The 55781-nt window shown below is 72.3% G+C and carries 53 protein-coding genes (2 of these 53 only partly in view); 17 read left to right on the top strand and 36 right to left on the bottom strand.

The window, feature by feature from the left end; genetic code table 11:
• The 5 genes from ABZ860_RS29550 to ABZ860_RS29530 form a co-directional block, all read right to left on the bottom strand.
• Positions 1-133: the beginning of a ClpX C4-type zinc finger protein gene (locus ABZ860_RS29550; RefSeq protein WP_357226126.1), read on the bottom strand. The gene continues 233 nt to the left of window position 1, outside the view; only the first 133 of its 366 coding nucleotides appear in the window; it begins with the start codon at positions 131-133; the stop codon falls past the left edge of the window.
• A 125-nt stretch (positions 134-258) separates the two neighbouring features.
• Positions 259-468, bottom strand: a complete 210-nt coding sequence (locus tag ABZ860_RS29545) for a hypothetical protein (RefSeq protein ID WP_357226124.1) — start codon at positions 466-468, stop codon at positions 259-261.
• 281 nt (positions 469-749) lie between these two features.
• On the bottom strand, positions 750-2180 hold the full coding sequence (locus tag ABZ860_RS29540) for an MFS transporter (protein ID WP_357226121.1): 1431 nt from the start codon (positions 2178-2180) through the stop codon (positions 750-752).
• 77 nt (positions 2181-2257) lie between these two features.
• On the bottom strand, positions 2258-2743 hold the full coding sequence (locus ABZ860_RS29535; protein ID WP_357226119.1) for a MarR family winged helix-turn-helix transcriptional regulator: 486 nt from the start codon (positions 2741-2743) through the stop codon (positions 2258-2260).
• A 45-nt stretch (positions 2744-2788) separates the two neighbouring features.
• Positions 2789-3655 carry a 4-hydroxy-tetrahydrodipicolinate synthase gene (locus tag ABZ860_RS29530; RefSeq protein ID WP_357226116.1) on the bottom strand — a complete coding sequence of 289 codons (867 nt, stop codon included), beginning with the start codon at positions 3653-3655 and terminating at the stop codon, positions 2789-2791.
• A 71-nt stretch (positions 3656-3726) separates the two neighbouring features.
• On the opposite strand from ABZ860_RS29530, the gene ABZ860_RS29525 reads away from it, so the two are divergent.
• Complete coding sequence (locus ABZ860_RS29525; protein WP_357226114.1) at positions 3727-4626, top strand: LysR family transcriptional regulator; 900 nt, start codon at positions 3727-3729, stop codon at positions 4624-4626.
• A 17-nt stretch (positions 4627-4643) separates the two neighbouring features.
• Here the strand turns inward: ABZ860_RS29525 and ABZ860_RS29520 are convergent, their stop codons facing one another.
• Both ABZ860_RS29520 and ABZ860_RS29515 read right to left on the bottom strand, forming a co-directional pair.
• Entirely contained in the window at positions 4644-5666 is a 1023-nt protein-coding gene (locus ABZ860_RS29520; RefSeq protein ID WP_357226112.1) for a hypothetical protein, read from the bottom strand.
• Positions 5667-5785: 119 nt separating this feature from the next.
• Complete coding sequence (locus ABZ860_RS29515; protein WP_357226110.1) at positions 5786-6727, bottom strand: DMT family transporter; 942 nt, start codon at positions 6725-6727, stop codon at positions 5786-5788.
• On the opposite strand from ABZ860_RS29515, the gene ABZ860_RS29510 reads away from it, so the two are divergent.
• From ABZ860_RS29510 to ABZ860_RS29490, 5 genes are all read left to right on the top strand, one after another.
• The gene (locus ABZ860_RS29510) at positions 6726-8141 is read left to right on the top strand and encodes a PLP-dependent aminotransferase family protein (RefSeq protein ID WP_357226109.1); all 1416 of its coding nucleotides are present in this window, start codon (positions 6726-6728) and stop codon (positions 8139-8141) included. The genes ABZ860_RS29515 and ABZ860_RS29510 overlap by 2 nt on opposite strands.
• Positions 8142-8205: 64 nt before the next feature.
• Complete coding sequence (locus ABZ860_RS29505; RefSeq protein ID WP_357226107.1) at positions 8206-8970, top strand: hypothetical protein; 765 nt, start codon at positions 8206-8208, stop codon at positions 8968-8970.
• Between the two features lie 205 nt (positions 8971-9175).
• Positions 9176-9721, top strand: coding sequence for a CGNR zinc finger domain-containing protein (locus ABZ860_RS29500; protein ID WP_357226105.1), 546 nt, complete (start codon positions 9176-9178; stop codon positions 9719-9721).
• 38 nt (positions 9722-9759) lie between these two features.
• Positions 9760-10362 carry a GNAT family N-acetyltransferase gene (locus ABZ860_RS29495; RefSeq protein ID WP_193203682.1) on the top strand — a complete coding sequence of 201 codons (603 nt, stop codon included), beginning with the start codon at positions 9760-9762 and terminating at the stop codon, positions 10360-10362.
• A gap of 142 nt (positions 10363-10504) precedes the next feature.
• Positions 10505-11377: a 1,4-dihydroxy-2-naphthoate polyprenyltransferase gene (locus tag ABZ860_RS29490; protein ID WP_357226103.1), complete on the top strand. Its 873-nt coding sequence runs from the start codon at positions 10505-10507 to the stop codon at positions 11375-11377.
• Between the two features lie 12 nt (positions 11378-11389).
• Here ABZ860_RS29490 and ABZ860_RS29485 read toward each other — a convergent pair whose 3' ends face one another.
• The 16 genes from ABZ860_RS29485 to rimP form a co-directional block, all read right to left on the bottom strand.
• On the bottom strand, positions 11390-12616 hold the full coding sequence (locus tag ABZ860_RS29485; protein WP_357226101.1) for an FAD-dependent monooxygenase: 1227 nt from the start codon (positions 12614-12616) through the stop codon (positions 11390-11392).
• A 35-nt stretch (positions 12617-12651) separates the two neighbouring features.
• Positions 12652-15540: a BTAD domain-containing putative transcriptional regulator gene (locus tag ABZ860_RS29480; protein ID WP_357226100.1), complete on the bottom strand. Its 2889-nt coding sequence runs from the start codon at positions 15538-15540 to the stop codon at positions 12652-12654.
• Positions 15541-15617: 77 nt separating this feature from the next.
• Positions 15618-16397 (bottom strand): SDR family oxidoreductase, encoded by a 780-nt coding sequence (locus tag ABZ860_RS29475; protein WP_357226097.1) that lies wholly within the window; start codon positions 16395-16397, stop codon positions 15618-15620.
• 191 nt (positions 16398-16588) lie between these two features.
• Entirely contained in the window at positions 16589-17329 is a 741-nt protein-coding gene (gene dapB, locus ABZ860_RS29470; RefSeq protein ID WP_357226095.1) for a 4-hydroxy-tetrahydrodipicolinate reductase, read from the bottom strand.
• 163 nt (positions 17330-17492) lie between these two features.
• Positions 17493-18803, bottom strand: a complete 1311-nt coding sequence (locus ABZ860_RS29465; protein ID WP_357226092.1) for a pitrilysin family protein — start codon at positions 18801-18803, stop codon at positions 17493-17495.
• A complete protein-coding gene (locus ABZ860_RS29460; RefSeq protein ID WP_357226090.1) occupies positions 18800-21124 on the bottom strand; it encodes a polyribonucleotide nucleotidyltransferase in 2325 nt (774 codons plus the stop codon). Before ABZ860_RS29460 ends, ABZ860_RS29465 begins: the two co-directional genes overlap by 4 nt.
• 282 nt (positions 21125-21406) lie before the next feature.
• Positions 21407-21676, bottom strand: coding sequence for a 30S ribosomal protein S15 (gene rpsO / locus ABZ860_RS29455; protein WP_139576065.1), 270 nt, complete (start codon positions 21674-21676; stop codon positions 21407-21409).
• A 176-nt stretch (positions 21677-21852) separates the two neighbouring features.
• Entirely contained in the window at positions 21853-22797 is a 945-nt protein-coding gene (locus tag ABZ860_RS29450; protein WP_357226087.1) for a bifunctional riboflavin kinase/FAD synthetase, read from the bottom strand.
• Positions 22798-22941: 144 nt separating this feature from the next.
• On the bottom strand, positions 22942-23841 hold the full coding sequence (gene truB, locus ABZ860_RS29445) for a tRNA pseudouridine(55) synthase TruB (protein WP_357226086.1): 900 nt from the start codon (positions 23839-23841) through the stop codon (positions 22942-22944).
• Complete coding sequence (locus ABZ860_RS29440) at positions 23838-24866, bottom strand: bifunctional oligoribonuclease/PAP phosphatase NrnA (protein ID WP_357226084.1); 1029 nt, start codon at positions 24864-24866, stop codon at positions 23838-23840. Before ABZ860_RS29440 ends, truB begins: the two co-directional genes overlap by 4 nt.
• Positions 24863-25351, bottom strand: coding sequence for a 30S ribosome-binding factor RbfA (gene rbfA / locus ABZ860_RS29435; protein WP_357226082.1), 489 nt, complete (start codon positions 25349-25351; stop codon positions 24863-24865). The genes ABZ860_RS29440 and rbfA overlap by 4 nt, the downstream gene beginning before the upstream one ends.
• A gap of 48 nt (positions 25352-25399) precedes the next feature.
• Positions 25400-25699: a DUF503 domain-containing protein gene (locus ABZ860_RS29430; protein ID WP_139576060.1), complete on the bottom strand. Its 300-nt coding sequence runs from the start codon at positions 25697-25699 to the stop codon at positions 25400-25402.
• A 68-nt stretch (positions 25700-25767) separates the two neighbouring features.
• Positions 25768-28851 carry a translation initiation factor IF-2 gene (gene infB, locus ABZ860_RS29425; RefSeq protein WP_357226081.1) on the bottom strand — a complete coding sequence of 1028 codons (3084 nt, stop codon included), beginning with the start codon at positions 28849-28851 and terminating at the stop codon, positions 25768-25770.
• Positions 28852-29038: 187 nt separating this feature from the next.
• The gene (locus ABZ860_RS29420; RefSeq protein ID WP_357226079.1) at positions 29039-29341 is read right to left on the bottom strand and encodes a YlxR family protein; all 303 of its coding nucleotides are present in this window, start codon (positions 29339-29341) and stop codon (positions 29039-29041) included.
• Positions 29325-30314, bottom strand: a complete 990-nt coding sequence (gene nusA, locus ABZ860_RS29415) for a transcription termination factor NusA (RefSeq protein ID WP_357226078.1) — start codon at positions 30312-30314, stop codon at positions 29325-29327. The genes ABZ860_RS29420 and nusA overlap by 17 nt, the downstream gene beginning before the upstream one ends.
• A gap of 23 nt (positions 30315-30337) precedes the next feature.
• On the bottom strand, positions 30338-30865 hold the full coding sequence (gene rimP, locus ABZ860_RS29410) for a ribosome maturation factor RimP (RefSeq protein ID WP_357226075.1): 528 nt from the start codon (positions 30863-30865) through the stop codon (positions 30338-30340).
• 174 nt (positions 30866-31039) lie between these two features.
• Between rimP and ABZ860_RS29405 the strand changes: the two genes are divergently transcribed.
• Both ABZ860_RS29405 and ABZ860_RS29400 read left to right on the top strand, forming a co-directional pair.
• Positions 31040-31561, top strand: coding sequence for a hypothetical protein (locus ABZ860_RS29405; RefSeq protein ID WP_357226074.1), 522 nt, complete (start codon positions 31040-31042; stop codon positions 31559-31561).
• Positions 31554-32126, top strand: a complete 573-nt coding sequence (locus ABZ860_RS29400) for a ferritin-like domain-containing protein (protein ID WP_357226072.1) — start codon at positions 31554-31556, stop codon at positions 32124-32126. The genes ABZ860_RS29405 and ABZ860_RS29400 overlap by 8 nt, the downstream gene beginning before the upstream one ends.
• Before the next feature lie 55 nt (positions 32127-32181).
• Here ABZ860_RS29400 and ABZ860_RS29395 read toward each other — a convergent pair whose 3' ends face one another.
• On the bottom strand, positions 32182-33924 hold the full coding sequence (locus ABZ860_RS29395; RefSeq protein WP_357226071.1) for a proline--tRNA ligase: 1743 nt from the start codon (positions 33922-33924) through the stop codon (positions 32182-32184).
• Positions 33925-34112: 188 nt separating this feature from the next.
• A complete protein-coding gene (locus ABZ860_RS29390) occupies positions 34113-34646 on the bottom strand; it encodes a hypothetical protein (RefSeq protein WP_357226068.1) in 534 nt (177 codons plus the stop codon).
• Between the two features lie 380 nt (positions 34647-35026).
• On the opposite strand from ABZ860_RS29390, the gene ABZ860_RS29385 reads away from it, so the two are divergent.
• Positions 35027-36349 (top strand): FAD-dependent oxidoreductase, encoded by a 1323-nt coding sequence (locus ABZ860_RS29385; RefSeq protein ID WP_357226066.1) that lies wholly within the window; start codon positions 35027-35029, stop codon positions 36347-36349.
• Positions 36350-36378: 29 nt separating this feature from the next.
• On the opposite strand, the gene ABZ860_RS29380 is transcribed toward ABZ860_RS29385, so the two are convergent.
• Positions 36379-37023: an NYN domain-containing protein gene (locus tag ABZ860_RS29380; RefSeq protein WP_357226064.1), complete on the bottom strand. Its 645-nt coding sequence runs from the start codon at positions 37021-37023 to the stop codon at positions 36379-36381.
• Between the two features lie 209 nt (positions 37024-37232).
• On the opposite strand from ABZ860_RS29380, the gene ABZ860_RS29375 reads away from it, so the two are divergent.
• Entirely contained in the window at positions 37233-38423 is a 1191-nt protein-coding gene (locus ABZ860_RS29375) for an aldolase (RefSeq protein ID WP_357226062.1), read from the top strand.
• A gap of 113 nt (positions 38424-38536) precedes the next feature.
• A complete protein-coding gene (locus ABZ860_RS29370; protein ID WP_357226060.1) occupies positions 38537-40117 on the top strand; it encodes an FAD-dependent oxidoreductase in 1581 nt (526 codons plus the stop codon).
• Between the two features lie 42 nt (positions 40118-40159).
• Here ABZ860_RS29370 and ABZ860_RS29365 read toward each other — a convergent pair whose 3' ends face one another.
• From ABZ860_RS29365 to ABZ860_RS29355, 3 genes are all read right to left on the bottom strand, one after another.
• Positions 40160-40840, bottom strand: coding sequence for a copper homeostasis protein CutC (locus ABZ860_RS29365; protein WP_357226059.1), 681 nt, complete (start codon positions 40838-40840; stop codon positions 40160-40162).
• 51 nt (positions 40841-40891) lie between these two features.
• A complete protein-coding gene (locus tag ABZ860_RS29360; protein WP_357226056.1) occupies positions 40892-41545 on the bottom strand; it encodes an N-acetyltransferase in 654 nt (217 codons plus the stop codon).
• A 216-nt stretch (positions 41546-41761) separates the two neighbouring features.
• The gene (locus tag ABZ860_RS29355) at positions 41762-42514 is read right to left on the bottom strand and encodes a GntR family transcriptional regulator (RefSeq protein ID WP_030510734.1); all 753 of its coding nucleotides are present in this window, start codon (positions 42512-42514) and stop codon (positions 41762-41764) included.
• 555 nt (positions 42515-43069) lie between these two features.
• On the opposite strand from ABZ860_RS29355, the gene ABZ860_RS29350 reads away from it, so the two are divergent.
• The 3 genes from ABZ860_RS29350 to ABZ860_RS29340 are packed head-to-tail and all read left to right on the top strand — an operon-like array spanning position 43070 to position 44908.
• On the top strand, positions 43070-43603 hold the full coding sequence (locus ABZ860_RS29350) for a flavin reductase family protein (RefSeq protein WP_357226054.1): 534 nt from the start codon (positions 43070-43072) through the stop codon (positions 43601-43603).
• A 32-nt stretch (positions 43604-43635) separates the two neighbouring features.
• Positions 43636-44391, top strand: a complete 756-nt coding sequence (locus ABZ860_RS29345) for an SDR family oxidoreductase (protein WP_357226052.1) — start codon at positions 43636-43638, stop codon at positions 44389-44391.
• 10 nt (positions 44392-44401) lie between these two features.
• Complete coding sequence (locus ABZ860_RS29340) at positions 44402-44908, top strand: TIGR00725 family protein (protein ID WP_357226050.1); 507 nt, start codon at positions 44402-44404, stop codon at positions 44906-44908.
• A gap of 6 nt (positions 44909-44914) precedes the next feature.
• On the opposite strand, the gene ABZ860_RS29335 is transcribed toward ABZ860_RS29340, so the two are convergent.
• The 3 genes from ABZ860_RS29335 to ABZ860_RS29325 all read right to left on the bottom strand — a co-directional run bounded on the left by ABZ860_RS29335 (position 44915) and on the right by ABZ860_RS29325 (position 48757).
• Positions 44915-45751 (bottom strand): hypothetical protein, encoded by an 837-nt coding sequence (locus ABZ860_RS29335; RefSeq protein ID WP_357226047.1) that lies wholly within the window; start codon positions 45749-45751, stop codon positions 44915-44917.
• Between the two features lie 46 nt (positions 45752-45797).
• Positions 45798-47282, bottom strand: a complete 1485-nt coding sequence (locus ABZ860_RS29330; protein ID WP_357226045.1) for a glycoside hydrolase family 3 N-terminal domain-containing protein — start codon at positions 47280-47282, stop codon at positions 45798-45800.
• A 98-nt stretch (positions 47283-47380) separates the two neighbouring features.
• The gene (locus ABZ860_RS29325) at positions 47381-48757 is read right to left on the bottom strand and encodes an alkaline phosphatase D family protein (protein ID WP_357226044.1); all 1377 of its coding nucleotides are present in this window, start codon (positions 48755-48757) and stop codon (positions 47381-47383) included.
• Between the two features lie 95 nt (positions 48758-48852).
• Between ABZ860_RS29325 and ABZ860_RS29320 the strand changes: the two genes are divergently transcribed.
• The gene (locus ABZ860_RS29320) at positions 48853-49524 is read left to right on the top strand and encodes a TetR/AcrR family transcriptional regulator (protein ID WP_357226041.1); all 672 of its coding nucleotides are present in this window, start codon (positions 48853-48855) and stop codon (positions 49522-49524) included.
• Entirely contained in the window at positions 49521-50201 is a 681-nt protein-coding gene (locus tag ABZ860_RS29315) for a DNA alkylation repair protein (RefSeq protein WP_357226039.1), read from the top strand. Before ABZ860_RS29320 ends, ABZ860_RS29315 begins: the two co-directional genes overlap by 4 nt.
• Before the next feature lie 14 nt (positions 50202-50215).
• On the opposite strand, the gene ABZ860_RS29310 is transcribed toward ABZ860_RS29315, so the two are convergent.
• The 3 genes from ABZ860_RS29310 to ABZ860_RS29300 are packed head-to-tail and all read right to left on the bottom strand — an operon-like array spanning position 50216 to position 54316.
• On the bottom strand, positions 50216-51613 hold the full coding sequence (locus ABZ860_RS29310) for an aldehyde dehydrogenase family protein (protein WP_357226038.1): 1398 nt from the start codon (positions 51611-51613) through the stop codon (positions 50216-50218).
• A gap of 10 nt (positions 51614-51623) precedes the next feature.
• Entirely contained in the window at positions 51624-53030 is a 1407-nt protein-coding gene (locus ABZ860_RS29305; RefSeq protein WP_357226036.1) for an FAD-dependent oxidoreductase, read from the bottom strand.
• Positions 53027-54316 (bottom strand): glycosyltransferase, encoded by a 1290-nt coding sequence (locus tag ABZ860_RS29300; protein ID WP_357226034.1) that lies wholly within the window; start codon positions 54314-54316, stop codon positions 53027-53029. Before ABZ860_RS29300 ends, ABZ860_RS29305 begins: the two co-directional genes overlap by 4 nt.
• A 118-nt stretch (positions 54317-54434) precedes the next feature.
• Between ABZ860_RS29300 and ABZ860_RS29295 the strand changes: the two genes are divergently transcribed.
• Positions 54435-55052 (top strand): helix-turn-helix domain-containing protein, encoded by a 618-nt coding sequence (locus ABZ860_RS29295; protein WP_357226032.1) that lies wholly within the window; start codon positions 54435-54437, stop codon positions 55050-55052.
• Here ABZ860_RS29295 and ABZ860_RS29290 read toward each other — a convergent pair.
• Positions 55030-55781: the 3' portion of an ABC transporter ATP-binding protein gene (locus ABZ860_RS29290; RefSeq protein WP_357226029.1), read on the bottom strand. The gene runs 313 nt beyond the window's last position; only the last 752 of its 1065 coding nucleotides appear in the window; the start codon falls outside the window, past its right edge — the gene reads right to left on this strand; it ends in the stop codon at positions 55030-55032. The genes ABZ860_RS29295 and ABZ860_RS29290 overlap by 23 nt on opposite strands.

The following is a 55781-nucleotide window of genomic DNA, read 5'->3' as shown; positions in this document are numbered from 1 at the left end:
TCTCGGCGCAGAGCCCGACACACTGGTTGCAGATGTAGACGCCGGGGCCGGCGATCACCTTGGCCACCTCGGTCTTGGACTTCGAGCAGAACGAGCAGCGGATGTCCTGTTCCGCCAGAGAAGGAGCCGGCATGTCGCCTCCGGAGGGGATGCCTGTGTCAGGCCGTTCCTGACAGCGCCCTGAGGATATACCCGTCAGGAGCAGCCTGACAACAGATCATCCGGAAAGCAGTGTTTCCCGTGCGCTCGGCCCCCTGCTCAGCTCTTGGGGCCGAAGGCGTGCGGGACCTCTCCTTTGCGACCGCAGCGCGGGCAGGGCCGGTATCGCCCGGACCACCAGGTGGCCTTGAGCGTGCCGCTCCCCTTGCACTTGGGGCATTTGGACAGATAGTTGCGTACGTAGTCGGAGACGAGCCAGATGCCGAAGAAGGCTCCGGCGAGGACGAGAAGGGTCTGGGAATCCACCATGGCTCCGTAGTCGGGGGGACGGACCGGCGACGAACGCGTCGCCGTGCGGAAGCCGGTCGCGCGGGGGCGCGGTCACCGTCACTCACCGGCCGGGCAAGCCGGTGCGGGAGGCGGGCGCGGGTCGTCACCCGCACCGCAGGTGCGCGCATGGCCTGCGAGGGAACGCGCATCAACCGCCTCCGTGAACACTGGTCGCACCGGAGAGGACGCCGCCCGGCCCCCGGCCGGTGACAGCCGGGGGCCGTTTCGTTGGAGTCACAGGGCACCGGGGTGCGGGGCACTCACACTCGCTCGGGCTGGAGCGCGGCCGCCTGCTCCACCTCCGCCCGGGGCCGGCGCAGGACGACGTACGCGGCGACGAGGGCGCTGACCAGCAGGGCGAGGGAGACCGTGAAGGCCAGCCGGTAGCCACCGGTCAGCGCGACCGCCTCGCTCGCGCCCCCGGCCAGCAGCCCCTCCGTACGGGAGGCGGCGAGCGTGGACAGCAGCGCGACACCGGCGGCCATGCCGACCTGCTGGGTCGTGTTGAAGAACCCCGAGACCAGGCCCGCGTCGTCGGAACGGGCGTCGGACATGCCGAGCGCGGTCAGCGCGGGAAGCACCAGGCCGCCGCCCATGACGAGCACCATCACGGGGAGCAGATCGGTCACGTAGCGGGCGTCGGCAGGGACGCGGGTGAGCCAGGCCATCGCGCCGATCAGGAGCACCAGGCCGCCCAGCAGCACGGCACGCGCGCCGAAGCGGGTGCTCAGCCGCGGGGACACGAACAGCGACACCCCCGCGATGGCCAGCGCCGCGGGGAGCATGGCCAGGCCGGTGTCGAGCGCGCCATACCGGAGCACCTGCTGCATGAACAGCGCCACGACGACCTGGAAGGCGAACATCGCGCCCAGCGTCAGGACCTGCACCAGGTTGGCTCCGGCGACGGCGCGCGAGCGGAGGATCCGCAGCGGCATGAGCGGGGTGCGGGCGGTCGCCTGCCGGACGAGGAACGCGGCCAGCAGCACGAGCGACACCGCGCCGAACCACAGGGAGCGCAGGCCATACCGCTCGATCTGGACCACGGCGTAGATGCCCAGCATGAGTCCGGCCGTGACCAGTAGGGCGCCCAAGGCGTCCGCGCCCGCCGACAGGCCGAGCCCCCGCTCGGCGGGCAGCGCCCGGACGGCCAGCGCGATCGTGACCACGCCGATCGGCACGTTGATGAAGAAGATGTAGTTCCAGCCCAGCGTGTCGGTGAGGACCCCGCCGAGCACCTGGCCCAGCGACGCCCCTGCGGCGCCGGTGAAGCTGAAGACGCCGATCGCCTTCGCCCGCTCCCCCGCGTCCGTGAAGGTCGTCACCAGGATGCCGAGCACGACCGCCGAGGCCATGGCGCTGCCGACCCCTTGGAGGAACCGGGCGCCGATCAGCGTCCCCGGTCCGGTGGCGGCTCCGGCGAGCAGCGAGGCGGCGGCGAAGACGGCGTTGCCCGCCAGGAACATGGTCCGGCGGCCGATCAGGTCGCCCAGCCGGCCGGCCAGCAGGAGCAACCCGCCGTACGCGATGAGGTAGGCGTTCACGGTCCAGCTCAGATCGGCGGGCGCGAAGCCGAGATCCCGCTGGATGGCGGGCATGGCCACGGTCACGATGCTGCCGTCGAGCACCGTCATCAGCATCGTGGCGGACAGCACACCCAGCACGAGCCAGCGCGATCGGGATATACGCGACATGGGGTCGCCTCCTGTTCATGAGGAACAGGAAAAACCGTAGCAGATAGTTTTGTTGTAGACGATCCCTAACGGATTAATTATCCCCGGTGGCGCGCCCGCCTGACCGGCTGCGGCACCTCCACCGCGGTGGCCAGATGCCCGGTGACCAGCCGGTTGAGCGCGCGTACGAGCACCTCCGCCTCCTCCTCGGGCAGCGACCCGAGGGCGGCCCGGTGGACCCCGTCGACGATCTCCTGGCTCCGCTTCGCCACCTGCGCGCCCTTCTCGGTGACCGCGACGATCCGGGCGCGCCGGTCGGTGCTGGACGGCCGGCGCTCGGCGAGGCCGGCCTTCTCCAGCGCGTCGAGGGTGACCACCATCGTGGTCTTGTCCATGTCGCCCAGCTCGGCGAGCTGGATCTGCGTGCGCTCCTCCTGCAGCGCGTGGACGAGCACGCAGTGCATGCGCGCCGTCAGGCCGATCTCGGCGAGGGCCGCCGCCATCTGCGTACGCAGCACGTGGCTGGTGTGGTCGAGCAGGAAGGACAGATCGGGCTCGTTTCGCGAGGGCGCCATGGCGGTCATGCACCCAGGCTACCAACTCGTCCGCTTGCGGATTATCTCCAAAGGTCACAGTGTCCGCAGGGCCGCCTCGATCGACGCCTGACCCGCCGGGACGAGCGGGAGCCGTACGGCGGCGGTGGGAATGCGGCCCTGCGCGTGCAGGACCCCCTTCAGCACGGTCGGGTTGGGCTCGGCGAACATGGCCGCCGACATGAGCGACAGCCGGTGTCCGAGGGCGCGGGCGTGCTCGACGTCTGCGGCCCGCCAGGCCTGGACGAGCTCGGCGAACTCGCCGGTGCGCAGGTGGGCGGAGGCGAGGATGCCGCCGCAGGCGCCCAGGGCGAGCAGCGCGGACAGGAACGGGTCGTCCCCGGCGAGCACCGCGAAGTCCTCCGGCAGGTCGGCGAGCAGGGCGACCGTGTCGAGGTCGACGCCGCCGACCGCGTGCTTGACCCCGGCCACCATGGGCAGCTCGCCCAGCCGCCGCAGCGTGGCCGCGCCCACCGTCTGCCCGGTCCGGTAGGGGATGTTGTAGACGACCAGCGGCACCGGGGTCTGCTCGGCCAGCGCGGTGAAGTGGGCGAGCACGCCGGCCTCGGACGGGCGGACGAACGCGGGAACCGTCACCAGCGCCGCGTCCGCCTCCCCCTTGAGGGCGCGCAGCGCCTCGGCCGTGCTCCGCGTGTCGGCCGACCCCGCGCCGACGGTGAGCATGGCGCCCCGCTCGCGGCAGACGCGGCCGCAGATCTCGATCACCGCGCGCCGTTCCTCCTCGGCCAGCGTGGCGACCTCCGCGGTGGTGCCGAGCGCGACGAGCCCGGACGCGCCGTCGTCGAGCACGCTCCGCGCCAGGTCCTCGAGCGCCTCGAACGCGATCTCGCCGTCCTCGGCGAACGGGGTGATCAGCGGGACATGGATGCCGGAAAGAGTCATACCGCGATCCTTCCGGCGAGCAAGTATGTAGGTCCAGTTCGCCTTTCTGTCGAAACCGTTAAGCTGAACTGATGCTCGATGTCCGCAGGCTTCGCCTGCTCCGTGAGCTCGCCTACCGGGGCACGATCGCGGCGGTGGCCGAGGCGCTGACGTTCACTCCCTCGGCCGTCTCCCAGCAGCTCGCCGCGCTGGAGCGCGAAGCGGGGGTCGCCCTGCTGGAGCGCACCGGACGCCGGGTCGCGCTCACCCCCGCCGGGGTGGCGCTGGTGCGGCACGCGGAGGCCGTGCTCGAACGGCTGGAGCAGGCGGCGGCGGAGCTCGCCGCGGCCAGGGCCGACCTGTCCGGAACCAGCCTGTCCGGGACCGTGCGGATCGGCGCCTTTCCCACCGCGACCCGCGCGATCCTCCCCTCGGCCCTGGCGGCGCTCGCCCGCAGTCACCCGGGCCTGGATCCGATGGTGGACGAGGTCGACCCGGCCGAGGTCGCGCCGCGCCTGCGCGCCGGCGAGCTCGACGTGGCCCTGGTCCACGAGTACGACTTCGTCCCGGCCGAGCCCGACCTCGCCCTGGACGCCGTCCCCCTCCTCGACGAACCCATGTATCTGGCCACCATCCGCCCCGTCAGTGGGGAGAGTGACGCGGCCACGCTCCTCACCTGCCGCGACGCGCCGTGGATCGCATCGACTCCGGGCACGCTCTGCCACGCGATGACCGTGCGCGCCTGCCAGGCGGCCGGTTTCTCCCCTCGCGTACGCCACCACATCGACGACTTCGCCACGGTCCTGGCGATGGTCGCCGTCGGGCAGGGCGTCGCGCTCGTGCCGGAGCTGGGAGCCGCCGACCCGCCCGAAGGCGTCACGCTGAGCGCGCTGTCCATGCGCCGCCGCACCCGCGTCGCCTTCCGCCGGGGCGCGGGCGGTCATCCCGCCCTCGTCGCGCTGATCGCGGCCCTGCGCTCCGCCATCCGGTAGGAGGCCGTCCGGTAGGGTCAGAACACCGGGATGATGTCCTCCGGATCGATCACGTCGACGTCCACGCCGTCGATGTCGAGCTCGGGGATCGCGGGGAACTCGATCCCCCACCGCTCGACGATCGCGCGTACGCGGGCCATCGCCAGCCGCCAGTTGTCGGCCTGCTCCTCGTACGACAGCACGCCGAGGCCGCCCTCCCGCGCGTGGTCCATCAGCACGCGATGGTTGTGCAGGAAGTACGGCGGGAGCTCCCAGAAGCCCTCAGGCGGCTCCCAGAGGATCATCGACAGGAACACGAATCCGGCGCGCAGCTGCCGCGTGATCAGGCCGCGTACGTCGTCGGTGAGCCCGGGCCACTCGTTGTCCAGGATCGTCATGCAGATCTGGAGGTGCCGCGACTCGTCCCGGCCGATCTTGTGGAACATGTCCGAGAACAGGGGGTGCTCGGTGCCGGAGGCCATCCCCCGGAACAGCGTCGAGGCCGCCATCTCCCCCATCATGAAGCTCGTGAACAGCACGGCGAGCGAGTACTTGCCCACGGCCGCGTTGTAGCCGTTCCAGTAGCGCCCGCCGTTGTGGTAGAGCCAGCCGATGTTGTTGTGCGCCGCCCGCTCCAGATCGGTCGAGGGCTGCCAGTCGAGCGGGCCGCCGGGCCACAGCCGGGCGATCGCGCGCTGGCAGCACTCCTCGTGGTTCATCTCGTCACGGGTGATCGAGAAGAAGCACTTGCGTACGGGATCCTCCTCGTGCTTCTCGAACGCCTGGATCGTGGCGCGGGCGAAGACGGCCGGGCCCGAGGCGTCGAAGTTGGCGAGCACGGAGAACCAGTACATGATCCCCAGCCGCTGCTCCGGGGTGAACTCCCGGGGGTCGAGCATGTCCCACGGCAGGTCGGCGGGGTTCCAGACCATGCGCTTGGACTTCTCGTAGATCGCCGCGAGCTTCTCGGTCTCCACCCGCCACTCCATCGGGTAGATGTTGGGTTGCGGGATCTCGGGCGCCGGCCAGAAACCACCCTCAGGAACCACGACGTCCGACATCGCCTCACCATCCCGCGTGCTTGTGACCCGCCTCACCTTGTAACAGCGTCAGCCTCATCCTGCGCCGTGCCGTCACACCAATCAAGTGCCCACACCGCGCCGCCGGCGGCTGGCCTGTGTCATGCGGCCCTCCGGCTGCCTTGTGTGACCGCCACGCACACGAGCACGGCCAGGGCCGCCGCGATCGTCGCGGCGCCGATCTCCTCGTCCAGCAGCAGCCGGGCCCACACCAGCGTGAGCAGCGGCTGCGCGAGCTGGATCTGCCCGGCACGGGCGATCCCGCCCATCGCGAGCCCGGCATACCACGGGATGAACCCGAGGAACATCGACACCAGCCCGACGTACGCGAGGCCGGCCAGCGACTCGGCCGAGGGCTCCATGGGCGTGGTGACCGCCAGCACCGCCGTCACGGGCACGGTGAGCGGGGCCGAGAGCACCAGGGCGTAGGAGATGACGCGCCAGCCGGGGGTCTCCCGCGCGAGACGCCCGCCCTCGGTGTAGCCCACGGCGGCCGACAGCAGGGCGAGCACGAGCAGCACGTCCGCCCCGGCGAAGCGGCCGGTCCCCCGGGTCAGGGTGAACACGGTGATCGACAGCGCGCCCGCCGCGCAGGCCGCCCAGAACAGGGGTCTCGGCCGCTCCCCCGCCCGCAGCACGGCGAACGCGGCCGTGGCGGCCGGGAGCAGGCCGATGACGACGGCGGAGTGGGCCGTGCTCGCGCCGCCGTCCAGGGCCAGGCCGCTGAACAGCGGAAAGCCGAGGACCACACCCAGCGCGATCATCGCGTACGACCTCAGGTGGGCGCGGGGCGGCAGGAGCGGCGCACCCGCGGCCTTCAGGCAGATCACCGCGGCGAGCGCCGCGAGGGCCGCGCGCCCGATCGCGACGAGATACGGATCGAACCCCCGCATCGCGAACACGGTCCCGGGAAACGACCCCGAGAACGACACCACGCCCGCGCCCGCCAGGAAGCTGCCCCGCCATGCCAGGCGGCGAGGGATCTGCGCGGCGGGGGCGTCCGCTATCGGAAGGACGTCGATAGCGCTATCGTCAGCTTTCATGTATGACGATAGCAGTATCGTCCGTCTCGCCGCGAGACTCCGGGAGGAGACGGACCGGTCGCGGCCGGGCGAACGGCTGCCGTCCAGCAGGGAGATCATGCGCCGCCACGGGGTGGGCCCGGTGACGGTCTCGCGGGCGATCGCGCAGCTCGCGGCGGAGGGACGGGTCGTCACCCGGCCCGGCGCGGGCGTGTTCGTGGCCCCGGCCCGGCGGCCGGTCGCGGAGGCGCCCGACCTGTCGTGGCAGACCGTGGCCCTGGGCGACCGGGTGGTGGACGACTCGGCGACGGCGAGCCTGCTGGCCCAGCCCCCCGACGGCGTCGTGCCGCTCACGGGCGGCTACCTCAACCCCGAGCTGCGCCCCGTGAAGGCGCTGGCCGCGGCGACCGCGCGAGCCGTACGCCGGCCGGAGGCGTGGAGCATGCCCCCGCTGAACGGCCTGCCGGAGCTGCGCCGGTGGTTCGCCACCGAGGTCGGCGGAGCGGTGACGCACAACGACGTTCTCGTCGTGAGCGGCGGGCAGTCGGCGCTCACCCTCGCGTTCCGCGCGCTTGCGGCTCCCGGTTCGCCGATCCTCGTCGAGACCCCCACCTACCCGGGCGCGCTGGCGGCGGCCAGGGCGGCCGGGCTGCGGGCGAGCGCGGTGCCGCTCGACCGGGACGGCGTGCGGCCCGACCTGCTGGCGGAGGCGTTCGCGATGACGGGGGCGCGGGTGTTCTACTGCCAGCCGACGCTGCACAACCCCACGGGGGCGACGCTGAGCCGCGAGCGCAGGGAGCAGGTGCTCGCCGTGGCCCGGGCGGCGGGAGCGTTCGTGATCGAGGACGACTACGCGCGATATCTGACCACAGGGCCGGTCCCGCCGCCCATGGTGACCATGGACGCCCACGGCACGGTGGTCCACATCCTGTCGCTGAGCAAGATCACCTCGCCCAGCCTGCGGGTGGCGGGCCTCACCGCGCGGGGCCCTGCCGCGCACCGGCTGCGGGCCTGCCAGGTGGTGGAGTCGTTCTTCGTCGCCCGGCCGCTGCAGGAGACGGCCGTCGAGTTCGTCGGCTCCACCGCCTGGCGGCGCCACCTCGGCGCCGTCCGGCAGGAGCTCGTCGTACGGCAGGCCACGATGCTGGCCGGACTCGCCCGCCACGCGCCCGCCGCCGAGGTGCACCTGGCGCCGTCCGGCGGCCTGCACGTCTGGGTACGGCTGCCGCCCGGCACCGACGAGGCGAAGGTGGTCGAGGCGGCGCAGGCACAGGGCGTGCTGGTGAGCCCGGGGCGCATCTACTACCCGGCCGAGCCCCCGGGACCGCGGCTGCGGCTGACCCACACGGCCGCGACCGGCCTGCCGGAGCTGGAAGAGGGCATCCGGCGCCTCGCCCCGGTCCTGTCCCTCCAGCCACATGAGCCCCAGAGGTGAACCTACGCCCCGGCTGGATCGTCTTTCCTCTGTCGCCCTTCAACCCCCATACAGAGGAGACACCGTGCGCGTCCGCTCTCTGTTGATCGCGTTATGCGCCGTGCTCGCGTCAGCCGGCCTGCTCGTCGTCCCGTTCGCCGCCGAGGCCGCCCCCACCGGGACCTCCTCCGCCTCGGCGGGCTGCTACCGCCAGGTCGGGGACCACTGGGAATGCGTCACTCCCGGCGCGTTCTGCCCGGCGACGGCCCACGGCAGGAACGGGACCTCGCAGGACGGCGACTCCTACCGGTGCGTGCAGGACGGCTCCTACTGGCGGTGGAAGCCGGCCGGCTCCTCCGGCGGCGCGACGCCGAAGCCGACCCCGAAGCCCACACCGACCACGAAGCCGGCGGGGGCGAAGTGCTCCCAGAGGTACCTGCCGCTGCCGGACCCGAAGTGCCAGCCGGGGACGCGTGACCCCCGCGTCACCCAGGAGACGATCAAGTCCACGATCTGCACGCCCGGCTACAGCAGGAAGGTCGCGCCTCCGGCGAGCTACGCCAACGCGCTGCGCGTCACGCAGATCGCCCAGTACGGCTACGCGGACAGGAAGCCGTCGCACTACAAGGAGGACCACCTCATCCCGCTGTCCCTCGGCGGGTCCCCCAAGAGCGTGAAGAACCTGTGGCCCCAGCCGGTTCTGGCGGGCAAGGGGAAGACCCCGGCCGACAAGGACGCGGCCGAGCTCACGCTCTGGAGGGCCGTGTGCCACGGCGAGGTGCCCCTCGCCAAGGCGCAGCAGGCTATCGCCAAGAACTGGCGGACCGCGGTGCGGCGGCTCGGGCTCTAGACCCTCGGGTCATCGGCTCGCCCTCCCGCCGGCGCCCCTCCGACAGGCGGTCGCGGCGCTCCTTGTTCTGCGATGCCAGATAGGCCAGGTAGCTGACACGCATGACGTCCTCCTCGGAATAGCCAACACCAGTGAAACGCTTGCGCTGGTGTTGGTATTTCGCGACCTCCGACTGTCGTACAGTGGTCACGAGGGGTGATCGATCATGACGGGCCCGGCGGAGCTGCTCCGCGACTTCGTGAACACCTACGACGTCGAGGGAGACGCCGACGAGCTGGCCTCGCCGGCCGAGCTGTCCGTCTGGCTGCGCGAACGGGGGCTGATCGGCGACGACGACCGCGCCGCCGACGAGGACCTCGCGACGGCGACCCAACTGCGCGAAGGACTGCGGGCCGCGCTGCGCGGCAACCACGACGGGGGTCCGTACGAGGTTCCCGAGGGGCTGGACGCGGCGCTGGCGGGGCTGCCGGTTCGCGTGACGCTCTCGGCGGGGACGCCGGCGCTCGAGCCCGTGGGGTCCGGAGTGGCGGGCGGGCTCGCACGGCTGGCGGCGCTGATCCCGGCCGCCCACGCCGACGGCACCTGGGCACGGCTGAAGGTCTGCGCCGAGAGCACCTGTCAATGGGCGTTCATCGACTCCTCGAAAAATCGGTCTCGCTCCTGGTGCTCCATGCGCGTCTGCGGAAACCGCACAAAAACCCGGGCATATCGGGCACGACGCCAGGCGGAAGGTACGCCGAGGCCCTCCTGACCAGTACGGTGTTACAGGCTAAGAAAGGAGCCCGCCGAATGGGTGTTAGAGCTGCCCGCCTCGAGGACGTCGACGCGGTGACCAGCACCCAGATCCGGGCGTGGAAGGCGGTTTATCGCGACTTCCTGCCACCGATCCCGTTGGAGCAGATGACGGGGCCGGCGGCGGAGAAGATGTGGCGCCGCCAGTGGGAGGAGGCGATCCTCTCGCCGCCCACGCCCCGTCACCGTCTGCTCGTCGCCGTCGAGCGGGTGGTGCCCGACACCGACGCGTTCACCGCGCTCGGCCCCGGCGGCATCCTGGCGACCGCCGCGCAGCGTGCCTCCGACCGGGTCGTGGGGCTGGCGTCGCACGGACCCGCCGAGGACCCCGACCTGCACCCGGCCACGACGGCCGAGTTGATGACGTTGCTCGTCGATCCCAACCACATCAGGCGCGGACACGGCAGCAGGCTGCTCAACGCCACCGTCGACCACCTGCGCGAGGACGGCTACAACACGGTCGTCACCTGGGTCTTCGCCGACAACCACCCGATGCTCGGCTTCCTGGAGTCGGCCGGCTGGGGCGAGGACGAGGCCGAGCGCGTCCTCGACATGGGCCGCCCGATCAGGATGATCCGCCTCACCACCGACATCAGCTGAGTGACCTCCCTTTCCGCCCGTTCGTACGGCTTCCGCCCCCGGCGGCGTCGCCTCCGCCAACCCCGCTGTCACGACATGACGGGGGATTGGCCAAACTAGGTACGCCTTCACCGGCTACGCACAGGTAGGAAAAGGGAGTCACGTGGCCACCCCAGCTCAATGGTTAGCGGGCGCACGCCCCCGTACGCTGCCCGCCGCCGTCGTCCCGGTCGCCGTCGGCACCGGAGCCGCCGTCGCGGAGGACGGCGCCGTCTGGTGGCGCGCCCTGCTCGCGCTGTTCGTCGCGCTGGCGCTGCAGATCGGGGTCAACTACGCCAACGACTACAGCGACGGCGTGAAGGGCACCGACAAGGACCGCGTGGGGCCCCTGCGGCTGGTCGGCTCGGGCGTCGCGGCCCCCAAACAGGTGCTCGCCGCCGCTCTCGGCTGCTTCCTCGCCGCCGCGGTCGCCGGGCTCGTCCTGGTCGTGGCCACCCGCGCCTGGTGGCTGCTGCTCGTCGGCCTCGCCTCGATCTTGGCCGCCTGGTTCTACACCGGAGGCTCCCGCCCGTACGGCTACCGCGCGCTCGGGGAGATCTCGGTCTTCGTGTTCTTCGGCATCGTGGCCGTCGCCGGGACGACGTACGTCCAGGTGGAGCGGCTGACCTGGCTCTCGCTGGCCGCAGCCGTGCCCGTGGGGCTGCTCGCCTGCGCGCTCCTCATGGTCAACAACCTCCGCGACATCGTGACCGACGGCCCCTCCGGCAAGCGCACGCTGGCCGTGGTGCTGGGTGACAGCCGCACGCGCCTGGCCTACTCGGCGACCCTGGTGCTGCCCTTCGTGTTCGCGCTCGCCCTGGTGCCGGTGCGGCCCTTCGCCGCGTTGACGGTGCTGGCGCTCCCCCTCGTGGTGGCCCCGATCAGGACGGTCCGCGCGGGGGCGACCGGCCCCGCGCTCATCGCGACGCTCCAGCAGACCGGCCGCCTGCAACTGGTCTTCGGCGCCCTGTTCACCCTCGGCCTGGCCCTGTTCTGACCGGCGCCCGTCCTACCGTGAGCGGGCGTTGTTCACCGTGTAGTCGCGGAGGGTGATGTTCTCGGCGGTCTTGCGGGCGATCTTGGTGGCCATGTTCTTTCCCGGCAGATAGGGCATGACCTTGTAGTAGCGGTTGAGGACCGAGGCCAGGAAGCGGCTGCCGGGGACCATGAGCTTGGCCACGCCGTCGCCCATCTTCTGGCAGCCCTCCGCGTACGCGCGCATCTCCCGCTCGTAGGCGGCGAACGCGACGCGGTGGTCGCCGTGCGCGGCGGCCAGTTCGCCCGCCAGGACGTACGCGCCGACCAGCGCGAGGCCGGTCCCCATGCCGGACAGGGAGGACGGGCAGTAGGCGGCGTCGCCGACCAGGGCCACCCGCCCTCGGGACCAGGAGTCCATGCGGACCTGGCCGACCGAGTCGAAGTAGAAGTCCGGCGCGACGCGCATGTCCCGCAGCAGCCGATCGCTCTGCCAGCCGTTGCCGGCGAAGTGCTCGGCGAGGACGGCCTGCTGCCGGGCCACGTCGCGGCGGTCAAGGTCAAGGATCGGCGAGCCGAAATAGAAGACGGCCTTGGCCTCGGTGTTGTGGCGCGCGCTGTACATCGCCACCAGCCTGTTGGCCGTGCGGTAGGCGTGGCCGGTGTGGTCGAGGCCGAGGTGGTTGGCGGTGGTGAAGATCGCGCAGTAGACGCCCAGGTGCCTGACGTAGTCCTCCTCCGGTCCGAAGGCCAGGCGGCGGGTGGCGGAGTGCAGGCCGTCGGCGCCGACGACCAGGTCGAACCGGCGCGGCGACCCGCGTTCGAAAGTGACGGTCACCCCGTGGGCGTCCTCGGTGAGCGAGGTGACGGAGTCGCCGAAGACATACTCGGTGTGCTCCTTGGTGGCGTCGTAGAGGATACGGGCCAGGTCGCCGCGGAGGATCTCGACGTCCCCGGCGAACAGATCGGCGGGCATCCTGGCCAGCGGCTTGCCTGCGCTGTTGACGTACGACATGGAGCCCATGCCGGTGCGGGCGCGTTCGATGTCGTCCAGGATGCCCATCCGGCGCAGGATCGACAGGTGCGCCTCACCCCGGAAGTCGACGGCGTAGCCGCCGTCGCGCAGCGCGGGGGCGCGCTCCACGATGGTGGGGGTGAAGCCGTGGCGGTGGAGCCAGTAGGCGAGGGCGGGGCCCGCGACGGAGGCGCCCGAGATCAGCACGGTCCGGTTGTTCATCGCGGTGTTCGTTGCGTTGTCCATGGCCGAGAGCCTGCCGGTGAGGGCTCACCGGAAGCTCACCGCCGGCTCACCGCCTCCGCGAGGGCGTCGGAAAGGGCATCGGGAAGCCCCAGCAGACGCAGTGCGTCGGGGGTCGAGCCGCCTGCCGCCGCGGCCTCGGCGGCCTCCCGGTAGCGAGCCAGGGCCGTGGCGTGGTCGTCGCGTGCTTCGGCGACGCGGCCCAGCCCGGCGAGCGTGCGCACCCGGTTGCCGAGGCTTCTGATCCAGTGCGGATCCAGCCGTTGCGCGGCCTCGGCGTACAGCCGTTCCGCCTCGTCCAGGTCGCCCTCCCGCAGGGCGACGTCGCCGAGGCCGCGCAGGGCCGCCCCCAGGCAGGTGGTGCTGCCGGCGCGGCGGGCCAGATCGGCGGCTTTCACGTAGTCGGCGCGGGCCGCCTCCGCGTCGCCGGCGGCGGCGAGGTAGTCGGCCCGGTTGACCAGCAGATCGGTGGCGTCCTCCTGGGCTCCGAGCCGGCCGGTCAGGGTGAGGGCCTCGTCGGTCAGCGCGATCGCCCGCGCGTGGTCGCCGCGTCCGCCCGCCAGCCCGGCGAGCATGTCCAGAGCCAGTGCGGTGCCCCATCGGTCGCCGAGGGCGCGGAACTGCTCGGCGGCCGTACCGAAGTCCTGCTCCGCCGGTGCGACGTCCCTGTCCCCCAGGGCCCCGAAGCCCGACACGTATCGGGCGACCGCTCGCGCCCACGGCTCGGGGCTGCCGTGCTGGGCAGTCAGAAGCGCGAACGCGCCCTGCGCCTCGCTTTCGCCGGCGTTCCGCAGCATCCACAGCAGCAGGGCCGCCGGGTAGCGGCCCGCTCGGTCGCCGGGCCAGGCGGCGGCCAGTGCCCTCTCCGCCGTCGCCCGATGACGTCGCCAGGTCTCGCGGTCGGACGAGGCAAGCAGCACCGTGGTCGCGTACTCCTCGCCGAGCCCGGGCGGGGGCGTGTCGCCGATCGCATCGAGCAGCCTGATCGCGTACGGCGCGGCCGTGGCGGACGCGCCCCGGATCCACAGGTAGGTCGAGGCCGAGGCGAGCAGTTGCAGAGCCGTCGCGACATCCGGAGCCTCGGCCGCCCAGCGCACGGCGGCCAGCAGGTTCTCGTGCTCGGCGACGACGATCGGCAGCCATTCCAGTTGCCCGGCCCGCCGAAGATGCGGATCGGCGGTGCGCACCAGTTCCAGGACGTGCCGGGCGTGCGCGTGCCGCGCTGAGTCGCTTTCGCCGGCTTCGTCGAGCCGCTCGGCGCCGTAGGCGCGGATCGTCTCCAGCATCCGGTAACGGCCGTGGGAGACCTCCAGGAGCGACTTGTCGACCAGTGATTCCAGCGTCTCGGCGTCCGTGCCGCACACCTGCCGTGCCGACTCCGCCGTCGCGCTCCCGGCGAAGACGGTGAACCTCCGTGCGGCGCGCTGCTCGGCTTCGGTGAGCAGGTCCCAGCTCCACGCGACCACCGAGCGCAGCGTCCGGTGCCGGCCGTCGGCGGTGCGGCTGCCGCGGGCCGCGACCCCGAGCCGGTCGTTCAGCCGTCCCTCGAGTTCGCCCAGGTCCAGCGCGCGCAGCCGCGCCGCCGCGAGTTCGATGGCCAGCGGCAGGTCGTCCAGGGCCGCGCAGATCCGCCGTACGCGCTGAGGGTCGGCGGCGAAGCCGCGCCGCACCGCGCGGGCCCGGTCGGCGAACAGCCGCACCGCCGCGTCGGCGTCGAGCGGGCGCACCTGATGGAGGTGTTCGCCGATGACTCCCAGCGGTTCGCGGCTGGTGGCCAGGACCCGCAGCCGCGGGCAGGCCGCCAGCAGCCGCGCCGCCAGCGCGGCCGTCTCCTCGACCAGGTGCTCGCAGTTGTCCAGCACGAGCAGGAGCACCCGGTGGGACAGCGCCGCGATCAGGCGGTCGACCGGCGTCTGCGGCCCGTCCCCCACCTGCAGCCCGCGCTCGCGCAGGCCGAGCGCGCCGAGGACCGCCCGCGCCGGCCCCGCCCCGTCACCCAGCGCGGCCAGCTCCACGAAGCACACCTCGTCGGCCGCCGCCCCGGCCACCTCGACCGACAGCCGGGTCTTGCCGACGCCGCCGGGGCCGAGCAACGTGACCAGCCGGGCCACCCGAAGCAGGCCGGCGACCTCGGCCACCTCCTCGTCGCGGCCGACGAAGGAGGTCAGCTGGGCGGGCGGCGCGGCCGGCGACGGCGAGGGATCGGCGCTGAGCAGCTCCCGGTGCAGCGCGACCAGCTCGGCCGAAGGATCGGCGCCCAGTTCCTCCGCCAGGTGGCGCCTGGTCTCCTCGAACACGACCAGCGCCTCGGCCCGCCCGCCCTCCGCGGACAGCGCGCGCATCAGCAACCCGGCCAGCCGTTCCCTGAGCGGGTGGCGGCCCGCCAGCTCGCGCAGCTCCGGAACCACGGCCCGGTGCTCGCCGAGCCGCAGTTCGCCCTCGATCCGGTCTTCCAGCGCCGCCAGCCGCAGCTCATCCAGCCGCGTCGCGGCGGCCTGGGCCGTCTCGCTCTCGGCGAGCTCGGCCAGCGCGGGCCCGCGCCACAGGTCGAGCGCCTCGCGCAGCAGCGTCACCGCTCGTTCCGCCTCGCCGTCGCGCAACGCCATCCGGCCCTGCCCGGCCAGCCGCTCGAACCGGCAGGCGTCCACGTCGTCGTCCGCGACCACGATCCGGTATCCCGGTCCGCTCCGCTCGATCGCGGCCGCCGGCCCCAGCGCGGTGCGCAGCCGGGACACCTGCGACTGCAGCGCGTGCGCCGACAGCGCGCCGTCAGGGTCGATCTCCCCGGTCAGCCGGTCGGACGGCACGACCTGACCGGGACGGATCAGCAACAGCGCCAGCAACCCACGCCGCGCCGGTCCGCCCAGCGGGACCTCGGTCCCGTCATCGCGCCACACCCGGGTCTCGCCGAGGATTCCGAACCGCATGCCCGCGATTATCCCGTGATATCCCCGATGGCCCGCCGGTGATCACAGCGACGATCACGGCGACGATCACAGGGCGATCATGCGGGCACGATGGGTCCCAGGTAGGTCCCGCCCGACACGTCGACGGTCTGCCCGGTCACCCATCGGCCCCGTGGACCCGCCAGGAACCCGACCACGTCCGCGACGTCCTCCGGCTCGCCCAGCCGCCCCAGCGCGACCATCGCCTCCAGTCCCGCCACCACCTCGGGAATCGAGGTGTAGCCGGCGGTCATGTCGGTCCGGACCGCGCCGGGCGCGACCGTGTTCACGGTGATACCGCGCCTGCCCAGCTCGTTGGCCAGCGACGGGGCCATCGACTCCAGCGCCGCCTTGCTGATGGTGTAACCGATCTGTACGGTGACCGCGAACCGGCTGGCCGTCGAGCCCATGTTGATGATCCGGCCGCCGTCGTTCAGCAGCGGCAGTGCCCGCTGGATCACGAAGAACGGCGCGCTCACATTGATCGCCAGCAGTCTGCCGAACTCCTCCTCGGTGACCCGCGCGACAGGGCTGGTGGAACCGATGCCCGCGTTGTTGACCAGGATGTCCAGGCCGTTCGCGCCGTAGTCCGCCAGCCCGGCGGTCAGCCCCTCGAACAGCCTGTCCACCGCGCCGTCCTCGCCGAACCGGGCCCGTACGGCGAACGCCCGGCCACCGGCGCCCCGGATCCGCGTCACGGTCTCCTCGGCCGCGTCCTCGTTGCCGCCGTGGTGGACGCAGACCAGAGCCCCCTCATCGGCCAGCCGCGACGCGACCGCACGCCCGATCCCTCGCGATCCACCCGTCACCAGCGCCGTCTTGCCGCTCAGCTCGCCCATCGTCGTGTTCCCTCTCCGCGGCCGGTCCCCGGTGGATCCGGCGTCGAGTCGACACTGGCGGCGACCGCTCACCGTTCCCTCACCGCCGGCTCACCGGGCCCGCCATCGGCCGGCGCTGAGCCGGTCGTCCGCGGAACGACGAGAGGCCGCCCGGCCCTGCGGCAGACGTTGAGGCCGGGCGGCGGGCGCGACTACTGCAGGTCGAGAAGGCGCTCGAGGCCAACGGTGAGGCCGTCGAGCTCCTGCACACGGCGTACGCCCAGCAGGACGCCCGGCGTGAACGACGCCCGGTTCATCGTGTCGTGCCGGATCGTGAGGGTCTCCCCCTCGCCGCCCAGGATGACCTCCTGGTGGGCGATCAGCCCGGCGAGCCGCACGGCGTGCACGTGGACGCCGTCGACGTCCGCGCCCCTGGCGCCGTCGAGCGCGGTGGTGGTCGCGTCGGGAGAGGGGCCGAGCCCCGCCTCGCGCCGGGCCCGCGCCACCAGCTCCGCCGTACGGCGCGCGGTGCCCGAGGGGGCGTCGGCCTTGTGCGGGTGGTGCAGTTCGACGATCTCGACCGACTCGAAGTGCCTGGCCGCCTGCGCGGCGAAGTGCATCATCAGCACGGCCGCGATGCCGAAGTTGGGGGCGATGAGCGCGTTCGTGCCGGGATTGGCGGCCAGCCAGCCCCGCACGGTCTCCAGCCGTCCGGCGTCGAAACCGGTGGTGCCCACGACCGTGTGGATGCCGTGGGAGACGCACCACTCGAGGTTGTCCATGACGACGTCGGGATGGGTGAAGTCCACCACCACCTCGGCGCCGGTCAGCGCGTCGAGCGGGTCGCCCTTGTCGACCTCCGCCACGAGCTCCAGGTCATCGGCCGCCGCGACGGCCTTGCACACTTCCACACCCACGCGCCCGCGGGCGCCCAGAACACCGACCTTAATCACGCGCCCAAGGCTATACGTGGCGGAGGGAGGCGGTGCGGCGAGGAGCGGGCCGACGCGCCCGAGTCCGTACGGCGGGAGGCGCCGCCTCAGGCGAGAGCCGTAAGGGGGGAACGACAAGGCCGCGCCGGTGCGGAGGGCACCGGCGCGGCCTTCGACGGCACGGTCAGGCGATGGCGGAGCCGAAGTCCTTGTCGGAGTAGGGCCCGATCACGGCGAGGGTCAGCGGCCGTTTGAGGATGTCCTCGGCCACCGCGGCGATCTCCTCGGGGGTGACCGCCTCGATCCGCCCGAGCACCTCGTCGACCGTCATGAGCCGCTCGTACACGAGCTCGCTCTTGCCGATCCTGGACATACGCGAGCCGGTGTCCTCCAGGCCGAGCACGAGCCCGCCGCGCATCTGGCCCTTGCCGCGGGCGATCTCCTCGGGGCTGATCCCCTCGGCGACGACCCTGGCCACCTCGTCACGGCAGATCTTCAGCACGTCGTCCACCTTCGAGGGCAGGCAGCCCACGTAGATGCCGAACTGGCCGGTGTCGGCGTACTGCGAGGTGTAGCTGTAGGCGCTGTAGGCCAGGCCGCGCTTCTCCCGGATCTCCTGGAACAGGCGCGACGACATGCCGCCGCCGAGCGCCGCGTTCAGGACGCCGAGGGCGAAGCGCCGGTCGTCGTTGCGGTGGAAGGCGGTCATGCCGAGCACCAGGTTGGCCTGCTCGGTGGGCCGGTCTAGCACCCGGACGCCGGTCCTGACGTCCACGCCGGGGCCGCCGATGCGCGGGGGCGCGGGCGCGGCGGAACCGCCCAGCGCGCCCGCCCGCTCGTACGCCGCCGCGACCAGCGCGACCACCCGCTCGTGGTCGATGTTGCCCGCCACCGACACGACCGTGCGGGGCGGGACGTAGAACCGCTGGTAGTACTCGCGGATGCGGTCACGGGTGAGCGCGTTGATCGACTCCTCGTTGCCGAGGATCGGGCGGCCGATCGGCGTGTCGCCGTACAGCTCGGCGGAGAACTGCTCGTGCACCACGTCGGAGGGATCGTCGTCGTGCATGGCGATCTCCTCCAGGATCACGCCGCGCTCCGACTCCACGTCCTCCTCGGTGATCAGCGAGGAGGTCACCACGTCGGCGAGCACGTCGATCGCCAGCGGCAGGTCCTCGTCGAGCACCCGGGCGTAGTAGCAGGTGTACTCCTTGGCGGTGAACGCGTTGATCTCACCGCCGATGCCCTCGATGGACGCCGAGATCTCCATGGCGTCACGCGTGGGCGTGCCCTTGAAGAGCAGGTGCTCCAGGAAGTGGGTGGCCCCCATGTGCTCGGGGGCCTCGTCGCGTGAACCGATGCCCACCCACAGGCCGACCGCCACACTGCGCACGGTCGGCATCGTCTCGGTAACGACCCGCAGGCCGCCGGGGAGGACGGTGCGGCGGATGACCCCCGCGCCGTCCTTGCCCGGGAACAGTGTCTCGGTCGTCACGAGTTGCGCTCGTCCCGTCCGCCACGGGTGCGGCTGCGGCTGCGGCGCGGAGTCCGCGGCTGCTCCTCCTCCGCCGGGGCGGCGGCGGCCTCGTCGGCCGAAACGGGCGCGGCCTCGCCGTTCTCGGCCGCGGCGGCCTTCTCCGCGGCCTCCTTCTCGACGACCTCGACCGGGACCAGCGAGAGCTTGCCACGCGAGTCGATCTCGGCGATCTCCACCTGGATCTTCTCGCCGACGTTCATGACGTCCTCGACGTTCTCGATCCTGCGGCCGCCGTGCAGCTTGCGGATCTGCGAGACGTGCAGCAGGCCGTCCTTGCCCGGCAGCAGCGAGACGAACGCGCCGAAGGCGGCGATCTTGACGACCGTGCCCAGGTAACGCTCGCCGACCTCCGGCATGTGCGGGTTCGCGATGCCGTTGATCAGCGTACGGGCGGCCTCGGCGGACGGGCCGTCGGTGGCGCCGATGTAGATCGTGCCGTCGTCCTCGATGGTGATCTCGGCGCCCGTGTCGTCCTGGATCTGGTTGATCATCTTGCCCTTGGGGCCGATGACCTCGCCGATCTTGTCGACCGGGACCTTGATCGTGATGATGCGCGGCGCGGTCGGGTTCATCTCCGCCGGGGCGTCGATGGCCTCCTGCATCACGTCGAGGATCGCCAGCCGGGCGCCCCTCGCCTGCTTCAGCGCGGCGGCGAGCACGTGGGCCGGGATGCCGTCCAGCTTGGTGTCGAGCTGGAGCGCGGTGATCAGGTCCTTGGTGCCGGCGACCTTGAAGTCCATGTCGCCCATGGCGTCCTCGGCGCCGAGGATGTCGGTCAGCGTGACGTAGGTGTCACCCTCGCCGATGAGGCCCATCGCGATGCCGGCGACCATCTCCTTGAGCGGGACGCCCGCGTCGAGCAGGGCCATCGTGGAGGCGCAGACCGACCCCATGGAGGTCGAGCCGTTCGACCCGAGCGCCTCCGACACCTGCCGGATGGCGTACGGGAACTCCTCGCGCGACGGCAGCACGGGGATCAGCGCCCGCTCGGCCAGCGCGCCGTGGCCGATCTCGCGGCGCTTCGGCGAGCCGACGCGGCCCGTCTCGCCCGTGGAGTACGGCGGGAAGTTGTAGTTGTGCATGTAGCGCTTGGTCCGCTCGGGATTGAGCGTGTCGATCATCTGCTCCATGCGCAGCATGTTGAGCGTCGTGATACCGAGGATCTGCGTCTCGCCCCGCTCGAACAGGGCCGAGCCGTGCACCCGCGGCACCACGTGGACCTCGGCGTTGAGCTGCCGGATGTCCTTCGGGCCGCGGCCGTCGATGCGGACGCCCTCGCTGATGACGCGCTCGCGCATCAGCTTCTTGGTGAGCGACCGGAACGCGGCGCCGATCTCCTTCTCGCGGCCCTCGAAGTCGGGCAGCAGCTTCTCCGCCGCCAGCATCTTGACGCGCTCGATCTCCAGCTCGCGCTCCTGCTTGCCCGCGATCGTCAGCGCCGAGGCGAGCTCGCTCTTCACGGCGGCGGTCACGGCCTCCAGGGCGTCGTCCTGGTAGTCGAGGAAGATCGGATACTCGGCGGTCGGCTTGGCGGCGACCTCGGCCAGCTTCGACTGGGCCTCGCAGAGCACCTTGATGAACGGCTTGGCGGCCTCGAGGCCCTGGGCCACGGCCTCCTCGGTCGGGGCGACCGCGCCCTCGGCGACCAGCTTCAGCGTGTCGCGGGTCGACTCGGCCTCGACCATCATGATCGCGACATCGCCGTCGGCCAGGACGCGCCCGGCGACGACCATGTCGAACGTGGCGCGCTCCAGCTCGGTGTGGGTCGGGAACGCCACCCACTGGCCGTCGATCAGCGCGACGCGCACGCCGCCGATCGGGCCCGAGAACGGCAGCCCGGCCAGCTGCGTGGACATGCTCGCGGCGTTGATCGCGATCACGTCGTACAGGTGCTCGGGGTGCAGGGCCATGACCGTCGCGACGATCTGGATCTCGTTGCGCAGGCCCTTCACGAACGACGGGCGCAACGGCCGGTCGATGAGACGGCAGGTCAGGATCGCGTCCTCGGACGGCCTGCCCTCCCGCCGGAAGAACGAGCCGGGAATGCGGCCGGCCGCGTACATCCGCTCCTCGACGTCGACCGTCAGCGGGAAGAAGTCCAGGCTCTCCTTGGGATGCTTGGACGCGGTGGTCGCGGACAGGATCATCGTCTCGTCGTCCAGGTACGCGACGGCGCTGCCCGCCGCCTGCCGGGCCAGTCGCCCGGTCTCGAACCTGATCGTGCGCGTGCCGAAGGGACCGTTGTCGATAACGGCCTCTGTGCTGTGGACACCCTCCACGGGGGACCTCCTCTTCGGGTCGGTCTCCCGCGTCCTCTTTTGCCGGGCTCCCCGTTCAGGTGCAGTGCCGGTCTTCGATCGAAGCGCCCGGTCCGTCCGCACGGCTGTCGCCGTGCCGACCGGGGGCCACTACCGAGGACCGGCCCTCTCACGCCGCGGGATCGCGCTGCGGCTTGCTTGCGGACGCGGGGCACTTGGTCTCGGCTATTCAGTTGTCGTGCTCAGGCCATTGTGGCCCGTTATGGAAAAGGAGCGGCGAAGAATCGCCGCTCCTTCCTCACCTTATCGGCGAAGGCCCAGCCGCTCAATGAGGGAGCGGTAGCGGGTGATGTCCTTGGCCTGCAGGTACTTCAGCAGCCGGCGCCGGCGACCCACCAGCAGCAGCAGACCACGACGGCTGTGGTGGTCGTGCTTGTGCGTCTTCAGGTGCTCGGTGAGGTCGCTGATCCGCTTGCTCAGAAGCGCGATCTGGACCTCCGGCGACCCGGTGTCACCCTCGGTGGTGCCGTACTCGCTGATGATGGACTTGGTGGTAGCGGCGTCAAGCGACACTGCTTCTCCATTCTGGTGAAATGGCACGCGCAACGATTCCCATCCCGCGAACGACCGTGCGTGCCTACAGTCGCCGTGACAGGACAGCCGGGTGGTTCACACCACCTGAGCATGGCTGACATACAACCCTACCAGCTCGTCGGACACACCCTGTCACGACGCGCCACGCAGCAGGTTCAGGAGGTGTACTCGCGGGCGCGGGCCACGTCGTCGTGCATCTGCTCGATCAGCGCCTCGATCGAGTCGAACCTGAGCGTGTCGCGCAGCCGCTTTCCGAAGTCCACGGCCACGTGCGCGCCGTACAGGTCCAGGTCGTCGCGGTCCAGCGCGTACGCCTCGACCGTGCGCTCCACCCCGTCGAACGTGGGGTTGGTCCCGATCGAGATGGCCGCCGGCCAGCGCTCCCCCTCGTACGGCGAGGGGCTCTGGGTGCACTGCAGCCACCCCGCGTAGACGCCCTCGGCGGGAATGGCGGTGTGCTGCGGCGACTCGACGTTGGCGGTGGGGAAGCCGAGCGCCCGGCCGCGCTGGTGGCCGCGGACCACCACGCCCTCCACACGATGGGGGCGGCCCAGCAGCACGGCCGCGCCCGCGACGTCGCCCACGGCCAGCCGCTCCCGGATCACCGTGGAGGAGATGGCCTCGCCGTCGCTGACCAGGGGCACGCCCTCGGCCGTGAAGTCGTATTTCTCCCCCAGCGTCCGCAGTGTCTCCAGGTCGCCCGACGCCTTGTGGCCGAAGCGGAAGTTCTCCCCCACCACGACCCCCGCCGCGTGCAGCCGGTCGACCAGAGCCGTCTGGACGAACTCGTCCGGCGACATCCGGGAGAACTCCAGTGTGAACGGCAGCACGCACACGGCGTCCACGCCCAGCGCGAAGAGCAACTCGGCCCGCCGGTCGGTGGTGGTGAGCCGCGGCGGGTGACTGCCGGGCCGTACGACCTCGTCGGGGTGCGGATCGAAAGTGATCGCCACGGCGGGCAGCCCGAGATCGCGGGCCATGTCCACCGCGCGGGCCACCATCCGCTGGTGACCGAGATGCACGCCGTCGAACACGCCGATCGTGACGACGGACCTGCCCCAGCCCTGCGGGACCTCGTCCAGCCCGTGCCAGCTCTGCACCTCGACCTCGCTTCTGTGTTCACTTGCCGCACCTGGGTGCGGCGGCTCGGGGCCCCGCAGGCCCTGGCATCCTGCCCCGCATGGGAAGCGCGCAGTAGACAAGACTGCCATGCCCCGCGGGGTGCCGGGGAACCAGCCCCGGCGTCAGGAGGCGAAGACCACCAGAGGCCGGGCCGTCCCGCCGCGCTCCTCGGCGAGCGCGAGCAGCGCGCCGTCCGGCCCGAAGACGCCGATCGGGCCCGGTCCGAGGCCCGCCGCGCGCAGCCGTCCGCCGTGCGCGACCAGCCGCGCCTCGTCCTCGCCCACGTCCCTGCGGGGGAAGGCCGCCGCCACCGCGTCGGCCATGGGCATGATCACACACTCCCGGGCGAGGTCCTCGATGGTGCGCGCCGCCTCGATGCCGTACGGGCCGACCCGGGTGCGGCGCAGCCGGGTGAGATGGCCGCCGACGCCGAGCGACGCGCCGAGGTCGCGGGCCAGCGCCCGGATGTAGGTGCCGCTGGAGCAGGTGATCACCGCGTCCAGGTCCACCGTCTCCGGGGTCCGCCGGATCTCCCCCACCTCGAACGCGTGGATCGTGACCGGCCGGGCGGCCAGCGCCACCTCCTCGCCGGCGCGGGCCCGCTTGTAGGCCCGCTGCCCGTCGACCTTGATGGCGCTCACCTGCGGCGGCACCTGCATGATCTCGCCGGTGAGCGCGGCGACGCCCTTGCGCACCTGCTCGTCGGTCACGTGCCCGGCGGGGGCGGCGGCGACCACCTCGCCCTCGGCGTCGTCGGTGTTCGTCGTCACGCCGAGGCGGATCGTCGCCTCGTAGACCTTCTCGGTCAGCGCGAGGTGCCCGAGGAGGCGGGTCGCCTTCTCCACCCCGATCACCAGCACGCCGGTGGCCATCGGGTCGAGCGTGCCCGCGTGGCCGACCTTGCGGGTGCCCGCGACGCCGCGCATCTTGCCGACGACGTCGTGCGACGTCCAGTCGGCGGGCTTGTCCACGATGATCAGACCGCTCGGCGGCGGGGTCCTCCTGGCTTTGGCCGTGCTCATGACCGGCTCCCTTCCGGAGCGAGAAGGGGACGCAGGGCGGCCATCGTGTCCGCCACGGACAGCGCCGAGGAGAACCCGGCGGCACGCGGGTGACCGCCGCCGCCGAGCGCGGTGCAGGCCCGGGCCACGTCCACCGCGCCCTTCGACCGGGTCGAGACGTTCCAGCCGCCCTCGTCGTCCTCCTTGAGCACGACCGCGACCTCCGCCTCGTCGACCCGGCGTACGACGTCGATCATGCCTTCCACCTCGTCGTACGGCAGTCCCTGCTCGGCGCGGTCGGCGCGGCTCACGTAGGTCCACACCAGCCCCAGACCGCCCACGGCGTCCGGCTCCAGAGTGGCCCGCCCGAGCGCCGTGCCGAGCACCCGCAGGTACGCGAACGGCGAGCGGTCCCACAGGTCCCTGGCGATCTCCTCCGGGCGCAGCCCCGTGGCCAGCAGCCGGCCGGCCATGGCGTGCGCGGCCGGCGTGGTGATGGAGTGCCGGAAGGAGCCGGTGTCGGTCACCAGTCCCGTGTACAGGCAGGTGGCGACCTCCCGATCGATCGGGAGGCCCAGCCGGTTGATGAGCTCCTCGACGACCGTCGTGGTCGAGGCCGCCCCGGGATCCACGAGGTGGGCCGTCCCGAAGCGGGTGTTCGACACGTGATGGTCGATCACGAGGAGTTCGCCGGCCTTGCCCGCGTGGGGCGCGAGCAGGCCCAGCCGCTCCATCGTGGAGGCGTCGAAGGTGATCATCAGCTCGGGCTCGGCGGGGTAGGCCGAGGGCTCCACCAGCAGGTGCTGCCCGGGCAGGAACCGCAGCAGCCGGGGCACGGCGAACACGCGGTCGCCGAAGGACGCGACGACCTTCTTGCCCGTCTGCCCCCCTGCGGATGCGAGCGCCAGCCCGAGGCCCAGCATCGAGCCGAGGGCGTCCCCGTCCGGGGACACGTGGCAGGCGAGCGCCAGCGTGTCGGCGGCGCGGATCAGTTCTGTCGCGCGCCGCCAGTCCGTCTCGCCGGGGGCGCTTGCGTTCGCGGTCACCGGGCGGGGCGCCCCGCCTGGCCGGTGGGCTCGTCCTCGCCCTCCTCCTCGGCCACTTCGGCGTCGAGGTCCTCCTCGAAGCGGTAGGGGTCGGCGTCCCCGGCGAACTGGGCGCCCTCCGCCTGGCGGGCGATCTCCGCGTCCTTGGCCTTGGCCAGCGCGAACAGGTCGTCCATGTGGCGGGCGTTGTCGGGGAGCGGGTCGTGCACGAACGTGAGGCCGGGGGTGTGCCGCAGGCCGGTCTGCCGGCCGACCTCGGACCGGATGATGCCCTTCGCGCTCTCCAGGGCGGCGGCCGTGTCGGCGCGCTCCGCCTCGGAGCCGAAAACCGTGTAGTAGACGGTCGCGTCGCTCAGGTCCGGGGTGACCCTGGCGTCGGTCACCGTCACGAACCCCAACCGCGGATCCTTGATCCGCCGCTCCAGCATCTCCGCGACCACCTGCTGGATGCGATCGGCCAGCTTCCTGGCACGCGCTGCGTCCATGCTCACGCTCCCTCGTATCTGTACGGCTGACGCGCGGGCCCCGGCCGTCTATTCCTCGTGGTCGTTGAAGAGCCGCCGCCGCGCGGACAGCAACTCGATCTCGGGGTGGTAGGCGACCAGGCGTTCGCAGGCGTCCAGCACCTCGTCGCAGTTGGCCGCGGACGCCGATATCACGGCGACGCCGATCTCGGCGCGCCGGTGCAGGTCGAGGTGGCCCGCCTCGGCGACGGCGACGGCGGGGTACTTGCGCTGGATCTCGGCGATGATCGGCCGGACCACCGACCGCTTCTGCTTCAGCGAACGGACGTCGCCGAGCAGGATGTCAAGAGTAAGAGCACCGATGAACATGGGTTGTCACCACGTCACGGACGTCCGGCCGCCGCCCCCGCGCATGGCGGGGGCGGCGGGACGGCGCGTCAGACGCGCGGCTTCTCCTGCATCTCGAACGTCTCGATGACGTCCTCGACCTTGATGTCGCTGTAGCCGATACCGATACCGCACTCGAAGCCCTCGCGGACCTCGGTCGCGTCGTCCTTGAAGCGACGCAGCGACGAGACGGTGAGGTTGTCGGCCACCACGACGCCGTCGCGGATGAGCCGGGCCTTGCTGTTGCGGGTGATGACGCCCGAGCGGACGATCGAACCGGCGACGTTGCCGATCTTCGGGACCTTGAAGACCTCGCGGATCTCGGCGGTGCCGGTCCTGACCTCCTCGAACTCCGGCTTGAGCATGCCCTTGAGGGCCGCCTCGATCTCCTCGATCGCCTGGTAGATGACCGAGTAGTACCGGATGTCCACGCCCTCGCGCTCGGCCAGGTCGCGCGCCCGCACCTCGGGCCGCACGTTGAAGCCGATGATGACGGCGTTGTCGTCGCCCATCGCCAGGTTGACGTCGTGCTCGGTGATGGCGCCGACCGCGCGGTGGAGCACCCGCAGGCGCACCTCCTCGCCGACGTCGATCTTGAGCAGCGCGTCCTCCAGTGCCTCGACGGAACCGGAGACGTCACCCTTGATGATGAGCTTGAGCTCGTCGACCTGGCCCTTCTCGAGGTCCTTGAACAGCTCCTCGAGAGTGCGACGGCGGCCGGACCTCGCCATGTCGGCGATCCGCTGCCTGGCCGCCCGCTGCTGGGCGATCTGGCGGGCCATGCGGTCGTCGGTGACGACGATGAAGTTGTCGCCGGCGCGCGGGACGGCCGTCAGACCGAGGACCAGGACCGGACGCGACGGGTCGGCCTCGTCGACCGTTTCGCCGTTGTCGTCCAGCATGGCGCGGACGCGGCCGAACGCCTCACCACAGACGATCGAGTCGCCCACCCGCAGCGTGCCGCGCTGCACGAGCACGGTCGCCACCGGGCCGCGGCCCTTGTCGAGGTGCGCCTCGATCGCGAGGCCCTGGGCGTCCATCTCCGGGTTGGCCCGCAGGTCGAGCTCGGCGTCCGCGGTCAGCAGGATGGCCTCGAGCAGGTTCTCGATGCCGATGCCCTGCTTGGCGGAGATGTCCACGAACAGCGTGGAACCACCGAACTCCTCGGCGACCAGGCCGTACTCGGTGAGCTGGGCCCGCACCTTGGTCGGGTCCGCGCCCTCCTTGTCGATCTTGTTGACCGCCACCACGACCGGGACGTTCGCCGCCTGGGCGTGGTTCAGCGCCTCGATCGTCTGCGGCTTCACACCGTCGTCGGCCGCGACCACCAGCACCGCGATGTCGGTGGCCTGCGCACCACGGGCACGCATGGCGGTGAACGCCTCGTGACCTGGGGTGTCGATGAAGGTGATCTTCCGCGGCTCGCCCTCGTGCGTCGTCGCCACCTGGTAGGCGCCGATGTGCTGGGTGATGCCGCCGGCCTCGCGGGCCACCACGTTGGTGTGGCGGATCGCGTCGAGCAGCTTCGTCTTACCGTGGTCGACGTGACCCATGACGGTCACGACCGGCGGGCGCGGCGCGAGGTCGGCCTCGTCGCCCTCGTCCTCACCAAACTCGATCTTGAAGGACTCGAGGAGCTCGCGGTCCTCCTCCTCCGGGCTGACGACCTGGACGTCGTAGTCCAGCTCGGCGCCGAGAAGCTGCAGCGTCTCCTCGTTGACCGACTGCGTCGCCGTCACCATCTCGCCGAGGTGCAGCATGATCTGCACGAGCGAGGCGGGGTTGGCGCCGATCCGGTCGGCGAAGTCCGACAGGGACGCGCCACGCGGAAGCCGGATGGTCATGCCGCCGCCACGCGGAACCTGCACGCCGCCGATCGCCGGGGCCTGCATGTTGTCGAACTCCTGGCGCCTCTGGCGCTTGGACTTGCGGCCACGGGTCGGACGGCCTCCCGGACGCCCGAACGCGCCCGCCGTGCCGCCACCGCGGCCACGACCGCCGCCGCCACCCGGACGGCCGGCGAAGCCGCCGCCGCCACCGCCCGGACCGCCGCCGGGACCACCGGGGCGACCGGCACCTGTGGCGCCGGGACGCGGACCGCCGAAGCCCCCACCGGGACGACCGCCGCCGCCACCCGGACGGCCACCGCCGCCGGGACCACCGGGACGACCGCCGCCGCCGGGACGCGGGCCACCGCCGCCCGGCGCGGCCGGACGGCCCTGCGGCATCATCATCGGGTTCGGACGCGGACCACCGGGACGCGGACCACCCGCGCCGGGACCCGGGCGCGGACCGCCCATGCCCGGACCGGGACGCGGACCCGCGGGTCCGGGACGCGGGCCGCCGGCGCCCGGAGCGCCGGAACGCGCGCCCGGCGGACGCGGCATGCCCCCGTCGCGCGCGCCGTCACGACGCGGCTCGCGGGGGGCGCCGTCGCCACGCTCGGGACGGTCCCCACGGTCGGGACGACCGCCGTCACGGCCACCGGGCCGCGCGGGGCGCTGGCCCATGCCGCTGGCGTTCGAAGAGAACGGGTTGTTGCCCGGACGCGGGCCGCGCGGGCCCGGCTTGGGCGCGCCGGGGCGCGGAGCGCCCGCGGTGGGCGCGCCGGGACCGGCGGGTGCGCCACCACCCGGGCGCGGGGCCGGGGCCGGCCTGGGGCCGGGCTTCGGCGCACCGGCGCCGGGGCCACCCGGCCTCGGGCCGGCGGCCGCGGGACGCGGGCCCTCCGGGCGAGGCGCCTGCGGACGGGCGGCCTCGGGGCGCGCCGCGTCCGGCTGGGCAACCGGCGGGTGAGGCATCGGAACCGGACGCGGAGCGGGCCGCGGGCCGGGCTTCGGGCCCGGCTTGGCCACCGCGCCGGTGGACTGGGAAACGGGCGCCTGCGGGGCGCCCCCGTTGGCCTGGCTGTCTGCCGGCCTCGGCGCAGGCTTCGGCTGCGCCGGACGGGCGGGCTTGCCCCCGCCCTTGGAGGCGTCACCCTTGAACGCCTCGGTCAGTTTGCGGACGACCGGCGCCTCGATTGTCGAGGACGCCGACCTCACGAACTCGCCCATTTCGGTGAGCTTGGCCATGACGACCTTGCTCTCGACGCCGAACTCCTTGGCGAGCTCGTATACCCGGACCTTCGCCACTGCACTCCCTAACTCGGCCCGGGAGGCTCGCAGTGCCGCCGGACCGTCGCTACCTGAACGTACTCATCGCCGCGTGCTCATCAGGCGCTCATAGCAATCTGACTCCGCCCATCAACTCGGCGTCCTACATGACAATTTCGTCGTGCCCTGGCTCCCGGAGCCGATACCGAGGGCCAGCGGTAACCATTCACCCGGACCGCCCCGGAGTCAACCCCTCCAGGTGAGCCCGCAAGAGCGACGTGTCAAGCGATCCCTCGGCGCGGAACGCGCGAGAGAACGCCCGGCGACGCTCGGCGAGCTCCAGACAGCGCGGGGACGGGTGCAGCGAGGCACCACGTCCCGGGAGCCGTCCTCGCAGGTCGGGGACGATCACGCCCTCGACCGCGACCAGGCGGAGCAACTCGGACTTTACCGTGCGAACCCGGCAGCCCACACATGTTCTCAGCGGGGCTGCCTGGTAACCATATTCCAGCTTACCTCGCCGACGCATCAGCGGGATCAGCAGGTGCCTGCTCGGTGTCCGGCCGGATGTCGATCCGCCAGCCCGTCAGGCGGTTGGCGAGGCGGGCGTTCTGGCCCTCCTTGCCGATCGCCAGGGACAACTGGTAGTCGGGCACGATCACACGCGCGGTGCGGCTGTCGGCGTCGACCACCTCGACACGGGAAACACGCGCGGGCGACAGGGCATTCCCGACGAACTCGGCCGGATCCTCCGACCAGTCGATGATGTCGATCTTCTCGCCGTGCAGCTCCGTCATGACGTTGCGCACGCGCGAGCCCATCGGGCCGATGCAGGCGCCCTTGGCGTTGACGCCCGGCTTGCGCGACCTCACCGCGATCTTGGTGCGGTGGCCGGCCTCGCGGGCGATGGCCGCGATCTCCACCGTGCCGTCGGCGATCTCCGGCACCTCCAGCGCGAAGAGCTTCTTCACGAGGTTGGGGTGCGTGCGCGACAGGGTGACCGACGGCCCCTTGGGCCCCTTCTTCACCTGCACCACGTAGCAGCGGATGCGCTCGCCGTGCGCGTACTCCTCGCCCGGGACCTGCTCGTTGTGCGGCAGGATCGCCTCGATCTTGCCGAGGTCGACCAGCACCACCCGCGGGTCCTTGCCCTGCTGGATGACGCCGGCCACCAGCTCGCCCTCGCGGCTGGCGAACTCGCCGAAGTTGACCTCGTCCTCGGCGTCGCGCAGCTGCTGGAGGATCACCTGCTTGGCCGTGGTGGCGGCGATCCGGCTGAAGTTGGACGGGGTGTCGTCGTACTCCCGCACCACCTCGCCGTTCTCGTCCAGCTCGGCGGCCCAGATGATCACGTGGCCTGTTTGGCGGTCCAGCTCGGCCCGCGCCTTCTGCGCCGCGCCCTCCGTGCGGAAGTACGCGATGAGCAACGCGTCCTCGATCGCCTTGACGACCAGGTCGAAGGAGATGTCCTTCTCCCGCTCCAGGCTGCGCAGGACGCTCATGTCAATGTCCACAAGGCTCCCCCCTAGCCCTCGTCGTCGGCGTCGTCGATGTCTTCGTCGACATCGAGGTCCTCATCAAGTTCGTCGTCGAGCCCGGCGTCGCGCCGGTTGAACTCGACCTGCACCCGGCCGCGCACCAGCTCGCCGTACGCGATGCGGCGCGCGCCGTCCAGCTCCACACCGGTCTCGTCGGCCTCGGTCACGCGGCCCTCCGCGGAGGTGCCGTCCCGCAGCTCCGCCTTCACCAGCCGCCCACGCGCCCGGCGCCAGTGGCGCGGCTCGGTGAGCGGCCTGTCGACACCGGGAGAGGTGACCTCGAGGACGTACGGGCTGCCGCCGAGAACGTCCACCTCGTCCAGCCGCTTGGAGACGGACTGGCTCACGTCGGCCACGTCGTCCAGGCTCACGCCGCCGTCCCGGTCCACCACGACGCGCACCAGCCGCCGGCGACCCGCCGGCGTGACCGTGACGTCCTCCAGGTCGAACCCCTCGGCGGCGACCACCGGGCCGAGCAGCTCAACCAGGCGGCCGCGTCGAGCGTCGCTGCCCATGCCGACCTCCCAATGACCGTGTGGCTGTGACCGTGTGCCTAGCCCGATGTGCCAACAGCCTATCGACACCGGGAGGTGGAAACAGCGCCACACCCGAGCGGCGATCCGACACGTGCACGATCATCATGGTCACGGGCGATGACCAGTGGGCGGCGCGCCGTACGATGCTGTGTCGTGAGACACAGCGGCGGGGCACAGGTGACGAGACGCGCCTTGCTGGGCTCCGCCGCCGCGGCCGGTCTGGCCGCCGCCGGCTGCTCCTCGGCCCCGCGGAAACCGGCCACTCCGGCCCCTCCGGATCCGCAGACCGTGCTGCTCACCTCGCTGATCGCGGACAAGGAACGGCTGGTGTCGCTCTACGGGCGCGCGGTCGCCGCCCTGCCCGGCCGGGCCGCCGCGCTGGAGCCGTTCCGTCAGCGTCACGCGGCCCACCTGCAGGCCCTGCGCGCACTCCTGCCCACAGAGAGCGGCACGGGAACGTTCCCCCCGGGCTCGCCGCCGGCCTCGCCCGCCGCCTCCCCGTCGCAGAGCCCGTCCGCGGTCTCCGTCGAGGCGCTCAGGGACGCCGAGCGACGCGCGGCGTCGGCGCGACCGGCGCAGATGGCCGCGGCCTCCCCCGCGCTCTCCCAGCTCCTGGCGAGCATCGGCGCGTGCGAGGCCGTCCACGTCGTCGCCCTGGGGAGGGTGCGTGACTGAAAGCGCGACCGAGCCCGCCCAGGCGCCGGTCGGCGGCGCGCTCGATCGAGCCCTGTCCGCCGAGCACGCCGCCGTGTACGCGTACGGGGTGATCGGCGGGAGGACGAGCGGCGCGCTGCTCAGGCGCGCCACCGCGGGGTTCGACGCCCACCGGGCGCGGCGCGACCAGCTCCGCGCGCTCATCACGCAGCGGGGCGGCACGCCCGCCGAGCCCGGCCCCACCTACCGCCTGCCCTTCGAGGTGCGCAAACCGGCCGACGCGGTGCGCCTGGCCGTGCTCGTGGAACAGCGGGTGACCACCGCCTACCTGGAGCTCGCCGCCGACCGCGACCCGGCGCTGCGGCGGATCGCCGCGCTGGCCGCACAGGAGTGCGCCACCAGGGCGTACGGCTGGCAGCCGAAGATCGGCGACCCGTTCCCCGGCATGGGCCGGGACGGCGCCGACTTCGACGTCCCCGCTCCGGAGGCCGAGTCCCCCGCGCCGGACTCCTCCGGAGCGGACGGGTCCCCGGGGACGTCCGGCCAGGAGGCCCAGCCGGAGCCGTCCGCGCCGGACGGCCAGTAGACGGCGCCGCCACCCCCTGTCGGTCACAGAGGGCGGCGGCCCGTGTCCGCGGCGATCAGGCCCGGCAGGCGGCCAGCACCCGCTCGACGGCCTCGTCCAGCGGGATCTCCTCCTTGGTCCCGGAGACCCGGTCGCGCAGCTCGACCACGCCGTTGGCCAGGCCGCGGCCGACGATCAGCACGGTGGGCAGGCCGAGCAGCTCGGAGTCCTTGAACTTGACGCCGGGCGACACACCGGGGCGGTCGTCCACGAGCACGCGCAGCCCCCGCGCCTCGAGCGTCTCGGCGAGCGTGCTGGCGACCTCGATCTGGTTCTCCTTGCCGGTGCCCACGATGTGCACGTCGGCGGGCGCCACCTCCCTGGGCCACACCAGGCCCAGCTCGTCGTGGCGCTGCTCGGCGAGCACGGCCACCGCCCGGGACACGCCGACGCCGTACGAGCCCATGGTGATGCGGATGGGCTTGCCGTCGGGCCCGAGCGCGTCGAGCTGGGCGGCGTCGGCGTACTTGCGGCCGAGCTGGAAGATGTGGCCGATCTCGATGCCCCGGTCGATCGACAGCGGGTGCGCGCAGCGGGGGCAGGAGTCGCCCGCCCGCACCTCGGCGGCCTCGATCGTGCCGTCGGGCTGGAAGTCGCGGCCCGCGACCACGTGCGCGGCGTGCTTGCCCGGCTCGTTGGCGCCCGTCACCCAGGCCGAGCCCTCGACCACGCGCGGGTCGACCAGGTAGGTGATCCCCAGGTCCCTGAGCACCTGCGGGCCGATGTAGCCGCGCACCAGGCCGGGGTGGCGGGCGAAGTCCTCGGCCTCGAAGATCTCCGGCACGCCGGGGGCGAGCGACGCCTCCAGGCGCTTGAAGTCGACCTCGCGGTCGCCGGGGACGCCGACGATCACCGTCGTGACCTCGTCGGAGCCCGGCGTGCGGACCTTGACGACGAGGTTCTTCAGCGTGTCGGCGGCGGTGATGCCGAGGCCGTGGTGCTCGTTGACGTACGACACGAGCGACTCGATCGTCGGGGTGTCGGGCGTGTCGAGGACCTCCATGGGCGGCTGCGTGGCGGTGACGGCGGGCGGCGCGGGCGTGACGACGGCCTCGGCGTTGGCCGCGTATCCACAGTTGTGGCAGGCCACGAAGGTGTCCTCACCGGTCGGGCAGGGGGCGAGGAACTCCTCGGAGGCCGACCCGCCCATCGCGCCCGACATCGCGAAGCAGATCCGGTAGTCGATGCCGAGACGCTCGAAGATGCGGATGTACGCCTCGCGGTGCATCTCGTAGGACCGCTTCAGTCCGTCGTCGTCCAGGTCGAACGAGTAGGAGTCCTTCATGACGAACTCGCGGCCCCGCAGGATGCCCGCCCGGGGCCGGGCCTCGTCGCGGTACTTGGTCTGGATCTGGTAGAGGGTGACGGGGTAGTCCTTGTAGGAGGAGTACTCCCCCTTCACCATGTCGGTGAACATCTCCTCGTGGGTCGGCCCGAGGAGGTAGTCGGCGCCCTTGCGGTCCTTCAGCCGGAACAGCGTGTCGCCGTACTCGGTCCAGCGGCCCGTGGGCTCGTAGAAGTCCCGGGGCAGCAGCGCGGGGAACAGCACCTCCTGCGCGCCCATCCGGTCCATCTCCTCGCGCACGACCCGCGCGACGTTCTCCAGCACGATCTTGCCGAGCGGCAGCCAGGAGTAGATGCCGGGCGCGACGCGGCGGATGTAGCCGGCGCGGACGAGCAGCTTGTGGCTCGGCACTTCCGCGTCCGCCGGATCCTCACGCAGGGTGCGCAGGAACAGGGTCGACATACGCAGCAGCACGGCTACTCCTTGCTCGTGAGAGGTCTCGTCCGCGGCGCCTCCTCGGGATTGCCCGCGATGCGGATCTCGCGGCCCCTCGGAGACGACCGGAGAGACGAGACGAAGACGATGTGCTCCCAAGGCTATCGACTCCTGGGGCCCCACCGCCTCAGGTAATCGACGGGCGAGCCGATGTCAGCCCGCCGGTGTCAGCCGCCGAGCAGTTCCTCCCAGTGCTGACGGGACCGCCCGCCGGTGCCGACGGGGCCTGCGGGGCCGTCCAGCGCCGCCGACAGCCGCCACAGGCCGGGCCTGGTCCGCAGCCGCTCCATGCCGAACGGGTCGATGGCCCGCAGCACGAAGGTCACGCCCATCACGTTCAGCATCGCCGTCGACGTGGTCGCCGGGCCCGCGGGCGCCGCCCGCACGGCGTCCGGCCCCGGCTCGCCGATCCGTTCCAGGAGCAGCGCCGCCACCTCGGCGGCGTACGGGCCGTCGCGCCACTCGATGTGCCAGGAGCGGTCGGTGCCCCGCCACCACGTGAGGTCGCGGCACGCCTCTGACGTCTCCGCCTCGCCGGACAGGGCGGCCATGACCCGCCCCAGCGCCTCATACCTGAGCCCGTCCGGCCCGGAGCCGTGCTGCGGCGGCGTCGCGTCGCCGTCCTCTTGACCGTTCTGCGGGCCGTGTGCCGTGGCCGGTGAGGCCCCGGGCTCGTCCCGCCCCCCGCGGAGTCCCCTCATGTCAGGGAGGGTGCCACCGCCCGGCCTTCTCGTCCGCGGGTTTCCCCGTCTTTTAGCCCCACTGCCCACGGGCATCACTTTGATCGTGGCCGCCTGGTCGCCGCAACCCCGCGAACCATCACAACACGGATGACAATCCGGTGCACGGCACGGCGTTCCACTGGCAGCGCGACCGGCGGTGATAAAGAATCACCAATAGGGAGCGTCCGCAGATGCTGCCCGTCGCGAGCGTGGATCCAGGTGGATGCATCGCAAGGCGGAGGAGGAGCCGATAACAGCGTTATCGGCGACGACGACAACGCCGCGAGGCGCCGCCTGGGCCGCGCGCAGCAGGGCTTGATCTGCGGACACGACCAAGGGAGCGTCCGCCGCTGGAGGCCATGGTGACACTGCGCGTCGCGATCGTCGGGTCGGGCCCGGCCGGCATCTACACGGCCGAGGCACTGGTCAAACAGTCGCACGGCCCCGTCGAGGTGGACGTCCTCGAACGCCTGCCGACACCGTACGGGCTGGTGCGGTACGGCGTGGCGCCCGACCACACGTCGATCAAGTCCATCGCCGGCTACCTGCGGAGGGTGCTGGAGACCCCGGGAGTGCGCTTCCTGGGCGGCGTCGAGCTGGGCGCGGACCTCACGGTGGACGACCTGCTGTCCTGCTACGACGCCGTCGTCTACTGCACAGGGGCGATGGTCGACAGGCACCTCGGCGTCCCGGGCGAGGACCTTCCGGGCAGCGTCGCGGCGACCGACTTCGTCAACTGGTACTGCGGCCACCCCGACGTCCCGCCGGACGCGTTCTCCCTCGACGTGGAGGAGGTCGTCGTCATCGGCGTCGGCAACGTCGCCGTGGACGTGGTGCGGATCATGGCCAAGACGGCCGACGAGCTGCGCGGCACCGACGTGCCCGAGGAGGTGCTCGACCGGCTGGCCGCCTCCAAGGTGAAGCGGATCCACATGGTCGGCAGGCGCGGCCCCGAGCACGCGAAGTTCACCCTCAAGGAGCTGCGCGAGCTCGGCGAGCTGCTGAACGCCGACGTCCTCACCTTCCCCGACGAGATCGCGGTCGCCGACCTGACCACGCTGTCGCGCCAGGTCAGGGGCAATGTGGACGTGCTGCGGTCGTGGTCGGAGCGCAAGCCCGCCGACCGGCCCCGCCGGCTGGAGGTGCGCTTCTGGCTACGCCCCGTGGAGATCCTCGGCGTGTCCCGGGTCGAGGGCGTACGGCTGGAGCGGACCCGGCTGGAGAACGGGCGGGTCGTCGGCACCGGCGACTTCGAGACGATCCCGGCGGACATGGTGATGCGCTCGGTGGGCTACCAGAGCGTGGCGCTGCCCGGGGTGCCGTTCGACCCGGGGTCGATGACGGTGCCGAACGTCGCCGGCAAGGTGACGGACCGGCAGTACGTCGCGGGCTGGCTCAAGCGAGGGCCGACAGGCGTGATCGGGACCAACAAGTCCGACGCCGCCGAGACCGTGCGCACGCTGCTCGCCGAAGCGGTGCCGGGAACCGCGACCGCGCGGCTGGACGACCTGCTCGCGGCGCGCGGGCTGAGCCCGGTGACGTACGAGGACTGGCTCGCGATCGAGGCCGCGGAGGCCGCGCTGGCCGGCAGCCTCAGGAGGGGCGAGCGGGTGAAGCTGGTGGGCAGGGACGCGATGCTGGGCGCGTGCGGCCGGCTCGCCCGGCCGGGGAGCCCGTCCTGACGGGTGTCGCGCCCTCAGGGGTGTCGTGGTCAGGACCAGTGGGCCGGCCGGTGATAGCGCGCGCCGTCGCGGCCGGGCACGTGGCTGGGCAGCTGCGACTGCCGGATGAGCGCCTCGCCGAGGGGGAACCAGGCGTCGCTCGCGAGGCGCAGGCCGTCCGAGCGCCTGCCGGGCGGGAAGACGGTGACGACCCGGGTCTTGCCGCCGCGCCGGGCGTCCACCTGGCGCACCGCCTCGATGGCCGCGCACAGGTCGGAGTCCGCCGACAGCAGTAGCACCGTGTCGACCAGGTCGAGGGCCACGTCGCCGACCATGGCGGCGGCCAGGGCGACGTCGGACTGCTTCTCCTCGTAGGTCCGCCAGGACACGCCGCAGGCCCGGCAGCAGGCCCGCTGCTCCTGGAAACGCCCGAGCACCACCTCGACCCCCAGGCTCTCCAGGGCCGCCTGATAGGTCTGCTGGCGGGCGAGGGCACGAGCGTCGCCCCGGATGGGGGCGGTGAAGTAGCGGACGGCGGTCAGCGTCTGCCCGGTCCTCAGCAGCCGAAGGGCCAGTCCGTGAAGATCGAGCCAGAGGTAGCGGCGTCCCCGCAGGGAGCGCAGTCCGTAGTAGAGGTTGAACCCGTCGACGTAGACCCCGACACGCACGACTTGGGGAACGGGGTTGTCGCGCACCGCCATCATCTCCTAACATGGAGTCACCGCGCCCGCGGCTACGTCCCCGGGCTCTACGGCCCCCGGCAGGGGGCCGTTTCTTTATCTCCACCGATTCGCTCATGTGTTCGATCGGCTGTTCGAGGAAAAGGATAGCCAACGCTGCGTCGTCATGCAGCGACGTTGCGTGATTGCCCGCACCGTGGCGGGACTCTGCGAGGATCGTCCCCATGGAGACGACGCTGACCGGCGTGGACGGGGTGCTCGACAGACTGCTCGACGGCTTCGCCGGCACCCATCGCGAGCAGCTCGCCCGGTTCCCCGAACGGGAACCGGCCTGGCAGCCGGTGCACACCGTGTACGTGCCCGCGGACCGGGTGACGGCGGAGATCGTCCAGCAGTGGCGGCACGCCGCGACCGACCTCCTCCACCGGCTCCTGTTCACCCCCGCCGAGCTGGCCGCGCTGTTCGAGCTCGACCTCGAGCTGGCCCAGCCCGTGCACGACCGCGTACGCAGGAAGCTGCACGCCGAGCCGATCGAGGACCTGCGGATCGACTTCGAGGACGGGTACGGCCTGCGCTCCGCCGAGGAGGAGGACCGGCACGCCGAGTCGGCGGCGGCGGCCGTGGCCGCGATGTACGAGGCGGGCACGCTGCCCCGCAGGTGGGGGCTGCGGGTGAAGTCGTTCGCCGACGGCGACCCCGTGCGCTCCCTGCGCACGCTCGACGGCTTCCTGACCGGGGTCGTGCGCCGGGCCGGCAGGCTCCCGGACGGGTTCACGGTGACCTTCCCCAAGGTCCTGATGGAGGACTACCTGCGCCAGTTCGCCGGCTGCCTGGAGGCGCTGGAGCGGGCCTTGCGCCTGCCCTCCGGCACGCTGCGCTTCGAGATGCAGGTGGAGGCCCCGCAGACCGTGCTCATGCTCCAGCGGTCGGACGGCCTGGTGCCCTCGCTGGGCGGCCGGCTGGCGGCCGCCCACTTCGGGGTGTTCGACTACACGGCCGCGCTCGGGCTGCCGCCGGACGAGCAGCGGCTCGACCACCCGGCCTGCGACCACGCGCGGCACGTCATGCAGACGGCGCTGTCGGGGACGGGGGTGGAGCTGTCGGACGGCTCGCTGGCCGCGGCCCCGGCCTCGGACGCGGCGGCCGACGTGCACGCCCTGCTGCGCAGGCACTCGGCGCTGGTGTCGCACTCGCTGGCCCACGGCTTCTACCAGGGCTGGGACATGCACCCCTCGCACCTCGTCAGCCGCTTCGCCACCGTGTACGCGTTCCACCTCGCCTGCTACGAGAAGTACGCCGACCGGGTGCGGGCCTGGCGGGAACGGCGCGAGGCGGCGGGGGGCGTGCTGGACGAGCCCGCGACGGTCAAGACGCTTGTCGCCGCCCTGGCCCGGGCCGACCGCACCCTCTGCTGAGCGACCGCACCCGCTGCTGAATTTGCCATAACCGCAACGTTCCTTGCCACTCCTGCTGCCCGTGGCGCACTGTTGCCCCGACGTCGACAGCAGACGCGACACAGGAGGCAGGGGTGGACGAGAAGAAGTACGACGTGGTCGTGGTGGGCGGCGGCCCCGCGGGGCTCAGCGGCGCCCTCGCGCTGGCGCGGGCGCGGCGGTCGGTGCTGGTGGTGGACGCCGGAGAGCCGCGCAACGCGCCGGCCGCGCACATGCACAACTACCTCGGCAGGGACGGCACGCCGCCCGCCGAGCTGCGGGCGGCCGGGCGCGAGGAAGTGATCGGGTACGGCGGCGAGATCGTCGCCGGGCGGGCCGAGACCGCGACGCGGGAGGGCGACGACTTCCTCGTGACGCTGGACGACGGCCGTGCCGTGCGGGCCCGCCGCCTGCTGGTGGCCACCGGGGCCGTGGACGAGTTGCCCGACGTGCCGGGCCTGGCCGAGCGGTGGGGCCGCGACGTGCTGCACTGCCCGTACTGCCACGGGTGGGAGGTCCGCGACCGGCGCATCGGCGTGCTGGCCACCGGGCCGCTCGCCGTCGAGCAGGCCCTCCTGTGGCGGCAGTGGAGCCAGGACGTGGTGTTCCTGACGCACCACTGCCCCGCGCCGTCCGAGGAGGAGGCCGAGCGGCTCGCCGCGCGCCGGATCCCGGTCGCCGACGGCCCCGTCACGGGCGTCGAGGTGACCGGTGACGCGCTCACCGGGGTGCGGCTGGCCTCCGGCGAGGTCGTCGCGCTCGACGCGCTCGTCGTCGGCGCGCCGCTCACCGCCCGGTCCGGCGTGCTGGAATCGCTCGGGCTCAAGCCGGTCGAGGTGGAGCTCGGCGGCCACGTGGCGGGCACCCGGATCGCGGCGGAGCCGACCGGGGCGACCGCCGTGCCCGGTGTCTGGGTGGCGGGAAACGTGACGGATGTTCGCGCCGTGGTGATCGCGTCCGCCGCGGCGGGCCTGGCCGCCGGAGCGGCGATCAACATGGATCTCATCGCGGAGGAGACCCGGGAGGCCGTCGACGCCTACCGGCGCGAGGTGCGCACGTTGTTCGAGGAGGCGGCCTGGGAGGAGCGCTACCGCTCCCGGCCGGCGATCTGGAGCGGCCGGCCGAACCCGCAGCTCGTCGCCGAGGCCGCGCAGCTGCCCCCGGGCCGGGCCCTCGACGTCGGCAGCGGCGAGGGGGCCGACGCCGTCTGGCTCGCCTCCCAGGGCTGGCGGGTGACGGGGGTCGACATCTCCGCCACGGCGCTGGAGCGGGCCGCCGGCCACGCCGCCGACGCGGGCGTCGCGGACCGCACCGAGTGGGTGCGCGCGGACCTGCGCGACCACGCCCTTCCCGAGGGCGCCTACGACCTGGTGTCGGCGCAGTACATGCACCTGCCGGGCGAGGCCAGGCGGACGCTGTTCGCCCGGCTGGCCGCCGCGGTGGCCCCGGGCGGCACCCTGCTGGTCGTCGGGCACCACCCGTCCGATCTGCTGACCAAGGCCCGGCGGATGCACTTCCCGCAGATGATGTTCACCGCCGAGGAGGTCGCGGCGTCGCTCGATCCGGCCGAGTGGGAGGTCACCGCGGCCGAGGCGCGGCCGCGCACGGCGGTGGACCCGGAGGGAGACGAGGTCACCATCCGCGACGCCGTCCTGGTCGCCCGCCGCCGCGCCTGAGCCGTGCCGTCACAACCACGCAGTCACAGCACAACCGCGCGGTCACAACCGGTCGACGATGCGGCGCCAGCGCCTGACCCGGTCCGGGTCGACCGGCTCGCGCCACGAGCCCCGCACGGCGCTGCCCACGTGGAAGGCGCGGACGCCGTAGTCGAGCAGCACCGGCACGTGCTCCTCGCGCAGGCCGCCGCCGGCGAGCACGAGCGAGGCGTCCCCCGCCTCGGCCCGCGCGCGTAACACCCCGAGGCCGCTGCCGACGCCCTCGGGCGACCCGGACGTGAGGACGGTCGCCAGGTTCGGCAGCAGCCGTACGGCACGCCAGGCGGCCCGCACGTCGGCGGCGTTGTCCACGGCGCGGTGGAAGGTCCAGGGCAGCGGCGAGACCGCGTGGATCAGCGCGTCCGTCGCCTCCCTGTCGACCGACCCGTCCTCGGACAGGAAGCCGAAGACGAAGCCCGCCGCGCCGGCCTCGGCGAGTTCCTTGACGTGGCCGCGCAGCCGGTCGAGCTCCTCCGGGGTCACGGTGAAGCCGGCGTTGCAGCGGAGCATGACCATCTGCGGCAGCCCGCACTCGCGCGCGATCGCCGCGACGAGGTCCGCCGAGGGGGTGAGCCCGCCCGAGTCCATGTCGGACACGATTTCCAGGCGGTCCGCCCCGCCCTCCTCGGCGGCCACGGCGTCACGCAGGTCGAGCGCGATCACTTCAAGGAGGGATCCCGTCATGAAGTGAACAGTATCCGGTCCTTTTGCGGCACCTAACGGCATCCGCCCTGTTCAGCACTCGATCAACTCGTTGTGGGTTGTGATGTCAAGAACCCTCCAGGCTTGCGCCACATGTCCCGAGCGCTGGGCCGGCACCGCCGGCGTGCGGCGATAGGACGACGCGGCCGGGATCGCGGCGCCGGCGTCCCGCTCGAACAGCGCGCCGGAGGCGCGGTGCGGCAGGTCGACGGTGCGCACGTGCCGGAAGCCCGCCTTGCGGTAGTACGACTGCAGGCGGGCGTTGTCCTTGGCGCAGTCGAGCCGCAGGTAGGGCCGGTCGTGGGCGGCGGCCCGCAGGGCGGCCCAGTCGAGCAGCGTCTCCCCCAGGCCCCGGCCCGAGTAGGTCCTGCTCACGGCGAGCTTGTGGACGTAGAGCGCGTCGCCGGGGCGGTCGGCGGGGGTCCAGAACTCCGGGTCGGCATGGCCGTCCACCGCGATCGTGGCGGCCGGCTCCTGGGAGCCGGCGTCCAGGAGGTACATGACGCCCTCGCCGATCAGCGGTTCGATGCGCCCGGCGGGAAAGCCCCCGGCGGGCCACTGCCGTACGCCGAGGCCGTTCAGCCACCCGGCGGTGCGCGCCAGCAGGGCGAGGACCCCCTGCAGGTCGGCCGGGGTGGCGCGACGCAGCGTGAGTTCCGTAACAAGATCCAGGGTGTTCGCGGGCATGCCTGATTCCTTTCGTGCCGACGGCGGCGATGTGATCACTGAGAGTGACGGCGGGATGCCGTGCAGCGTCCGTCCGGAGACGGCGGACCCGGCTAGGGCGCGCGGGTGCGGCGCGGTCCCCTGCCGGGGTCAGGTCGGGAATCGCGGGAGCGGCCCTCCGGAGGAGGGCCCGGCGGCCGGGGACGCCCGCTCAGGCCAGGGGGCGTCCGGGCCTCGTCAATGACGTTCCAGCTCGTATCGGATCAGATGCTTGTCGGCGGGCAGCACGGACACGGCGACGCGGACGGGCGTGTCGTCGGCGTCGTAGCCGACCCGGGTGTGGACGACGACCGGAGTGCCGGGCTCCAGCTGGAGCCGTGACGACTCGTCAGAGGTCGGCATGCGAGCCGAGAGGTCGTCGATCACGCGGACCTGGAGATGGCCCAGCTCCTCGAGCACCCGGTTGGCCCCGCGCGTGATGTCGCCGGGCCGGGCGATCTCGGAGTCCCCCACGATCTCCAGGGGGAAGTACGAGTCCAGCGTGTTGTACGGCTGGCCGTCCACGAAGCGCAGCCGGCGGCGCACGACGGCCAGGGCGCCGTCGGCGAGGGCGAGGCGGGTGGCCACGTCCTCGGGCGGCTCGACGATGGAGACCTCGATCCTCTGGTCCGCCGTACGGCCCTCGGATCGGACCGCGTGGACGAACGTGTCGAACCGCCGCCCCTCCTGGTCGTACGGGAGGAACTCGTCCTGGGGGCGCATGAGGAGGGGGCGGCGCTCGCGTACGAACGTTCCACGCCGGCGCATCCGCAGGATGAGACCCTCGTTCTCCAGCTCGCCCAGGGCCAGCCGTACGGTGTTGCGGCTGACGCCGTGCGCCTCCATGAGGTCGGCCTCGGTCGGAATCTGGTCGCCCGGCGCGAGTTCGCCCGCGTAGATGGCCCTGCGTACCTCGGCGGCCACCTGCTGGTAGAGCGACGATCGTGCCATCTTTCCTCAATCCACCCTTTTGTTCCAACAAATCTAGAGGATCTCGGTCTACCGGGAAACAACCCCTTGACCAGAGCCCACCCAGCCGCGCATTATCCAAACGTTGGTACAAATCCATCCAATGGAGGTGGGCCCGTGAGGGCGATCGGTGCGAGAACGCCGAGCGCGCCCTGGCGCGAGCCCCATCCCAGGCCTGCAGAGCCCAGGCCTGCCAGAGCCCAGACCTATCAGAGCGACGGGAACGACATGTCAGAGCTGTCGGTATCCACCGACATGACCGCCTTGTGCGGGAACGGCGTGACATGCCCGAGCACGCGGTATCACCGCACGCCGGAGCGGCCGGTCGAGGACGGCCGCTCCCCATGGACTCCGTGCGATTGAACGAGGTCTCGACCCCAACCCTCGCCGGGGTCGAGGTCTCGCGCCGGGGCGGAGCGCGTCCTGGCGGGTCCCCCACGCCCGCCAGGACGCGCCACCGTTAATCACCCGCAGGGAATGCATCGGCTCCGGCCCTCCTTGACTTCATGGGGAGGCGACCGAGGAGGCACGTGCGCGATGAGCACCCCTGTGGCCCGGAGGGTCGGCCGTGACGGCGCCAGGAGGATTCCGGCCGTCAACCCCCAGCACTTCAGGAACGTCCTCGGCAGGTACGCCACCGGCGTCGTGGCCGTCACCGCGATCGACCCCGAGACCGGGGAGCCGTGCGGCCTGGCCGTCAACTCCTTCACGTCCGTGAGCCTCGATCCGCCGCTGGTGTCGTTCTGCGTCGCGCAGACCAGCACGAGCTGGCCGCGCCTCAAGGCGGCGACGACCCTGTGCGTCAACGTGCTCGCCGACCACCAGCGGCAGGTGTGCGATCGGCTCGCCGCGAAGGGCGGGGACAAGTTCGGCGGCCTGTCGTGGGCCCTGTCCCCCGGCGGCGCCCCCGTGCTGGACGGCGCGCTCGCCTGGATCGACTGCGCCGTGGACAAGGAGCACCCGGCCGGCGACCACGTGATCGTCGTCGCCCGGGTCACCGGGCTCGACCGCCACGACGACGGCGACCCGCTGGTGTTCTTCCGCGGAGCGTACGGGAGCTTCCAGCCCTGACGCGGGAACCGACCGGTCGGTATGCTGCCCGCATGACTCTGTTCTCGGTGGAAGGTAAGACGGTCGTCGTCACGGGCGGGTCCCGGGGCATCGGGAAGATGATCGCGCGGGGGTTCCTCGACGCGGGCGCCACCGTCTACATCTCCTCACGGAAGAAGGACGAGCTGGAGGCCACGGCCGCCGAGCTGGGCTGCCACGCCGTACGGGCGGACCTGTCCGGCCCCGACGGCGTCGAGGCGCTCGCGCAGGCGGTGTCGGAGCGGGAGAGCCGGCTCGACGTGCTCGTCAACAACGCGGGGGCGAGCTGGGGCGCGCCGCTGGAGGAGTATCCGGAGCACGCTTTCGACAAGCTCTGGAACATCAACGTCAAGGGCGTCTTCTTCCTCACCCGCCGCTTCCTGCCGCTGCTGCGCGCCGCCGCGTCGCCCGGCGACCCGGCACGCGTGATCAACATCGGATCGATCGACGGGCTCCGGGTGCCGTTCATGGAGAACTACGCGTATTCGGCGGCCAAGGCGGGCGTCCACATGCTGACCCGGCATCTGGCCCGCCAGCTCGCTCAGGAGTCGATCACGGTCAACGCGATCGCGCCCGGGCCGTTCGAGTCGAAGATGATGGCCTTCGCGCTCGACGACCCCCAGATGCGCGGCGCGATCGAGAGCAACGTCCCGCTGGGCCGCATCGGCAGGCCCGACGACATGGCGGGCGCGGCGATCTTCCTCGCCTCCCGCGCCGGGTCCTACCTGACCGGCACCGTGATCCCGGTGGACGGCGGCATCTCCGCCTAGCGTGGACCCCATGCGGCAGGTCCCCATGTGGCAGGTGGCGGTGTGCGGGCCGGGCGAGTGCACCCCGCAGGAGGCCGAGGCGGCCCGCGACGTGGGCCGCCTGCTGGCCGAGCGCGGCGCGGTCGTGCTGTGCGGCGGGTACGGCGGGGTGATGGCCGCCGCGGCGGCGGGCGCGCGGGGGGCCGGAGGCGTCGTGGTCGGCGTCCTGTCCGGCCGGGACCGTACCGGGGCGAGCCCTGACCTCACCGTGGCCCTTCCCACCGGCCTGGGCGAGGCCCGCAACGCGCTGATCGTGCGGGCCGCCGACGCGGTCGTCGTCGTGGGCGGCTCCTGGGGCACGCTCTCGGAGCTGGCGCTCGCCCAGCGGGGCGGCACGCCGGTCGTCACCCTCGGCGGGTGGCGGCTCCTCGACGCCGCGGGCCGTCCCGTGCCCGGTCCGGTGGCCGCCGCCGGCCCGGCCGACGCCGTACGGCTGGCGCTCGCCGCGGCCGAGCGGGCCCGCCCGCTCAGCCCCTAGACGATCTCAGCCCTTGAGCATCCCGGCGAGGGTCTCGGCGAACAGGTCGGGCGCGGCCAGTTCGTCCCGCAGGAACAGGTAGGGCTCGGTGAGCTCCAGCTCGATCAGGACCGGCTCGCCGTCCGGCATCCGCACCAGGTCCACCCGGGCGTACAGCAGGTTCTGCGGCACGGCCGCCAGGACCCGCTCGGCGAGGGCGAACTGGTCGTCGTCCGGGTCGCGCAGCGTGGCGCGGTTGTCCGCGGTCTCGGTCGCCCCGGTGAGCATCGGGTGCCGTCGTACGGCGTGGCTGAACTCGCCGCCGAAGTACAGCAGCGACAGCTCGCCCTCCTGCTCGACGGACGGGACGTACGGCTGCACCATGACCGTGCGGCCCGCGGCGAGCAGCGTGGCCGCGTGGCTCGCGGCGGCGTCCCGGTCCGTGGTGCGGATGGCGCCGCGCGCCCCCGCGGAGACGGCGGGCTTGACCACGTACTCGTCCCATTCGGGCAGGTCCGCTCCGAGGTCGCCGCCCTGCGTGGGCCAGTGGGTGGGAACGGTGGGCACGCCGAGCGTGCGCAGGTAGGTCTTGTCGGTGTTCCACTCGATCACCGGCGCCGGGTTGAACAGCCGCGTCACCGACTCCACCCGGTGGGCCCACGCGACGAACTCGTCACGCCGGTCGATGTAGTCCCAAGGAGAGCGGACGACCGCCGCGTCGAACTCCGACCAGTCGACGCGGGGATCGCGCCAGTTCACCGGCGAGCCCTCGATCCCGGCCCCGAGCCAGGCGGCGAGGGCGATCTCCCGCTCGTCGTCCCGCTCGGCGGCCGGATGGTCCGTGGTGACGTAGGCGACCTTCATGACGCTCCCATCCGCATGTCAGCAGTGACCAATGCTATGGGCAATGTCAGACGAGGCCCGCCAGCACCTCGGCCGCCGCCTGGCCGCAGACCCGGGCGGAACCGTGCGTGGCGATGTGCACCGCCCCCAGGTCCGTACGGCCCGGCAGCCCCATCTCGACCACGACGCCGTCCGGCCGGGCGGCCAGCAGGCGCTCCAGCAGGTCCGTCTGCCAGGGGTGGCGGTGGGCGTCCCGCACCACGACGACCAGGGGCCGGTCGGCGGCCTGGCTCAGCACGGCGCCGGCGACGCCGTTGTGGACGTCGGGCTGCCGCAGCCGGGCGACCGTGGTGCCGGGCAGCAGCTTGCTCAGCGGCTCCCCCGCGCCCCACGGCATGCCCTTGTCGATCGCGAGGTTGGTCTCCGGCGCCAGCTCCACCACGTGCGGAGCGGCGGCCAGCGGCAGCACGCCGGCCCCGCGCCGGGTCACCCGCACGGCCCGGCGGGCGGCGACCAGCCCGATCTCGTCCTGGCGGTCCTCCACGGGCCCGGCCTGCGCCTGCCAGGCGGTCAGGGCGCGCACCCGCGCGGCGGCGTCGGCGAGCCGCTCCTCCGACAGCCTGCCCTCGGTCACCGCGTCCGCCACGGCGTCGCGGATGTGCTCGTGGGTCGCCTCGTCGGCGTTCTCCCCGCCCACGCACACCGCGTCGGCCCCGGCCGCCACGGCCATCGCGCTCGCGCCGCCCAGGCCGTAGCGGCCCGAGACGGCGGCCATCTCGATGCCGTCGGTGACGATCAGGCCGTCGAAGCCCAGCTCCTCCCGCAGCAGGCCGGTGAGGACGCGGGGGCTGAGCGTCGCGGGCAGCTCCTCGTCGTACGCCGTGACCAGCAGGTGGCCGGTCATGATCGAGCGCACGCCCTCGTCGATGGCCACCCGGAACGGCCACAGCTCGACCTCGGCCAGCTCCTGCCGGGAGGCCGTGACGCGCGGGACGCCGTGGTGGGAGTCGACCGACGTGTCGCCGTGCCCGGGGAAGTGCTTGGCGCAGGCCGCCACGCCGGTGGACTGCAGGCCGCGGATCCAGGCGGCCGTGTGCCGCGCGACGAGCAGCGGGTCGGCGCCGAACGACCGCAGGCCGATGACCGGATTGTCCGGGTTGGAGTTGACGTCGGCGGCCGGGGCGAAGTCGATGTTCACCCCCGCCGCGCGCAGGTCCCGCCCGATGTCGCGGGCCACCCGCTCGGTCAGCTCCACGTCGTCCACGACGCCCAGGGCGAAGTTGCCCGGCCGTGAGCTGCCCGTGCGGGCCTCCAGCCTCGTCACCTCCCCGGCCTCCTCGTCGACGCCGATCAGGATCTCGGGATTCTCCGCGCGCAGGGCCGAGGTGAGGGCGGCGAGCTGGGCCGGGGTGTCGACGTTCCGGGAGAACAGCACCACGCCGGCGAGCCCGCCGGCGAGCCGCCGCCGCACCCAGTCGGGGGCGGTGGTCCCGGTGAAGCCGGGCAACAGGACCGTGTCGGCCAGACGGAGCAGGTCAGGGCTTCGCTTCATGCTGCGCCCGCAAGGCATCGCTCAGGCATGCCCCGCAATCTAATAGGAAAGTTTCCTATTTGCTAGGGGGCAGGCCTGGGTTGTCGCCCGTTTCCCGATCACACGTCGGTGCGGTGGAGCCTGTTCTCCTTCACCTCGAAGCCGGCGATCGTCGTCAGCGGCGCGCCGGGACGGTCCACGAAGGCCACGGCCCGGTAGTCCGCGCGGAAGTTCTCCATGTCCGCCACGCAGGACACGTAGCCGTGGCGGCTGTCGAAGAAGGCGATGTGCGGGTTGAGCTCGAGGATCGCGCTCGCGTCCGCGATGCCCGGCATGCTGGTCACCGACGGCCCGACGAACTCGACCCCGAGCGCGCGGGAGGCCGGATCCGCCCAGTCGGCGCGCAGGTCGCAGGCGTACGCGCTGTGCACATCGCCGCTCAGCACGACCAGCCCGTCGGGGGCGGCGGCGAGCACGCGGCCGCGCGAGTCGGGGTAGCCGTCCCAGGCGTCGGCGCTGACGGGTTCGAGCGGGAACTTCCGCTGGGAGAAGAACACCGCCTGCGCGAGCACCTTCCACCGGGCCGCCGATCCGTGCAGCCGGTCCGTCAGCCACTTCTCCTGCTCGGCGCCGAGCATGTCGCGCCCCTCGCGATACTGTCGCGTGTCGGTGAGCAGGAAGTCGGCCACCCGGCCGTACGACCGCCGGCGGTAGTTCTGCAGGCCGGAGCCGGACGGGCGGACGCGCAGCGGCTGGTGCTCGTAGTACGCCTTGAACGCGGCGGCCCTGCGCTTGAGGAAGGCGGCGGGGCTGCCTCCGTCGCCGGGCAGCGCGCCCGCCCAGTTGTCGCGGACCTCGTGGTCGTCGGGGATCGCGACCCACGGCGCGGCGGCGTGGGCGGCCTGCAGGTCCGGGTCCATCTTGTAGCGGGCGTAGCGGTCGCGGTAGGCGCCGAGCGTCGTGCACTCGGCCGTCGACTCGAGCGGGCGCACCCAGCGGCCCGGCTTGGGGTTCTTCGGCTTGCCGTACTCGTAGATGTAGTCGCCGAGGTGGACGACCAGGTCGGGCCGCTCGGCGGCGAGGTGGCGCAGCGCGGTGAAGTAGCCGTGCTCGTAGCGCTGGCAGGAGACGAAACAGAACCGGACGGGGGCGGTCGAATCCGGGCCGGGCGCCGTCCTGGTGCGGCCCACCGGGCTGACGTGACCCTCGATGGAGAAGCGGTAGAAGTAGTCGGCCGCGGGCCGCAGCCCGGTCACCCGTACGTGCACGCTGTGCGCCCAGTCCGGCTGCGCGGGCGCGGTGCCCGACTGGATCACCTTCGTGAACGTGTCGTCCTCGGCGAGCTCCCACCGTACGGTCATCGCCCGGCTGGGCATGCCGCCGGGCTGTGTCGGATGCAGCGGCTCGGGGGCCAGACGGGTCCACAGGATCACGCCGTCGGATAACGGCTCTCCTGACGCCACCCCCAACGTGAACGGATACCCCATTTTCGCCATGGGTTCGATCCTGCCCTACCGATCCCGCCCGTGCGGGGAGGTCGGGCGAGGCGAGAATGTGAACAAGCTCTTGCTCAACGGCCATAATGGGAGCCGTGAACCAGCGTAAGGACTCCGGCGGCACGGCCGCGCCGGTCAAGACGAAGCGGGGGACGGCCGGTTCGGCGTCCGAACGGCGCGACCACCTCGTCAAGCTCGCCGCCGAGTTGTTCGCGCGCAAGGGCTTCCAGGCCACCACGGTGCGGGAGATCGCGTTGGAGGCCGGCATCCTGTCCGGCAGCCTCTACCACCACTTCGACTCCAAGGAGACGATCGTCGACGAAGTGCTGCGCACCTTCCTCGAGGATCTGATCACCCGCTACCGCGCGGCGCTGGGCACGCACCCCGACCCGCGTTCGGTCCTGGCGGAGATGGTCCGCATCGGCTTCGGCACGCTGGAGGACCACCGGGCGGCCATCACGGTCATGCAGAACGACTGGAACTACCTGCGCTCGCTGCCCGGCGACCGGTTCGACTACCTGGTGCGGGCCGAGGACGAGGTCGAGCGCATGTGGGTGGAGCAGATCACCGGCGGCCAGGCCGCCGGCCAGTTCCGCCCCGACGTCGATCCCAAGCTCACCTACCGGATGATCCGCGACACGATCTGGGTGACCGTGCGCTGGTTCCGCCCCGGCGGCAGGCTCGACACCGACGCCCTGGCCGACCACTTCGTCAAGCTGCTGTTCGACGGCCTGGCCACCGGGGAGCGGGCGAGCCAGCCGTCATGACGCTACTCAAGGCCGTACGGCTCGCGCTGACCGAGCTCGCCGACCCCGCGCGGGCCGCCTCCATGCGGTCGTACATGAAGTCGGAGATGCCCTTCCTCGGCGTGACGGCCGTGCCGCGGCGGGCCGCGCTGCGCAAGGTCTTCGCCGAGCACCGGCTGGACAGCGCCCCCGAGTGGCGCAGGGCGGTGCTGGCGCTGTGGCGCGAGGCGGAATACCGCGAGGAGCGCTACGCCGCCATCGAGCTGTCCGCGCACCGCTTCTACCGGTCCTGGCAGACGCTCTACACGATCCCCATGTACGAGGAGATGATCGTCACCGGGGCGTGGTGGGACCTGGTGGACGACATCGCCGTGCACCGGATCGGCACGCTGCTGCGGCTGTATCCCGAGAGCATGCGCCGCCTGGTGCTGGAGTGGGCGCACGACCCCGACCTGTGGAAGCGGCGCACCGCCATCTTGTGCCAGAACTCCTTCAAGGACAGGACCGACGTCCACCTGCTCTACGCCTGCATCGAGCCGAGCCTGTCGGACACCGACTTCTTCGCCCGCAAGGCGATCGGCTGGGCCCTGCGGGAGTACGCGAAGACCAACCCGCAGGAGGTGCTCCGCTACGTGAAGCACCAGGGCATCAGCGGGCTGAGCCGCCGCGAGGCGCTGCGCAACGTCCCCGACGCCTGAAGCAGGCGGGCCGCTCAGGCAGGGCGGAACGAGTCGCGCGCCTGCGGGGCCGCGTGCTTGATCATGAGGTGCCGGGTGACCGAATACTCCAGCACCGCCTCCTGGCTCATGTCCTTGCCGAACCCGCTGCCCTTCACGCCTCCGTGCGGCGCCTCCGAGGCGATCGGCAGGTGGTCGTTCACCCACGTCACGCCCACGTCCAGCCGGTGGGAGACGCGCAGGGCGCGGGCCACGTCCGTGGACCACACCGACGAGGCCAGCCCGTACGGCGTGGCGTTGGCGAGCCGCACCGCCTCGTCCTCGCCGTCGAACGGCATCGCCACCAGCACCGGGCCGAAGACCTCGCTCCGCACGATCTCGCTCGCCGGGTCGGCGTCGGCGATCAGCGTCGGCGCGTAGTGGAAGCCGGGGCCGTCGATCGGCGCGCCCCCGTGGACGACGCGGCCGGACGCCCTGGTCACGAAGCCGTGCACCCGCTCACGGTGCTCGGCGCTGATCAGCGGGCCGATGTCGGCGTCCGGCGCCCAGGGGTCGCCGGGCCGGACGCGGGCGACGGCCTCCCGCAGCGCCTCGACCGCCTCGGCGTACCGCGCTCTTTCGACGTACACCCTGGTCGCGGCCGTGCAGTCCTGGCCGGTGTTGTAGGTGGCGCCCATGACCACCCCGGCCGCCATGTCCTCCAGCGAGGCGTCGGCGAACACGAGCGCGGGGGCCTTGCCGCCCAACTCCAGATGGACCCGCTTGAGGCCGTCCACCGCGCCGCGCATGACCTCCCGGCCGGTGGCGGTGGACCCGGTCACGCTGACCATGTCCACGCCGGTGTCGGTCACCAGGGCCCGCCCCACGTCCGCTCCGCCGGTCACCACCCGTACGAGGCCCTCCGGCGCCCCGGCCTCGGCGAACAGCTCGGCGAGCCGCAGCGTGGTGCGGGGCGTCCGGGGAGCCGGCTTGATCACGACGGCGTTCCCCGCGGCGACGGCCGGGCCGATCTTCCAGACTGCCATGATGAGGGGGAAGTTCCACGGCGCGATCGCCCCCACGACCCCGATCGGCCGCCTGATCAGCACGGACGTGTATCCGGCGCTGAACACGCCGGCGCCCGTGCCGTCCAGGGACCTGGCCGCGCCGGCGAAGAACCTGAGGTTGTCGGCGGCGAACGGCAGCTCGCCGTCCCGGAACACGGCGGCGGGCTTGCCGGTCTCCTCGACCTCCAGCCGGGTCAGCTCCGCGGCGTCCCGCTCGACGAGGTCCGCCAGGCGCAGCAGCACCAGCGCCCGCTCTCCCGGCGTCGTCTCGCGCCACTGCTCGAAGGCCTCCCGGGCCCCGCGTACGGCCCGCGCCACCCCGTCGACCGGGGTGTCGGGCACGTCCTCCAGGGTCCGGCCGTCGGCGGGATTGATCAATGTCGTCATGAGGTCGTCCTCAGCTGTCGAAGCCGATGCCGAAACGGTCGAGTGACCGCAGCCAGGGCCCCCTGCGGCCCTCGTTCCGGTCGGCGCGGGCGAGTTCGCGGCGGGTGAGCTGCACCACGGGCCAGCGCAGCGGCTCGGGCGGGAAGGGCACCGGGTGACGGCGGACCATGCGCAGCCGCGTCCGCGCGGTGGACCGCCGGGCCAGCAGATCGAGGCCGGTCAGCGCGCCGAACCTGGCCGCGCCGACGCCGAGGCCGGTGTATCCGAGGGCGTAGGCCAGCCGCCCGCCCATCGCCGTGCCGAAGAACGGGGTGAACCGGCTGGTCGAGTCGATCATCCCGCCCCACCTGTGCGTGAAGCGCAGGCCACGCAGCTGCGGGAACGTCGCGAAGAAGTGCCGCGCGAGCCGCTCGTGCGTGGCGTCGCGCTGTTCGGAGCCGCCGCCGCCGAAGTTGTAGATCGCGTCGTACCCGCCCCACAGGATGCGATCGTCACGGGTGAGCCGGTAGTAGTGGAACCGGTTGCCCGCGTCGGTCAGGCCCTGGCCCTCCTGCCACCGGAGCGACGCCCGCTGCGCGGGCGACAGCGGCTCGGTGACGAGCACGTAGTCCCAGACCGGCAGCACGAACAGGCCCAGCCTGCGCAGGGCCGAGGGGAAGGCGTTGGTGGCCAGCAGCACCTGCCCGGCGCTCACCACACCGCTCGCCACCGCATGGCGGCCTCCCGTCACGGCCTCCACGCCGGTACGGGTCCGGGTCAGCGCGGTGACCTCGGTGCCCTCGTGGATGCGCACCCCGAGCCGCGCCGCGACGCGGGCCAGGCCCCACGCGAGCGCGGCGGGGTCGAGGACGCCGCCGGTGCCGCGCAGGCGCAGCCCCGCGAGATAGGTGGGCGATTCGACGTCCGCGCGCATCTCGTCGCGGCCGAGGAACACCGCGTCCTCGCCGTGCTCGCGGTGCAGCTTCTCGGCCCGCCTCAGCTCCTCCACCTGGTGGGGCGCCACCGCGACCGTGGTCTTGCCGACCAGGCGGAGGTCGGCGTCGATGCCGTGGTCGTCGACGAAGCGGGCGATCGCCGCGAGGTTGGCCCGCCCGAGCGCGAGCAGGGCGGCGTTCTCCGACGGCCACAGCCTGGCTCCCTGGCCGAGCCCATGGGTCAGGGAGTCGGAGACGAACCCGCCGTTGCGGCCGCTCGCGCCGTACGCGATCGAGCGCGCCTCCAGGAGGACGACGTCGCAGGCGGGGTTCTCCTCCTTGGCCAGCACGGCGGCCCACAGGCCGGTGAAGCCGCCGCCCACCACCAGCAGGTCCGCCGTGGTGCGGCCGTGCAGGGGCTCGTACGGGCCGGGCGCCCCGGGCCGGTCGGTCCAGAAGACCCGTGGAGCGGCGTCCTCGATCAGGCGGCTGCCCTTGGTCATTTGGCCGCGATGTTCTCGATGACGTCCGCGGCCACGCGCAGGCCGTCGCGGCGGCGGATCTCCTCGCCGGCCGCCGCGAGCCGGTCGCGCAGGTCCTGGTCGCCGAGCAGCGTCTCGATGGCCCCGGTCAGCTCCTCGTCGGCGAATCCGTAGGTGTCCAGGCGGACGCCGTACCCGGTCTCGTGCACGCGCTGGGCGTTGTCGTACTGGTCCCAGAACAGCGGCATGACGATCATGGGCTTGCCGAAGTGGAACGCCTCGGTCGTCGTGTTGTTGCCGCCATGTGTGATCACCAGGTCGACCATCGGGATGATCTTCGTCTGCGGGACGAACTCCGCACCCCACATGTTGGGGGCCAGCTCGATCTCCTCGTGCAGCGGGCCCTTGGAGACGATGTACCGATGCGGCGTGCGGGCCAGCACGGAGATCACGCGGCGCATCAGCTCGACGTCGGCCGAGCCGAGCGAGCCCAGCGAGAAGTAGATCAGCGCGCCCTCGCCGGGGATGTCCGGCAGCGTGAACTCCTCGTCGGTCTCCCGTACGGACGAGTCGACGCGGGTCCAGGAGTCCCCCAGAGGACGCTCCGCCGTGTAGTCCGCGATCTCGGGATACACGTACAGGTTCGCGTCGCCCTCGTGGATGAACTCCAGGTCCTGCAGGGCCGGGGCGCCCTGCTCGGCCACCCACGCGTTGAACGCCTCCCACATCTCACGGTGGGTCCGGTCGTACTCCGCCCGGAACTGCGCCCAGCCGGTGCCATCGGCCGGCAGTCCGGAGAACGGCGGGGCCACGCCCGGGCCCTTCACCTCGAGCGGGTTGCACGAGACGATCCGTACGAACGGGACGCCCGCCGTCACCAGGGCGGGGAACGCCACCACGTTGTCCTCGACGATCACGTCGGGCCGCACCCGCTCGATGATGGCCTTGAGCTGCGGCTCGCAGTACTTGGCACCGTCGATGAGCGCCTCCCAGATCGGCTTGATGACCGTCTCCAGCTGGTCCAGGGTGCTCTTGCGGTACTCCGGCGCCGTGTCGCGGATGAAGTCCTTCCAGAACTGGCCCGCGTCCTGCTCCGGCGCGTCCTGTCCTCCGGGCGCCGGCGGCGCCAGGTCGACCAGGTCCTCCTCGAAGCCGAGCGCCTCCAGCTTGCCCTTCCACGACGCCTCGGCGGCGAACACCACACGGTGGCCACGGCGGCGCAGGACGTCGCCGATCCCGACGCAGTTGTTCGTCGGCCCGTAGGCGCTCTCCGGCATGAACAGGATCGTCAAGGGCGTGGCCGTCATTGGGGGGCTCCTCCACAGCTAGTTGAAGCGAGATTCAAATACGAGGGCGATACACCCGTCAAGGGCTGGGGGAGTATCGTGTGCGCGATGTGAAGCGAGGTGCAATGACAGGGGCGGGATGACACAGCGCAAGAGCAAGGCGGACCGGCGGCTCGACCTCATCGACGCGGCCCACAGGGCGATGCTCCAGCACGGCGCCGAGGGGGTCCACCTCAACCAGATCGCCGAGGAGGCGGGGCTCACCTCCGGCGCGGTGCTCTATCACTACCCCGACCTGCGCGAGCTGCTGATCGAGGCCCAGCACGCCGGCATGGAGCGCTTCTACGAGCGGCGCATGAAGAAGATCAGCGGCATCTCCGACCCGGCGGACAAGCTCGTCGTCACGATCCGCTCGGGCCTGCCCGACGGCCCGGACGACGCGGGGGTGCGGCTGCTGTGCGAGCTTGGCGGCGCCGCCGGACGCAACCGCGTCTACGCGACGCTGCTGACCACGCTGTTCGACCGGCAGGTGTCGATGTACCAGACGATCCTGGAGACGGGCGCCGCCCACGGCGTCTTCACGCTGGCGCAGGACTCCGAGACCATCGCCCGCAACCTCGTCGCGCTCGAGGACGCGTACGGCTACCGCATCATCGCCCGGCACCACTCGATCGACCCGGACAAGGCCGTCGAGCTGATCCTCGACTACGCCCGCCTGGCCACGGGCCACCCGCTCAGGCCCGCCGATCGCCGCTGACCCCGTCGACGAGGGCGGCGTCGCCGCCGTCCCAGGAGACGGCGACCTCGGCGCCGGTCTCGACCCTCGCCCGCCCCTGCGTGGCCGCCAGCACCGCGCGGTCGTGACCGGGCACGCTCAGCGCCACGTGGGAGACGCCGCCGTAGAAGCTGACGTCGACGACCCGGCCGCGCAGCACCCCTTCGCCCGCCGCGACCGGGCCGAGGCGGATCCGTTCCGGCCGCACCGCGAGCATCGCCGTCTCCCCCTCCGTGCTCCCCGCGGGCGCGGGGAGCACGCCCAGCCCGTCGACCTCCAGGCCCTTGCCCGTGACCCTTCCGGTGAAGAGGTTGTTGGCCCCGATGAAGCCGGCCACGAAGGGCGTGCGCGGCCGTTCGTAGAGGTCCACGGGGGCGTCCACCTGCTCGACCCGGCCGCCGTTCATCACCGCGATCCGGTCGGCGAGCGACATGGCCTCCTCCTGGTCGTGGGTGACCACGACGAAGGTGATGCCGACCTCGTGCTGCAGCCGCTTGAGTTCGAGCTGCATCTCCGAGCGCACCTTCTTGTCGAGGGCGCTCAGCGGCTCGTCGAGCAGCAGCAGCCGGGGACGCTTGACGACGGCCCTGGCCAGGGCGACGCGCTGGCGTTGCCCGCCCGACAGCTCGTGCGGCCTGCGGCGGGCCTGCGCCGTCAGGCCGACGGTCTCCAGCACGGCGCCGACCCGCTCCCGGATCTCCTGGCGGGGCA

The sequence above is a fragment of the Microbispora sp. NPDC046973 genome, from assembly GCF_040644495.1.
GTDB lineage: Bacteria > Actinomycetota > Actinomycetes > Streptosporangiales > Streptosporangiaceae > Microbispora.
Note: the sequence above shows the minus strand (reverse complement) of the source record. Positions and strands in the feature narration are given on the sequence as shown.

Coding starts and splice junctions, on each gene's coding strand:
- rimP (WP_357226075.1), bottom strand. CDS start 30,865: ATGGGCAGCGACGCTCGACGCGGCCGCCTGGTTGAGCTGCTCGGCCCG.
- ABZ860_RS29310 (WP_357226038.1), bottom strand. CDS start 51,613: ATGACGACATTGATCAATCCCGCCGACGGCCGGACCCTGGAGGACGTG.
- ABZ860_RS29360 (WP_357226056.1), bottom strand. CDS start 41,545: ATGCCCGCGAACACCCTGGATCTTGTTACGGAACTCACGCTGCGTCGC.
- truB (WP_357226086.1), bottom strand. CDS start 23,841: ATGAGCACGGCCAAAGCCAGGAGGACCCCGCCGCCGAGCGGTCTGATC.
- ABZ860_RS29475 (WP_357226097.1), bottom strand. CDS start 16,397: ATGGGCGAGCTGAGCGGCAAGACGGCGCTGGTGACGGGTGGATCGCGA.
- ABZ860_RS29535 (WP_357226119.1), bottom strand. CDS start 2,743: ATGACCGCCATGGCGCCCTCGCGAAACGAGCCCGATCTGTCCTTCCTG.
- ABZ860_RS29295 (WP_357226032.1), top strand. CDS start 54,435: ATGACACAGCGCAAGAGCAAGGCGGACCGGCGGCTCGACCTCATCGAC.
- ABZ860_RS29430 (WP_139576060.1), bottom strand. CDS start 25,699: ATGTTCATCGGTGCTCTTACTCTTGACATCCTGCTCGGCGACGTCCGT.
- ABZ860_RS29390 (WP_357226068.1), bottom strand. CDS start 34,646: ATGAGGGGACTCCGCGGGGGGCGGGACGAGCCCGGGGCCTCACCGGCC.
- ABZ860_RS29375 (WP_357226062.1), top strand. CDS start 37,233: ATGGAGACGACGCTGACCGGCGTGGACGGGGTGCTCGACAGACTGCTC.
- ABZ860_RS29365 (WP_357226059.1), bottom strand. CDS start 40,840: ATGACGGGATCCCTCCTTGAAGTGATCGCGCTCGACCTGCGTGACGCC.
- ABZ860_RS29315 (WP_357226039.1), top strand. CDS start 49,521: ATGACGCTACTCAAGGCCGTACGGCTCGCGCTGACCGAGCTCGCCGAC.
- ABZ860_RS29325 (WP_357226044.1), bottom strand. CDS start 48,757: ATGGCGAAAATGGGGTATCCGTTCACGTTGGGGGTGGCGTCAGGAGAG.
- nusA (WP_357226078.1), bottom strand. CDS start 30,314: ATGAGCGTCCTGCGCAGCCTGGAGCGGGAGAAGGACATCTCCTTCGAC.
- ABZ860_RS29495 (WP_193203682.1), top strand. CDS start 9,760: ATGGGTGTTAGAGCTGCCCGCCTCGAGGACGTCGACGCGGTGACCAGC.
- ABZ860_RS29500 (WP_357226105.1), top strand. CDS start 9,176: ATGACGGGCCCGGCGGAGCTGCTCCGCGACTTCGTGAACACCTACGAC.
- ABZ860_RS29525 (WP_357226114.1), top strand. CDS start 3,727: ATGCTCGATGTCCGCAGGCTTCGCCTGCTCCGTGAGCTCGCCTACCGG.
- ABZ860_RS29420 (WP_357226079.1), bottom strand. CDS start 29,341: ATGCGTCGGCGAGGTAAGCTGGAATATGGTTACCAGGCAGCCCCGCTG.
- ABZ860_RS29515 (WP_357226110.1), bottom strand. CDS start 6,727: ATGAAAGCTGACGATAGCGCTATCGACGTCCTTCCGATAGCGGACGCC.
- ABZ860_RS29335 (WP_357226047.1), bottom strand. CDS start 45,751: ATGAAGGTCGCCTACGTCACCACGGACCATCCGGCCGCCGAGCGGGAC.
- ABZ860_RS29350 (WP_357226054.1), top strand. CDS start 43,070: ATGAGCACCCCTGTGGCCCGGAGGGTCGGCCGTGACGGCGCCAGGAGG.
- ABZ860_RS29300 (WP_357226034.1), bottom strand. CDS start 54,316: ATGACGGCCACGCCCTTGACGATCCTGTTCATGCCGGAGAGCGCCTAC.
- ABZ860_RS29385 (WP_357226066.1), top strand. CDS start 35,027: ATGGTGACACTGCGCGTCGCGATCGTCGGGTCGGGCCCGGCCGGCATC.
- ABZ860_RS29305 (WP_357226036.1), bottom strand. CDS start 53,030: ATGACCAAGGGCAGCCGCCTGATCGAGGACGCCGCTCCACGGGTCTTC.
- ABZ860_RS29520 (WP_357226112.1), bottom strand. CDS start 5,666: ATGTCGGACGTCGTGGTTCCTGAGGGTGGTTTCTGGCCGGCGCCCGAG.
- ABZ860_RS29345 (WP_357226052.1), top strand. CDS start 43,636: ATGACTCTGTTCTCGGTGGAAGGTAAGACGGTCGTCGTCACGGGCGGG.
- ABZ860_RS29545 (WP_357226124.1), bottom strand. CDS start 468: ATGGTGGATTCCCAGACCCTTCTCGTCCTCGCCGGAGCCTTCTTCGGC.
- ABZ860_RS29355 (WP_030510734.1), bottom strand. CDS start 42,514: ATGGCACGATCGTCGCTCTACCAGCAGGTGGCCGCCGAGGTACGCAGG.
- ABZ860_RS29485 (WP_357226101.1), bottom strand. CDS start 12,616: ATGGACAACGCAACGAACACCGCGATGAACAACCGGACCGTGCTGATC.
- ABZ860_RS29480 (WP_357226100.1), bottom strand. CDS start 15,540: ATGCGGTTCGGAATCCTCGGCGAGACCCGGGTGTGGCGCGATGACGGG.
- ABZ860_RS29340 (WP_357226050.1), top strand. CDS start 44,402: ATGCGGCAGGTCCCCATGTGGCAGGTGGCGGTGTGCGGGCCGGGCGAG.
- ABZ860_RS29510 (WP_357226109.1), top strand. CDS start 6,726: ATGTATGACGATAGCAGTATCGTCCGTCTCGCCGCGAGACTCCGGGAG.
- ABZ860_RS29530 (WP_357226116.1), bottom strand. CDS start 3,655: ATGACTCTTTCCGGCATCCATGTCCCGCTGATCACCCCGTTCGCCGAG.
- rbfA (WP_357226082.1), bottom strand. CDS start 25,351: ATGGACGCAGCGCGTGCCAGGAAGCTGGCCGATCGCATCCAGCAGGTG.
- ABZ860_RS29330 (WP_357226045.1), bottom strand. CDS start 47,282: ATGAAGCGAAGCCCTGACCTGCTCCGTCTGGCCGACACGGTCCTGTTG.
- ABZ860_RS29540 (WP_357226121.1), bottom strand. CDS start 2,180: ATGTCGCGTATATCCCGATCGCGCTGGCTCGTGCTGGGTGTGCTGTCC.